At 41.5% G+C, this 57,671-nt stretch carries 59 protein-coding genes (2 of these 59 cut by a window edge); 49 read left to right on the forward strand and 10 right to left on the reverse strand.

The window, feature by feature from the left end; translation table 11 throughout:
• Window positions 1–356: the 5' portion of a hypothetical protein gene (locus tag VKA52_RS19405; RefSeq protein ID WP_326316901.1), read on the reverse strand. Its footprint begins 199 nt before the window's first position; 356 of the gene's 555 nt are visible here — the first part of the coding sequence; its start codon is at window positions 354–356; the stop codon falls past the left edge of the window.
• A gap of 123 nt (window positions 357–479) precedes the next feature.
• Here VKA52_RS19405 and VKA52_RS19410 point away from each other — a divergent pair, with 123 nt between their 5' ends.
• The 4 genes from VKA52_RS19410 (at window position 480) to VKA52_RS19425 (ending at window position 3,938) form a co-directional block, all read left to right on the forward strand.
• Window positions 480–1,247, forward strand: coding sequence for an SDR family NAD(P)-dependent oxidoreductase (locus VKA52_RS19410; RefSeq protein WP_160913487.1), 768 nt, complete (start codon window positions 480–482; stop codon window positions 1,245–1,247).
• Between the two features lie 388 nt (window positions 1,248–1,635).
• Window positions 1,636–2,718, forward strand: coding sequence for a type III polyketide synthase (locus VKA52_RS19415; RefSeq protein WP_326316902.1), 1,083 nt, complete (start codon window positions 1,636–1,638; stop codon window positions 2,716–2,718).
• A 1-nt stretch (window position 2,719) separates the two neighbouring features.
• On the forward strand, window positions 2,720–3,229 hold the full coding sequence (locus VKA52_RS19420; RefSeq protein WP_160913484.1) for an isoprenylcysteine carboxyl methyltransferase family protein: 510 nt from the start codon (window positions 2,720–2,722) through the stop codon (window positions 3,227–3,229).
• A gap of 421 nt (window positions 3,230–3,650) precedes the next feature.
• Window positions 3,651–3,938, forward strand: coding sequence for a DUF6123 family protein (locus VKA52_RS19425; RefSeq protein ID WP_160913482.1), 288 nt, complete (start codon window positions 3,651–3,653; stop codon window positions 3,936–3,938).
• 13 nt (window positions 3,939–3,951) lie between these two features.
• On the opposite strand, the gene VKA52_RS19430 is transcribed toward VKA52_RS19425, so the two are convergent.
• From VKA52_RS19430 to VKA52_RS19440, 3 genes are all read right to left on the reverse strand, one after another.
• Window positions 3,952–4,356: a ribonuclease HI family protein gene (locus VKA52_RS19430; protein ID WP_160913480.1), complete on the reverse strand. Its 405-nt coding sequence runs from the start codon at window positions 4,354–4,356 to the stop codon at window positions 3,952–3,954.
• Window positions 4,357–4,370: 14 nt separating this feature from the next.
• Window positions 4,371–5,048, reverse strand: coding sequence for a queuosine precursor transporter (locus VKA52_RS19435; RefSeq protein ID WP_160913478.1), 678 nt, complete (start codon window positions 5,046–5,048; stop codon window positions 4,371–4,373).
• A 764-nt stretch (window positions 5,049–5,812) separates the two neighbouring features.
• Window positions 5,813–6,013 carry a cold-shock protein gene (locus tag VKA52_RS19440; protein WP_160913476.1) on the reverse strand — a complete coding sequence of 67 codons (201 nt, stop codon included), beginning with the start codon at window positions 6,011–6,013 and terminating at the stop codon, window positions 5,813–5,815.
• Window positions 6,014–6,314: 301 nt separating this feature from the next.
• Between VKA52_RS19440 and VKA52_RS19445 the strand changes: the two genes are divergently transcribed.
• The 23 genes from VKA52_RS19445 to VKA52_RS19555 all read left to right on the forward strand — a co-directional run bounded on the left by VKA52_RS19445 (window position 6,315) and on the right by VKA52_RS19555 (window position 27,053).
• Window positions 6,315–7,985, forward strand: a complete 1,671-nt coding sequence (locus tag VKA52_RS19445) for a formate--tetrahydrofolate ligase (RefSeq protein WP_326316903.1) — start codon at window positions 6,315–6,317, stop codon at window positions 7,983–7,985.
• A gap of 105 nt (window positions 7,986–8,090) precedes the next feature.
• On the forward strand, window positions 8,091–8,948 hold the full coding sequence (locus tag VKA52_RS19450) for a DUF72 domain-containing protein (RefSeq protein ID WP_326316904.1): 858 nt from the start codon (window positions 8,091–8,093) through the stop codon (window positions 8,946–8,948).
• A gap of 9 nt (window positions 8,949–8,957) precedes the next feature.
• Entirely contained in the window at window positions 8,958–9,575 is a 618-nt protein-coding gene (locus VKA52_RS19455; RefSeq protein WP_160913470.1) for an HD domain-containing protein, read from the forward strand.
• Window positions 9,562–10,521, forward strand: coding sequence for a thymidylate synthase (locus VKA52_RS19460; RefSeq protein WP_326316905.1), 960 nt, complete (start codon window positions 9,562–9,564; stop codon window positions 10,519–10,521). The genes VKA52_RS19455 and VKA52_RS19460 overlap by 14 nt, the downstream gene beginning before the upstream one ends.
• A gap of 270 nt (window positions 10,522–10,791) precedes the next feature.
• Window positions 10,792–11,286, forward strand: coding sequence for a dihydrofolate reductase (locus VKA52_RS19465; protein ID WP_326316906.1), 495 nt, complete (start codon window positions 10,792–10,794; stop codon window positions 11,284–11,286).
• Complete coding sequence (gene mobA / locus VKA52_RS19470; RefSeq protein WP_326316907.1) at window positions 11,286–11,885, forward strand: molybdenum cofactor guanylyltransferase; 600 nt, start codon at window positions 11,286–11,288, stop codon at window positions 11,883–11,885. Before VKA52_RS19465 ends, mobA begins: the two co-directional genes overlap by 1 nt.
• A gap of 133 nt (window positions 11,886–12,018) precedes the next feature.
• On the forward strand, window positions 12,019–12,195 hold the full coding sequence (locus VKA52_RS19475) for a twin-arginine translocase TatA/TatE family subunit (protein WP_160913814.1): 177 nt from the start codon (window positions 12,019–12,021) through the stop codon (window positions 12,193–12,195).
• 49 nt (window positions 12,196–12,244) lie between these two features.
• The gene (locus tag VKA52_RS19480) at window positions 12,245–12,433 is read left to right on the forward strand and encodes a twin-arginine translocase TatA/TatE family subunit (protein ID WP_160913462.1); all 189 of its coding nucleotides are present in this window, start codon (window positions 12,245–12,247) and stop codon (window positions 12,431–12,433) included.
• A 111-nt stretch (window positions 12,434–12,544) separates the two neighbouring features.
• A complete protein-coding gene (tatC, locus tag VKA52_RS19485) occupies window positions 12,545–13,267 on the forward strand; it encodes a twin-arginine translocase subunit TatC (protein WP_160913812.1) in 723 nt (240 codons plus the stop codon).
• 181 nt (window positions 13,268–13,448) lie between these two features.
• Window positions 13,449–13,667: a YozE family protein gene (locus VKA52_RS19490; protein ID WP_160913460.1), complete on the forward strand. Its 219-nt coding sequence runs from the start codon at window positions 13,449–13,451 to the stop codon at window positions 13,665–13,667.
• 15 nt (window positions 13,668–13,682) lie between these two features.
• Entirely contained in the window at window positions 13,683–14,837 is a 1,155-nt protein-coding gene (locus VKA52_RS19495) for an exonuclease SbcCD subunit D (RefSeq protein ID WP_326316909.1), read from the forward strand.
• A gap of 1 nt (window position 14,838) precedes the next feature.
• Window positions 14,839–17,952 (forward strand): SMC family ATPase, encoded by a 3,114-nt coding sequence (locus VKA52_RS19500; RefSeq protein ID WP_326316910.1) that lies wholly within the window; start codon window positions 14,839–14,841, stop codon window positions 17,950–17,952.
• A 177-nt stretch (window positions 17,953–18,129) separates the two neighbouring features.
• Window positions 18,130–18,834 (forward strand): uracil-DNA glycosylase, encoded by a 705-nt coding sequence (locus VKA52_RS19505; protein WP_160913454.1) that lies wholly within the window; start codon window positions 18,130–18,132, stop codon window positions 18,832–18,834.
• 44 nt (window positions 18,835–18,878) lie between these two features.
• Complete coding sequence (gene vrrA / locus VKA52_RS19510) at window positions 18,879–19,424, forward strand: VrrA/YqfQ family protein (protein WP_326316911.1); 546 nt, start codon at window positions 18,879–18,881, stop codon at window positions 19,422–19,424.
• Window positions 19,425–19,499: 75 nt separating this feature from the next.
• Window positions 19,500–20,480 carry a peptide-methionine (R)-S-oxide reductase MsrB gene (gene msrB, locus VKA52_RS19515; RefSeq protein ID WP_442788868.1) on the forward strand — a complete coding sequence of 327 codons (981 nt, stop codon included), beginning with the start codon at window positions 19,500–19,502 and terminating at the stop codon, window positions 20,478–20,480.
• Between the two features lie 66 nt (window positions 20,481–20,546).
• The gene (locus VKA52_RS19520) at window positions 20,547–21,119 is read left to right on the forward strand and encodes a TetR/AcrR family transcriptional regulator (protein ID WP_160913448.1); all 573 of its coding nucleotides are present in this window, start codon (window positions 20,547–20,549) and stop codon (window positions 21,117–21,119) included.
• Between the two features lie 106 nt (window positions 21,120–21,225).
• Window positions 21,226–22,233, forward strand: a complete 1,008-nt coding sequence (locus VKA52_RS19525; protein WP_326316913.1) for an AbrB family transcriptional regulator — start codon at window positions 21,226–21,228, stop codon at window positions 22,231–22,233.
• A 104-nt stretch (window positions 22,234–22,337) separates the two neighbouring features.
• Complete coding sequence (locus VKA52_RS19530) at window positions 22,338–22,937, forward strand: alpha/beta hydrolase (protein ID WP_326317092.1); 600 nt, start codon at window positions 22,338–22,340, stop codon at window positions 22,935–22,937.
• A 70-nt stretch (window positions 22,938–23,007) separates the two neighbouring features.
• A complete protein-coding gene (locus VKA52_RS19535) occupies window positions 23,008–23,211 on the forward strand; it encodes a DUF6501 family protein (protein WP_089652517.1) in 204 nt (67 codons plus the stop codon).
• A 161-nt stretch (window positions 23,212–23,372) separates the two neighbouring features.
• Window positions 23,373–24,968: an amidohydrolase gene (locus tag VKA52_RS19540; protein WP_326316914.1), complete on the forward strand. Its 1,596-nt coding sequence runs from the start codon at window positions 23,373–23,375 to the stop codon at window positions 24,966–24,968.
• Window positions 24,969–25,050: 82 nt separating this feature from the next.
• Complete coding sequence (locus tag VKA52_RS19545; RefSeq protein ID WP_326316915.1) at window positions 25,051–25,599, forward strand: histidine phosphatase family protein; 549 nt, start codon at window positions 25,051–25,053, stop codon at window positions 25,597–25,599.
• Between the two features lie 171 nt (window positions 25,600–25,770).
• On the forward strand, window positions 25,771–26,010 hold the full coding sequence (locus VKA52_RS19550; RefSeq protein ID WP_089652514.1) for an indolepyruvate ferredoxin oxidoreductase subunit alpha: 240 nt from the start codon (window positions 25,771–25,773) through the stop codon (window positions 26,008–26,010).
• 302 nt (window positions 26,011–26,312) lie between these two features.
• Complete coding sequence (locus VKA52_RS19555; RefSeq protein ID WP_326316916.1) at window positions 26,313–27,053, forward strand: SDR family oxidoreductase; 741 nt, start codon at window positions 26,313–26,315, stop codon at window positions 27,051–27,053.
• 36 nt (window positions 27,054–27,089) lie between these two features.
• On the opposite strand, the gene VKA52_RS19560 is transcribed toward VKA52_RS19555, so the two are convergent.
• A complete protein-coding gene (locus tag VKA52_RS19560; RefSeq protein WP_326316917.1) occupies window positions 27,090–27,365 on the reverse strand; it encodes an acylphosphatase in 276 nt (91 codons plus the stop codon).
• A 75-nt stretch (window positions 27,366–27,440) separates the two neighbouring features.
• Between VKA52_RS19560 and VKA52_RS19565 the strand changes: the two genes are divergently transcribed.
• The 16 genes from VKA52_RS19565 to VKA52_RS19640 all read left to right on the forward strand — a co-directional run bounded on the left by VKA52_RS19565 (window position 27,441) and on the right by VKA52_RS19640 (window position 44,475).
• The gene (locus VKA52_RS19565; protein ID WP_326316918.1) at window positions 27,441–28,400 is read left to right on the forward strand and encodes a P1 family peptidase; all 960 of its coding nucleotides are present in this window, start codon (window positions 27,441–27,443) and stop codon (window positions 28,398–28,400) included.
• Window positions 28,401–28,416: 16 nt separating this feature from the next.
• Entirely contained in the window at window positions 28,417–29,298 is an 882-nt protein-coding gene (locus VKA52_RS19570; RefSeq protein ID WP_326316919.1) for a gamma-glutamylcyclotransferase, read from the forward strand.
• Entirely contained in the window at window positions 29,286–30,119 is an 834-nt protein-coding gene (locus VKA52_RS19575; RefSeq protein ID WP_326316920.1) for an alpha/beta hydrolase, read from the forward strand. Before VKA52_RS19570 ends, VKA52_RS19575 begins: the two co-directional genes overlap by 13 nt.
• Window positions 30,116–31,165 (forward strand): C45 family autoproteolytic acyltransferase/hydolase, encoded by a 1,050-nt coding sequence (locus VKA52_RS19580; protein WP_160913429.1) that lies wholly within the window; start codon window positions 30,116–30,118, stop codon window positions 31,163–31,165. The genes VKA52_RS19575 and VKA52_RS19580 overlap by 4 nt, the downstream gene beginning before the upstream one ends.
• Window positions 31,166–31,240: 75 nt before the next feature.
• Window positions 31,241–34,828, forward strand: coding sequence for a dynamin family protein (locus VKA52_RS19585; protein ID WP_326316921.1), 3,588 nt, complete (start codon window positions 31,241–31,243; stop codon window positions 34,826–34,828).
• Window positions 34,829–34,983: 155 nt separating this feature from the next.
• Window positions 34,984–35,481, forward strand: coding sequence for a superoxide dismutase family protein (locus tag VKA52_RS19590; RefSeq protein WP_160913425.1), 498 nt, complete (start codon window positions 34,984–34,986; stop codon window positions 35,479–35,481).
• A gap of 251 nt (window positions 35,482–35,732) precedes the next feature.
• Window positions 35,733–35,933, forward strand: a complete 201-nt coding sequence (locus VKA52_RS19595) for a cold-shock protein (RefSeq protein WP_027954344.1) — start codon at window positions 35,733–35,735, stop codon at window positions 35,931–35,933.
• Between the two features lie 77 nt (window positions 35,934–36,010).
• The gene (locus VKA52_RS19600; protein WP_089652505.1) at window positions 36,011–36,223 is read left to right on the forward strand and encodes a cold-shock protein; all 213 of its coding nucleotides are present in this window, start codon (window positions 36,011–36,013) and stop codon (window positions 36,221–36,223) included.
• A 60-nt stretch (window positions 36,224–36,283) separates the two neighbouring features.
• Window positions 36,284–37,624 carry a DUF2252 domain-containing protein gene (locus VKA52_RS19605; protein WP_160913423.1) on the forward strand — a complete coding sequence of 447 codons (1,341 nt, stop codon included), beginning with the start codon at window positions 36,284–36,286 and terminating at the stop codon, window positions 37,622–37,624.
• 81 nt (window positions 37,625–37,705) lie between these two features.
• Window positions 37,706–39,322 (forward strand): ABC-F family ATP-binding cassette domain-containing protein, encoded by a 1,617-nt coding sequence (locus VKA52_RS19610; protein ID WP_160913421.1) that lies wholly within the window; start codon window positions 37,706–37,708, stop codon window positions 39,320–39,322.
• A gap of 328 nt (window positions 39,323–39,650) precedes the next feature.
• The gene (locus VKA52_RS19615) at window positions 39,651–40,469 is read left to right on the forward strand and encodes a 3D domain-containing protein (protein ID WP_160913419.1); all 819 of its coding nucleotides are present in this window, start codon (window positions 39,651–39,653) and stop codon (window positions 40,467–40,469) included.
• Between the two features lie 126 nt (window positions 40,470–40,595).
• Window positions 40,596–41,594, forward strand: a complete 999-nt coding sequence (locus tag VKA52_RS19620) for a zinc-binding dehydrogenase (RefSeq protein WP_326316922.1) — start codon at window positions 40,596–40,598, stop codon at window positions 41,592–41,594.
• A 139-nt stretch (window positions 41,595–41,733) separates the two neighbouring features.
• Entirely contained in the window at window positions 41,734–42,120 is a 387-nt protein-coding gene (locus VKA52_RS19625; protein ID WP_237417461.1) for a helix-turn-helix transcriptional regulator, read from the forward strand.
• Between the two features lie 18 nt (window positions 42,121–42,138).
• On the forward strand, window positions 42,139–43,131 hold the full coding sequence (locus VKA52_RS19630; RefSeq protein WP_326316923.1) for an LLM class flavin-dependent oxidoreductase: 993 nt from the start codon (window positions 42,139–42,141) through the stop codon (window positions 43,129–43,131).
• 268 nt (window positions 43,132–43,399) lie between these two features.
• Window positions 43,400–43,486: a YjcZ family sporulation protein gene (locus tag VKA52_RS19635; protein WP_008640034.1), complete on the forward strand. Its 87-nt coding sequence runs from the start codon at window positions 43,400–43,402 to the stop codon at window positions 43,484–43,486.
• 116 nt (window positions 43,487–43,602) lie between these two features.
• Window positions 43,603–44,475: a CvfB family protein gene (locus tag VKA52_RS19640; RefSeq protein ID WP_326316924.1), complete on the forward strand. Its 873-nt coding sequence runs from the start codon at window positions 43,603–43,605 to the stop codon at window positions 44,473–44,475.
• A gap of 83 nt (window positions 44,476–44,558) precedes the next feature.
• Here VKA52_RS19640 and VKA52_RS19645 read toward each other — a convergent pair whose 3' ends face one another.
• Window positions 44,559–45,047: a YusW family protein gene (locus VKA52_RS19645; RefSeq protein WP_326316925.1), complete on the reverse strand. Its 489-nt coding sequence runs from the start codon at window positions 45,045–45,047 to the stop codon at window positions 44,559–44,561.
• A 152-nt stretch (window positions 45,048–45,199) separates the two neighbouring features.
• On the opposite strand from VKA52_RS19645, the gene msrB (VKA52_RS19650) reads away from it, so the two are divergent.
• The 4 genes from msrB (VKA52_RS19650) (at window position 45,200) to VKA52_RS19665 (ending at window position 48,826) form a co-directional block, all read left to right on the forward strand.
• Window positions 45,200–45,784, forward strand: coding sequence for a peptide-methionine (R)-S-oxide reductase MsrB (msrB, locus tag VKA52_RS19650; protein WP_326316926.1), 585 nt, complete (start codon window positions 45,200–45,202; stop codon window positions 45,782–45,784).
• A 122-nt stretch (window positions 45,785–45,906) separates the two neighbouring features.
• The gene (locus VKA52_RS19655; RefSeq protein ID WP_326316927.1) at window positions 45,907–46,878 is read left to right on the forward strand and encodes an ABC transporter substrate-binding protein; all 972 of its coding nucleotides are present in this window, start codon (window positions 45,907–45,909) and stop codon (window positions 46,876–46,878) included.
• 150 nt (window positions 46,879–47,028) lie between these two features.
• The gene (locus VKA52_RS19660; protein ID WP_160913404.1) at window positions 47,029–47,583 is read left to right on the forward strand and encodes a nitroreductase family protein; all 555 of its coding nucleotides are present in this window, start codon (window positions 47,029–47,031) and stop codon (window positions 47,581–47,583) included.
• Between the two features lie 307 nt (window positions 47,584–47,890).
• Window positions 47,891–48,826 carry an exonuclease domain-containing protein gene (locus VKA52_RS19665; protein ID WP_160913402.1) on the forward strand — a complete coding sequence of 312 codons (936 nt, stop codon included), beginning with the start codon at window positions 47,891–47,893 and terminating at the stop codon, window positions 48,824–48,826.
• Between the two features lie 13 nt (window positions 48,827–48,839).
• Here VKA52_RS19665 and VKA52_RS19670 read toward each other — a convergent pair whose 3' ends face one another.
• Window positions 48,840–49,379: a YiiX/YebB-like N1pC/P60 family cysteine hydrolase gene (locus tag VKA52_RS19670; protein ID WP_326316928.1), complete on the reverse strand. Its 540-nt coding sequence runs from the start codon at window positions 49,377–49,379 to the stop codon at window positions 48,840–48,842.
• Between the two features lie 264 nt (window positions 49,380–49,643).
• On the opposite strand from VKA52_RS19670, the gene VKA52_RS19675 reads away from it, so the two are divergent.
• The gene (locus VKA52_RS19675; protein ID WP_160913399.1) at window positions 49,644–50,630 is read left to right on the forward strand and encodes a potassium channel family protein; all 987 of its coding nucleotides are present in this window, start codon (window positions 49,644–49,646) and stop codon (window positions 50,628–50,630) included.
• Between the two features lie 1,000 nt (window positions 50,631–51,630).
• Here VKA52_RS19675 and VKA52_RS19680 read toward each other — a convergent pair.
• The 3 genes from VKA52_RS19680 to VKA52_RS19690 all read right to left on the reverse strand — a co-directional run bounded on the left by VKA52_RS19680 (window position 51,631) and on the right by VKA52_RS19690 (window position 55,749).
• Window positions 51,631–52,794: a glycosyltransferase family 4 protein gene (locus VKA52_RS19680; RefSeq protein ID WP_326316929.1), complete on the reverse strand. Its 1,164-nt coding sequence runs from the start codon at window positions 52,792–52,794 to the stop codon at window positions 51,631–51,633.
• 13 nt (window positions 52,795–52,807) lie between these two features.
• Window positions 52,808–53,956, reverse strand: a complete 1,149-nt coding sequence (locus VKA52_RS19685; protein ID WP_326316930.1) for an NAD-dependent epimerase/dehydratase family protein — start codon at window positions 53,954–53,956, stop codon at window positions 52,808–52,810.
• 293 nt (window positions 53,957–54,249) lie between these two features.
• Window positions 54,250–55,749 (reverse strand): flotillin family protein, encoded by a 1,500-nt coding sequence (locus VKA52_RS19690; protein WP_326316931.1) that lies wholly within the window; start codon window positions 55,747–55,749, stop codon window positions 54,250–54,252.
• A gap of 190 nt (window positions 55,750–55,939) precedes the next feature.
• On the opposite strand from VKA52_RS19690, the gene VKA52_RS19695 reads away from it, so the two are divergent.
• Window positions 55,940–57,671, forward strand: partial view of an AMP-binding protein gene (locus VKA52_RS19695; RefSeq protein ID WP_326316932.1) — the 5' portion only. Its footprint extends 224 nt past the window's final position; 1,732 of the gene's 1,956 nt are visible here — the first part of the coding sequence; it begins with the start codon at window positions 55,940–55,942; the stop codon falls past the right edge of the window.

The following is a 57,671-nucleotide window of genomic DNA, read 5'->3' on the forward strand; positions in this document are numbered from 1 at the left end:
ACATCATCTGGAAGATCTGCTTCAATTGTATAGTCGTCGACCATGGAAGAAGCTTCGCTTGCTGCAGTCTTTGCTTCTTCAGCTGCAGATTGAATCGCTTCTGCATCAGGTTCTTCTGCTGAGACGGCCGTTTTGTAAGCAGAAATTTTTTGTTGATGTGGTTTGAAAGTATTTGTCAGAGCCATTTGTGCACTGAGCAATTCTTTCTTCACCTTTTGTTCATCATTCTCTTGATTTTCTGTCGTGTCTTCTGTCTGGTTTTCTGTGTCTGCGTTTGTGCCTTCTTCCGTTTCACTGTTACACCCTGTTAAGACCAGTGCTCCGGAAAGACCTAAAGCTAACAACCATTTTTTCATACAGACAACCCCCTTTTTTCTATTCACGATTTACATTCTATGTCAGGCCTTACCGTATGTAAAGAAATTGCAAAAATGTTATACTATACTGAAAATTCAACACTATTGATGGAGGCTATTGCGATGTATCTACCAGACTTCAGATTAAACAGTAAACTTGCCGTGATCACAGGGGGAACGAAAGGTATTGGGAAAGCCATTACCCTTGCTTTTGCGGAATCGGGTGCCGATGTGATTGTGATTGCAAGAAGCGAGAAAGACCTGAAGCAGACAAAAAAAGAAGTGGAAGAGCTTGGACAACAAGCTTCAATTATTTGTCATGACATTAATGATTATAAGGAAATTATTCAGGAGGTTGAGCGTGTTCGTGAAGGACGAAAGCTTGATATATGGGTCAATAATGCGGGAATGAATATAAGAAGTGAAGCAGAAAGTGTAACAGAAGAAGAGTGGGACCAAATTATTTCGACGAATATGCGGAGTGCTTTCTTTCTTTCTCAATATGCAGGTCAAGTGATGAAATCCTCCAAAGAAGGGAAAATCATTAACATCTCTTCTGTTGGGGGTCACACCGCCTTACGTACTGGGGTTGTATATGCCATGACGAAAAGTGCGCTTATTCAAATGACCAAAAACCTTGCCCTTGAATGGGGGAAATATAACATCAATGTCAACGCAATTGGTCCCTGGTATTTCCCAACCTCTCTTACAGAACAGCTCCTTCAGGATGAATCTTACGTCCAGGAGATTCTCGAACGGACACCGCTTAACAGAATAGGTAAATTAGAGGAATTGAGTGGTGCCGCTGTGTTCTTAGCTTCAGACGCTGGAAACTATATGACAGGTCAGACCTTGTTTGTGGACGGAGGCATGACGATATATGGATTTTAATTGAACCTTCTGTTCATCATCTGTCAATCTTATACATGGTGACATAGCAAAAGCGCCAAATGAAAATGGCGCTTTTGCTATGTCATCCACCTTGACTTTTAGATCATCAAAATTCCATGAAAAATGATGCCCCGGTGCAAGCCTAAAAGGAATATGAAACCTTTACTGAACCATTTCACCTTTGCATTGCCCTCCATAACCCTGAGCGTGGTGATATCGGTGGTAACTTCCTGATAAGATACATGGGTGCAAGATTCCGATTTAAAAACACTGTGGCCCCCCTTCAAAAAGAACCGTTTGACATAGGTCAATCATGCTGCATGAATCTGCTTTCCAAAGACATAATTTCCTCCTTATTTGTACATAGTAAATAAAAAGGAGGATGAAAATGCCCTACATACTTTCCTCAGGCGTCCAATGTGCCGACTATTCCTGTAATCAATCCGATGTCCAAAAGCTTGTTTATGAATTATTTCCTTTAAAAGAGCATGAGAAAAAGAGATTGATGCCGATTTTTGAGCACGCCAATATTGAAAAACGGCAATTCGCTGCTCCGTTAGAGTGGTTTAAAGAAAATCATGGATTAGAAGAAAGAAACCATTTATACCATACCAAGGCTTTAGACTACAGTTTACACGCAATAAGATCTTGTTTGACCAATTTACCTGGAGATGATGAATTTTCTACAGAAGATATCGATCACCTCATTTTTGTTTCTTCTACAGGCATCTCTACCCCAACTCTTGATGCTTATATTATGAATGAACTCGGTTTTAAAGAGGATACGAAACGGACGCCTTTGTTTGGGCTGGGATGTGCAGGGGGAACAAGCGGTGTGGCCAAAGCTTATGAATGGCTGCTGGGCCATCCCGATCAGAATGTTCTTGTCATTTGTGCAGAACTTTGCAGCTTGACCTTTCAGGCGGAAGATGCCAGAGTAAGCAATTTCGTAGGCACAGCTCTCTTTGGCGACGGTGCTTCCGCTGTCTTAGTTGCAGGGGATCGATCCTCCTTGTTGAAGAAAAAGAAACACGCCCTTCCAAAAATCATTAATTCCAGTTCCAGAACAAAAGCTAATAGTACCGATGTAATGGGGTGGAGGGTCGTTGATACAGGTTTTGAAGTTATCTTCAATAAGAGTATCCCCCGGTTAGTCAAGGAATTTTGGAGTGTACATGCCGGGGAAATCGTACGCAACAATGGGTGGTCCGTCAATGAACTGCCTTTCATTGTGGCTCATCCTGGTGGCAGAAAAGTTTTAGAAGCTTATGAGGAAGTATTCGATTTGAAAGAGGGGGCTTTAAACATTCCGAGGAAAGTGTTATCTGCTCACGGAAATATGTCCTCTCCAACGGTACATTTTGTGTTGCATGAAGTTTTAAAAATGAAACATGAAAAAGGAACAAAATCAATTATGACTTCTCTCGGGCCTGGATTTAGTTCTGAAATTGTCAGTTTGGAGTGGGAATAGAATGGAAATTTTTTTATGGATGATTTTAGCTTTTTTAATATTTCAACGCCTGGGTGAACTTGCTCTGGCAAATCGAAATCGCAAGTGGATGGTGGAAAGAGGGGCGAAGGAGTGGGGGCAAGGTCACTATTTCCTGTTCATCCTACTGCACAGCTCATTTTTTGTATGTATCATTGCAGAGTTCGTTTGGACGCCTTATGTCCAACAACCATTTTTTTATATCGCGCTAACCGGTTTTTTCTTGTTACAGATTCTAAGAATCGCCTGCATTCGAACTTTGGGAAAGCGGTGGAATACAAGAATCCTCGTATTACCTGATGAAGAACCGATCCGTAAAGGGATTTACCGATTTGTGAAACACCCGAATTATGTAATTGTCTTTTTTGAATTAATGGTCATCCCGGTGTTGTTTCATGCCTATTTAACTGCGTTGATTTTCCCTTTCCTGCATCTACTCGTCCTTACGGTAAGAATTCCTGCTGAGGAGAGGGCGCTCCAGGAAAGGATTTAAATGTTCAAAAAATATTGCTCATTTCCTGAAGGTCTGTTAAGATTCTAATTAGAAATGAAATTCATTTTCAATTAGAAGGGTGAGAACAAAAAATGTTGGCTTTCATAATGTTAACGGTCGCCGTTTACAGTAGTTTGATGATTTTCGTGTTAGCTAAATTGGGAAGCGTCCCTGCTCAAACTGTCATGAATGTATTCAGAACCCAAAACCAAAGTTCTCATTTCTACCATAAAAAAAGATACGAACGCACCCTTTCGGCCAGGTGAAAGCACCTGGTCTTTTTCATGCCTGAAAGTCTTGAAATAAACAAAAATTTAGTGGGAAATTCCTGTCGAATTGCCGATAATTTCGTCATTTTTTGTTATGATATAGAAAAATAGTACAAATACATACCGATGACGGATAAGGTTAGGAGAGTATTATGGATAGAAACACATTAGCTTACTTCCTTGAAGATCTTTGGAGTAAGGGATTCAAACTGAGTGATGAGGATGTCCAATTTATATATTTTGGAAATAACTCTTCTAATGCTCCGGAATGGAAAACCATTGTTGCTGTCAACATGACCTTAAAAATACAACAGTCCTTTGACCCCAGTTTTTTTATTAGTATTTTAGAACTTATTTCAAATCCATCCATCACCAGTAAAAGAAAGGCCTATGAGTCCATAGAAGCACAACTTTCCATTACAAGGACTACACACAAATAAAGAACCCAGATCACTACTGATCTGGGTTCTGTTTCGTCTGTAGACACTCCCTGGCAAGACGGTCTGCATTTTTGTTTTGTTTGTCAGGAATCCATTTATAAAAAACATAGGAAAAGCTTTCCTCAAGGTTCATGATCTGGTTAAACAAGGGAAGGAATTTTTCATTCTTCGTGTATCGCTTATCCATGGTATCAACAGCAATTTTTGAATCAGACCTGATCGAAATGATTTCTCCCGGATATTTCTCCTTACAGATTTGCAAGGCGTGAATAATTGCGAGGAATTCCGCTTCATGATTCGTCCAGTTCCCTAAATAAAATTGATGCTCTTCTGTTTTTTGATTTTTTTTAATAACTATCCCTGCAGCACTGGGGCCCGGCTCTCCACTGCACGCAGCGTCTGTGTACACTTCTAACATGGCATATGACCTCCTCACTCAGAATGCGGCATTTTTTTAGCCATATAAAAGAATGGTGTATCCATAGCAGCCACAATGAACTTAATGATATACGTGGTTATAAAAATCTCAATCCAGATCTCAAATGGATACAAACCAAAAAAAGCGATGAAACAAAAAATACTCGTATCTAACAATTGACTGATCATCGTACTTCCATTGTTCCGGATCCAAAGCGCACGATCCGATGGAAACATCTCTTTGAGTTTAGCATATAACCATACATCAAAATATTGGCTGACGATATACGCAAGCATGCTGCCGAGTGCAATTCTCGGAACAAGACCGAATAAAGACTGCAATGCTGGTTGAGCGATGTCGTTTTCGCCTGGATTGAAAAGAATGGCGAACTGCATAATGATTGTCATAATGATCAATGTGGAAAAACCCAGCCACACAGCTTTTCTCGCCTCTTTTTTTCCATATTTTTCATTGAGAATATCGGTAGCTAGAAAGGCGGTTCCATAGACAATGTTCCCAAGAGTTGCATTTAACCCGAACATCTCTACGGTTTTGACTACTTGGATATTTGCAAGAACCGTGGACATTCCGATCCAAACAAATAAGCCAGGCTTTCCGAACATCCGATAAATGCCAATTAATAATGCGAAATTGATTAGTGCAAATAATATCCATAGGATTTCGTTACTCATCGTATTTCCTCCTTAGTTTTGATATCGCGGGAGTTCCCGAACCGCGGGTAAAAAGAACCAACAGCGAACAATTATACGATGGTACAAGGCATTTGACAAGAACCATTTCCCTTATTCAATACTATGTCAGGATTGTGGAAGACTCAGTTTCGAGACTTTCCAGGGTTCGTTGCCCGGGTTGAGCGCCAGGGGTGGCTGGGAAGCTACTCGCTTTCCTGTGGGGGAGTGGCGAGCTTCCTCGGGCTACGCCCTGCGGGATCTCGCCGATCTCCTTTCTCCCACGGGAGTCTCGCAGCTCCCCAACCACCCCATACAATAAAGGTGAGAAACGAACCCCTTTGCCTGGTATAAGTGTCTTTCACAAATCCTGAATCTATAGTGATAAAGCGCTCTATAACAGGCTTTATCATTCCAAATGCGGTTGAAGCATCCATGTTGCTTCACTTTCCTTAGGAGTAAAAGCTTCTCTTACCTGGAAGTGGTTTCGAGATACTTATACGGCAAAGGGGCGGAGGGGAATGGCGAGACTCCTGCGGGAAAAAAGTGCTTGGTGAGACCCCACAGGACGCAGTCCGAGGAGGCTCACCGCGCTCCCGCGGAAAGCGAGCTATTCCCCGCAGCCCCCATTCACTCAACAAAAGTCTCGAAACTGAGTCTTCAAGAATAGGGAGCTTATCTTGAGTATGGAGGAGTTGTGAGGCTTGTTAGTCGTTAGAGGGAAAAGAAAAAGCAATCTCCGAGGAGATTGCTTTTTGATGGAACATCTATTCTTTCACAACGTTCGCAGCTTGTGGGCCGCGGTCGCCTTCTACGATTTCGAAAGTAACAGCTTGACCTTCTTCTAGAGATTTGAAGCCTTCTTCCTGGATAGCAGAGAAGTGTACGAATACGTCGTTTCCACCTTCAACTTGAATGAAACCGTAACCTTTTTCTGCGTTGAACCATTTGACTGTACCATTTTCCATGATTTGTTCCTCCTAAATCTTGCACGTAAAACGTGGAAATTACAAATACCAGACCGAAAAAAACCTCATAGAACGACGGAACAATAAATTCCGAAGCACTTCTATGAGGAGTTACCTGTCATTTATGTTTCCGATCGTGTTATTTGCTTACCCCAAATATATCGTATGAGAAAAGGAGCGTCAACAAGATGAATCTAATAAATTCAAACAACTTGTATCCGTTTCCGAGAGTGGGAGACTATAACTCCCAACAAGAGTCAGGTACAATGATAGAAGATACATAAGGAAAGGAAAGATTTTAATGAAATCCGATATAAAAATAGCGTTGGAAGCTGATATGAAACCGATCCATCAGATTGCTGAACAATTGAACTTAAATGAAGAAGATTGGGAACCTTATGGTCATTATAAAGCAAAATTGTCGGATCAACTTTTGAATAAACTCTCCAACAGGAAAAAAGGGAAAATCATCTTGACCACATCAATCAATCCGACGCCAGCAGGGGAAGGTAAATCCACGGTAACGGTCGGTTTAGGGCAAGCCTTGAACCGATTGAATCAACGCGCTGTGATCGCACTCAGAGAACCTTCTCTTGGTCCCACGATGGGGATAAAGGGGGGAGCAGCGGGAGGAGGATACTCCCAAGTGGTACCGATGCAGGATATCAACCTTCACTTCACAGGGGATATCCATGCCATTACTTCTGCGAATAATGCGCTTTCCGCTTTTATCGACAATCATATTCATCAGGGAAATGAACTGAATATCGATCCAAGAAGAGTTTCATGGAAGCGTGTGATGGATTTAAATGACAGAGCTTTAAGAGAAGTCATCGTCGGTCTTGGTGGCCCTGTAAAAGGAGTTCCCAGAGAAGATGGGTTCAATATAACGGTTGCTTCGGAAATTATGGCCATCCTTTGTTTAGCGAAAGATCTTACTGATATGAAGCAAAGAATAGCTGAAATAGTCATAGGATACACCTATGACAAAAAACCGATTCAAGTGAAACAACTAGGTGTGCAAGGGGCTTTGGCACTTCTTTTGAAGGATGCAATCAAACCTAACCTGGTACAGACCCTTGAGAATACACCAGCTATTATACATGGAGGGCCATTTGCGAATATAGCTCACGGTTGTAACAGTGTAATGGCCACAAACTTAGCTGCGAAACTTGGAGATTATGTAGTAACTGAAGCTGGCTTCGGAGCTGACCTTGGAGCAGAGAAGTTTTTGGACATAAAAACCAGAGCAGGCGACCTTGAACCCGATGCCGTTGTTATTGTAGCAACCATTAGGGCTTTGAAAATGCATGGGGGTATGGAAAAAGGATTACTGGAGAGTGAAAGCGTGGACGCTTTAAAGGCTGGAATCGGCAACCTGAAGAAGCATATGGAAACCATCCAGCAATATGGACTTCCTTTTGTTGTAGCGATTAACCAATTCCCTTCTGATACAGAGCGGGAAATAGAGTTTCTCACTCATTGGTGTGAGGAACAAGGAGTTGAAGTATCACTTACAAACGTATTTGCTGAAGGTGGTGAAGGTGGGATCGACCTGGCGGAAAAAGTGATGAGTGCATGCGAGAAGAAAACGGCTCCGTTAAAGTATATGTACGAATTGGAAGACTCTATAGAAGAAAAAATTGATAAAATCGCAATGAACGTTTATGGAGCTGAAGGTGTTGATTTTTCATCAAAAGCTGAGAAGCAGATTCGTCAACTAAGAGAGCTTGGTTTTGGAGAGTTGCCTGTATGTATGGCTAAGACTCAATATTCCTTATCTGATGACCCTGGAAAGCTTGGGCGTCCGCAAAACTTTAGAGTAACGGTCAGAGAGATCTATCCTTCGGTAGGAGCCGGTTTCCTTGTAGCTTTAACCGGAGACGTCATGACCATGCCGGGACTGCCCAAACAGCCGGCCGCTTTGCGGATGGATGTAGATGAAAAGGGGACCATCCATGGCTTATTCTGATACAAGTTTGGAAAATGATCTGCTATAATCATTCAAGTCGAACATTTTACGCGATTGAGAATGAAACAGGAGATGGAATGGTTATATAGAAGGTAAGGGGGATTTATGGTGACAATACGTATTGGTTTGACAGGATGGGGAGACCATCCCACCCTTTTTTCGGACCGGACAAGATCTGAGGAGAAATTATCCGCTTATGCTTCTCACTTTCCTGTAGTTGAAGTAGATACAGCCTTTTATGCAATCCAACCCGTTTCCCGTTATGAAAAGTGGCTGAAGGAAACGCCTGAGTCCTTTTCATTTGTTATTAAAGCATTTCAACAATTGACAGGTCACGACAGGGAAGCAAGGACAGTACAGGAAGCGAAGGATCTGATGAAGCGTTATGAAGAATCCATCCAGCCCGTATGGGAAAGTGGCCAGGTGAACGCGTTGTTATTTCAATTTCCACCTTGGTTCGATGTGCGTAAAGAGAACATAAAAAAACTTCGTTATATCCGGGAATGGATGGAAGATTATCCACTGGCGTTGGAGTTCAGAAACCGCACATGGTTCGATTCCAACTATTATGAACAAACATTATCTTTCATGAAAGATCAGCAATGGATTCACAGTATTTGTGACGAGCCGCAAGCAGGAGAAGGTTCAGTGCCACGCGTTCTTGTACCTACCCATCCTGAAAAAACATTGGTCCGTTTCCATGGGAGAAACATTCACGGCTGGAACAAAAACGGTCGGAAAGACTGGCGGAAAGTCCGCTTCTTGTATAAGTATAATGAGGAAGAATTGCAGGAGTGGAAAGAACAAGTGTTAAAACTTGAAGAAACGACTCCTGAGGTTACCCTTCTGTTTAACAACAATTCAGGTGGCGATGCCGCAGATAATGCTAAGCAAATGCAGGAGCTTCTCGATATCAAGTATGAAGACCTCAATCCACGACAAATGGACCTTTTCAATTTCTAGGAGGCAAACATGAACAAAAGGGAAGCACTGGAAACAATAAGATGTTTCGTCTATGATTTATTCAAAGACGATACGAGCGGGCATGATGATGTCCATATGAAACGAGTAGCCTCGTGGGCCAAATCCATGGCGAACGATGAGGGCGAAGATCCATTTTTATGCGAAGTTGCAGCTCTCCTTCACGATGTGGGAGATCATAAATTGTTTGCCCAGCCAGAAAAGGCGATCCAACAAAGGGATCAACTTCTTTCGGATGTTGGTTTTACAGAGGATGAGATTGATACAATTGCTGATGCAATTCGGACAGTATCTTTTTCAAAAGGAGACGTCCCCCATTCAAGAATGGGAGAAATCATTCAAGATGCTGACAGGTTAGATGCCATAGGGGCTGTAGGTATTGCACGAACGTTTGCTTTTGGCGGGACCATCAATCAACCGATTTACAAGGAAGATGAAAAAGATGCCATCAGCCATTTTTATGAAAAACTTTTGAAACTAAGAGAATTGATGCATACGAAAAGCGGTAAGCAGGAAGCTGAAAGGCGTCATCAATTTATGCTTCAATACTTAGAAGAGTTTTATCGAGAACAACAATGCAGAGAGGAGTACAGTCATGTCAAAGAATGAACAGGCTTATTTAGATATGTGTAAACACGTGTTGAAAGAAGGAAACTCTAAAGAAGATCGAACAGGAACGGGGACTCTTTCAGTTTTCGGACACCAGATGCGGTTTGATTTAAAAGAAGGTTTTCCGCTCATGACCACGAAGCGTGTTCCTTTTAGGCTGATTGCCAGTGAACTATTATGGTTCATGAAAGGGGATACGAACATCCGCTATTTATTGGAACATAAGAATAACATTTGGAACGAGTGGGCTTTTCAAAAATGGGTGGAGAGTGAAGATTATACAGGCCCTGACATGACTGATTTCGGGCGGCGCAGCCAGAATGATGAAGAGTTCAAAAAGCAATATAAAGAGCAGATGGATACGTTTAAAGAAAAGGTCCTGAACGATGACACTTTTGCTAAAGAGTTTGGTGATCTCGGCGCGGTTTACGGGAAACAATGGAGGGAATGGAAAACAAGCAGAGGACAAACCATCGATCAGCTTAAAAATGTGGTAGAGAGTATAAAAAATAACCCTGACTCGAGAAGACACCTTGTAACTGCATGGAATCCAGAAGATGTCCCCTCAAATATGGCTTTACCACCTTGTCATATTCTTTTTCAATTTTATGTCGCGGATGGTAAATTATCTTGTCAGTTGTATCAAAGGAGCGGTGACATTTTCCTGGGAGTACCTTTCAATATTGCCAGCTATGCGTTGCTGACCCATCTAATTGCCCATGAATGTGGGTTGGAAGTCGGTGAATTCATTCACACTCTAGGAGATGCTCATATATACAGTAATCATAGAAAGCAGATCCATGAACAATTAACGAGAGAACCTAAAACCTTACCAGCGTTGTCGTTGAACAATGAGAAAGAAAGTATATTCGATTTCGATATGGAGGACATCACGATTGAGGGCTACGACCCCCATCCGAGCATTAAAGCTCCAGTAGCCGTATAACCCGAAGTGATTCTTTGTCGGAATACCATAAAAACCCTCTTCAGTATAAGGTTTAAACTTGCCTTGAAGAGACACTGCAGCGTGGGATGTCTTGTTTCATGAGGGAGCATGGTGTATCTGACCCACTGAGGGCTAACCAATCGCTGATTGGCTGGAAGATTCTCTCCATCACCGATAGACCCTTGAACATCACAAAAATACCGAAAATAAAGTATTTCTAAAGACAGCCATCAATTTATAACTGTAAATCTTAAAGAAGGGGTGTTAAGGATGATTTCATTCATATTTGCAATGGACAAAAACAGATTGATTGGAAAAGACAATGATTTACCGTGGCATATTCCGAACGACTTTAAATTTTTCAAAGACACCACGTGGGGGAAAACCATCATCATGGGAAGGAAAACATTTGAGTCCTTTCCTCAACCTCTTCCAGAGCGGGAGCACATCGTTATAACCAGTAATAAGAATTACGACCGGGAAGGATGTACAGTGATTCACTCCATCGATGAGATCCTTAAGATGGAGCAAGATAACCCGGATAAAGAATGGTTTGTAATCGGAGGAAGTGTACTCTTTGAAAAAATGCTTCCTCATGCAGACCGTATGTATTTGACTTATATTGATGCAAGCTTTGAAGGGGACACATATTTTCCACAGTATGACGAATCTGAGTGGACACTTGTTTCTGAGACGAAGGGTCTGAAAGATGAAAAGAACCCGTATGACTATTATTTCCGTACTTACGACCGGAAGAGTTCCTAATGCAACAAAAGGATTTGTGTGGAGTGATTCTTAACGGGGGAGGATCGACAAGAATGGGGACCGCTAAGTCTTCTTTGGCTTTGGGTTCCATGACCTCATTGGAGTTGATTACCTCAACTCTTTCAATGGTGACTGACACCATCATAGTGAACCAGGATGAACCATTAAAAGAGCCTTACCCGGTCGTCGCAGACATTTATGAAGATGCAGGACCACTCGCTGGATTGCACGCAGTCATGAAACAAAGACCGGCCACCTGGGTTGTCATGGCTGCATGTGATACTCCTTTTGTCAGTAATGAGGTTTATCGTCATTTGATTCAAGAAGCGGATGATTCGGTGGATGCTGTCATTCCTGTTTACGAAGGACGCTTTCACCCCACCTCCGGGGTCTATCACATACGGATCCTGGACAAACTGGAGTCTTATTTGTCTCAAGGAGGCAGGAAAGTCCGGGGGCTTTTTGATCATATACAGATAAAGGAATTGTCCACTTTTCCTGGTATTGAGCAGGAGAATCTTTCTATGCACTTTTTTAATATGAACACACCAGAGGAATATGCATTAGCAAGGGATTTGTTTAAAAACTGGAAGAGGTAGAGACAATAGAATACAGAGCATGATATGATAGGAAAGAAGTAAGAGGGGAAGGAATTTTTGGTGAAGTTGTTTCTTTTCTTTGTCTACTCTTGTAAAATGAATATAAAGTACGTGTTGAAGGCGGTGAATGGACATGCTGTCAAGTATCGGAATACCAGGTCTGATTTTGATTTTGACGATTGCTTTAGTCATTTTCGGCCCGAAGAAATTGCCTGAAATCGGAAAGGCTGCTGGTGAAACGTTGAAAGAATTCAAAAACTCTGCTCGTGAGCTTACAAGCGACTCTAGTGAAGAAAAAACGAATAAATAACATAAGCTTAAAATTTTTCAAAAAGACATAACTAATGGAGTGATTGACCATGTTATCAAGCATTGGTGTACCAGGTCTCATTCTGATTTTAATCATCGCACTTGTCGTTTTTGGTCCTTCAAAACTTCCTGAAATCGGAAAGGCTTTCGGAAGTTCCCTTAAGGAATTCAAGAAAGCTACAGGCGACATCATGTCTGATGATGAAAGCAGTAAGGCAGAAAAGAAAACCAAAGAATAAAATGAATAGAGAAGGTGTAAGGGACTTTCCCTTGCATCTTCTTTTTGTCAGGCTCCTATCAGCCTGGAGGTGATTGTAGTGTCAGAAGAAAAAATAACTCAGGATATCGAAATGAACGTCACCGATCACCTGAGTGAGTTGCGAAAGCGCGTTTTATGGACGTTGGCTTTTTTTATCACTTTCTTCATTGTCGGCTTTATTTATGTTGAAAGAATACAAACGTTCTTCATTAAAGATTTACCGTTTGAATTGAATATGACAAGCCCGGGTGAGATCATTTGGATTATTTTCACCATTGCCAGTCTCGTGGCAATTGTAGGAACCTTGCCTATTTTGTCCCTGCAAATATGGCTGTTTGTCAAACCCGCCTTAACACCGAAAGAGCGCCGGGTTTCACTATCTTACGTGCCGGCGATCTTTTTATTGTTTCTTGCAGGGCTTACGTTTGGGTACATCGTATTTGTCCAGCTGATTCTCCCTTTTCTCTTGTCACTCAATAATGGAATGTTCAACGAAATTTATACGGTGGAGCGGTATTTTCGCTTTCTTTTCAGGGTAACGATTCCTTTTGCGGTTTTATTTGAGATCCCTATCATCATTATGTTCTTGACGAGCCTGGGTATTGTTAATCCTGTCTTTCTAGTGAAGGTTCGTAAATATGCGTATTTTATTTTAATCATTATCGGAACCATCATTTCCCCGCCGGATTTCATTCTGCAATTGGTGGTTGCGTTTCCTTTAATCCTTTTGTATGAGGTAAGTATTATTCTATCGAGGATTGTTTATCGTAAGAAGCTTAAAAATCACCAGGAATTCATGGAATCTGAAGATTAGATTGTCTAGAAACCAAAAGCGCGTGGAAAGGCCCAGAGATTTACATCTCTGGGCTTTTCATTTGGATTTTAGCTTATTTTTACAAAATGATTTGTTTTTCAGTTTTACAATATTATCTTTTGCTGTAAAGACCGTAACATGATAAAAATAATGTAGGAATATGCGAGGAGGAACAAGACTGATGAGATCTTTTTATCACTATATGATGAGATACAGAGGGAACAAAAGGAATAACGAAGAAAAACAACTCGCTGAATGGATGTTCGATGACCACAGCTTCCCAAAGCAGGCAAAAGCTTATGATGAAATCAGTTCCTATTTAGAATGGAATGCACCTTTTCCATCTGCTTTATCTGTTTTCGATCAATTATATGAGAAATACAAAATAGAAGAAGAATAAAAGAGAGGTGGATCCATGAGAATTTTACACACGGCTGACTGGCATTTGGGGAAAATCGTGAACTATGTACATATGACGGAAGACCAACGCTACATTCTTCAACAATTTGTGGAAATTGTAGAGAGGGAAAAGCCGGATGTCATTATTATAGCAGGGGACCTCTATGATCGCTCCATCCCCCCGAAGCAAGCGGTGGAATTACTAAATGAAACGTTGACGACGCTCATTAACGACTTCCAGGTCCCGGTTCTTGCGATATCGGGTAACCATGACAGTCCCGATCGGTTGAATTTCGGCAGCCAAATGTTTAGAAAACAAGGCCTGTTCTTAGATACGAAATTACAAAAAGAGCGGGATCCTGTCACCTTATACGATGAAGACGGTCCTGTTCATTTTCATCTCATCCCATATGTTGAGCCTGCAGAAGTGGCGTTTGTATTTGAAGATCAAAAGATTAAAACCCATCAACAGGCAGCGGAAGTTCTGATCAAGGATATCAAGCAACGCTTTAACATGGATGATCGCCATGTCTGGGTCGGCCATTCCTTTTTAGCAGGAGGAATGGAATCGGAATCGGAAGAGCGCCTGTCTATGATTGGCGGGAGTCCTTATGTTGATGCCCGGTTATTCCAAGTCTTTTCTTATGTGGCTCTTGGTCACCTTCATCAGCCCCAAAGAGTGACGGAAGATTATATAAGGTACAGCGGATCAATTTTGAAATATTCGTTTTCTGAAGTGAATCACGCGAAATCTGTGACAAGGATTGATATGGATCAGGATGGATCGTGTGAATGGGAAAAGATACCGCTTACACCAATAAGAGACTTCCAAGTCATCGAAGGGTATTTTGAAGACTTGCTGGCTGGAGAATCCGCTGAAAATCCGGAAAATTATTTGCATGTCCGCCTCTTGGATGATGGCCAGCTCGTAGATCCCATGGGCAAATTACGCAAAGTTTATCCGAATATCCTTCATTTGGAAAGACGGAGATCAAAGACAAATTTACAAATGGAAGAACTGCAGGAAGTCAAAAAGCGACAGAAGCTTTCACACGCAGACCTCTTTGCTTCTTTTTATGAAGACATTAAAGGGGAATCTATTCCACCTGAACGGAAAGAATTGATTGAACAAGCCATAGATAATCTAAGGAAAGAAGAGAGGGGGAAATAAGATGAAAGCACTCACTCTTACCATGGCTGCATTCGGTCCTTACCGTCATAAGCAGATAGTGGATTTTACAACTTTAGGTGAAGAATCGATCTTTCTTATCACTGGACCTACCGGGGCAGGAAAGACAACGATTTTTGATGCCATGTGTTTTGCCCTGTATGGCCGTGCAAGCGGAAGCGATCGGGACCAGGATTCGATGCGGAGTCATTTCGCAGATCCAGGAGAACCAACCTATGTAGAATTCACTTTCGAATTACGGGGGAAAACGTATCGCATTGTAAGAATGCCAAAGCAGATGAAAAGGAAAGAACGTGGGGAAGGGTGGAAAGAAGACCCGGCCCGTGCCGATTTCTATATCATTCAAGGTGAAGAAGAGAAACTGGTAGCATCTAAAATTAAAGAAGTGAACGAATACATTGAAGAAATCCTCGGCCTTGATTATGAACAATTTCGAAAAATGATCATGATCCCACAGGGTGAATTCCGAAAGTTAATCTCTGAAAATAGTAAAGAGAGAGAGGAAATCCTTCAACGTATTTTCAAAACGGAGTTCTTCGCAGAAGTCACTGATTATTTTAAGAAACAGTCGAAGGAACTACAAACGGAGATCAATCAATTTGAGTGGAAAATTTCTCAGGAGAAAGAGAGAATCGTGTGGGGGGAAGAAGCTGACGCTGATCTCGAAAATGAGGAACTCTCAAAAGTACGAAAACGATTGAATCAAAGGATCGACCATCAGAAACAAATGGTTTCTGATGAAAAAGCTTATGCGGATCAACTTCAGCAAACCACAGACCACATTCAGAACCAGTACTTCGAATCAAAGCAGCTCCTGGATCTTTTTGAAGAAAGGGATCGGTTATCCATAGAGCATAAGAAGCTCGAAGAAAATTCAGCGGCTATCAAAGATTTGGAGAATGAGCATTCCTATGCCAAGAAAGCAGCGGAAGTACGCCCATATGAAAAACAATACGAGGAAAGACAAAGAGAACTTGACCAGCTCCTTTTGAATCAAAAGGATAGAGAAGAAACATACAATCGCGTGAAATCGGCGTTTGATAAGATACAGGAAGAATATGTGAAGAAAGCCGATCAACAAGAAGATCGTGACCGTATGAAAGAGGCCTGGCAACAAAAATTAAGAGAAAAAGAGCATGTACAAGAATTTTTAAAGAAAAATCAGGGGCTGGAGAATCTTGAAAGGGAGATAGCCAATAATCGTCGTTCTTTTTCTGATTTTCAGGAAAAGGAACAAAAAATTCTTCAAGATAAGAAGTGGATGAAAGAAAAAGTGAAAGGTGAAAGGTCTTTAAGAGAAGCAGCTTATGAGAAAAAGCAATCCTATCAGACCTCGCAACAACGAAAGGAAAGGGTGGAAAGATTATCTAAAGAATGGCTTCAGTTAACTAAGCTACGCACTCAATATCAGTCTGTTTCCAAAAACTATCAGGAAAAAAAACAAAGGTTACAGAAATTCAAAGAGTCGTATGAAAAAGCGTTGGATGACATTAGGAAACACCACGCTTATACCCTATCCTTGCATTTAAATGATGGGTCACCTTGTCCGGTATGCGGCTCAACTGAACACCCTGATGTGGCAGGGAAACCAGAAGGTGTGCTGAATGAAGATCAGGTGGAACAGCTGAGGGAGCGTCACAAGGAGGCGGAGCATTACTTCGAGAAGGCACAGGACGAATTGATCCAGGTAAAGTCTGACGGGGAAGCTCAACGTCAATTGACAGAGAGCATCTGGAATGATTTAGACATCGAGCATGAACTTTCTGAAGAGATGATTGAAAAAGAAAGACAGCATTGCTCTCATGAGATGAGAAAAGTGCTTGAGGAGTATAACAAGCTTAAAGAGAAAATAGAGGACATTCAATCCACGGAGAAAAAATTGGACGAGATGGATCAACAGTTGGAATTCTTGCAAAACCAAAAAGAGACGCTACAGCGAACAATCAATGATCAGCAGCAGGACCAGACCAAACGAAGAACAGAGTTGGAATCACTGAAAGAAAATGTGACTTCTACGAGTGTTGATCCTGAAGAATTAGTGAAAGAAGCAGCAAGTCTCGAAAAGTCATATAAAGAAGCAGAGGAAAATTGGATAGAAATACAAAGCTTATATCAACAGAAACGGGACGAATGGCAGAAAATCCAAACAGCAGTAGAAGAAGGAAAGAACTATTTGGAGCAGGCACAAAAAGCTGCAGAACAGCGGAAAACAGAATTTGATCAAACGCTTGTTCAATTTTCTTTTGACTCGATTGAAGCCTATCGATCGGCCATTCGAACACCTCAAATCATGGAACAAATGACGAACGAAATTCAGCAATACAAGCAACGGGTGCAAGTCGTTAATGAGCGGTTGCAAGAATTGAATCAAAAGTTAGAAGGAAAAGAAAGACCTCAGCTACAAGCTGTTCATGAGAAATTGGAAAAGATGCAAGAAAAATTAAACGAGCAGCTGGAAATGGTCAATCATCTCAACGTTTCGCTTCAACAAAATGAATCCATACAAGAAAATATCCGGCGGCTTGTAGAAGAACAAGGAGAACTGGCCGCGAAGTATTATGATATTGCTGAGCTCGCTCAAATTGCGAACGGAGACAATCATTTACGCCTCTCTTTGGAGAGGTATGTGCTGGCTTCTTATTTGGATGAGATCCTCATACAGGCCAATTTACGCCTTGATCAGATGACAGACCACCGATACCAGCTCATCCGAAGTGATGCTATAGCTAAACGGGGTGCTCAAAGTGGACTCGATCTTGAGGTGATTGATCATCATACAGGACAACAGCGATCAGTAAGAACACTTTCAGGTGGGGAAGGTTTTAAAACCTCTTTAAGTTTAGCTCTTGGAATGGCTGATGTGGTTCAGGCGCATGCCGGCGGGGTTCAGTTGGACACATTGTTCATTGATGAGGGGTTCGGTACATTGGATGACCTTTCATTAGAACAAGCGATTGGCTGCCTTAGAAGTTTACAGGACGGCAACCGAATGCTCGGAATTATTTCCCATGTCCAGCAATTAAAAGAGGAAATTCCAGCGAAATTGCAAATCGATGCAGGCCCTGAAGGATCAAAAGTGGAATTTGTCTTTCAATAAATAACAAATATTTCCTTATTTTCGGATACTCTTATACGAAAAGTGCCAATATTCAACAGCACTCTCCAATTTCTATGTCCCATACAGAAAATGAAGAAAGATGCCTGTCATATTTTGCGCTTGCCCGGGAAATATCTGAGGTTTTAAACGGGAAATGATCAAGGAGGAGGTGTTCGGATGATCCAACCAGCCAATGATTGGGAAGGTCTTCTGAACGAAGAGTTTAAAAAAGATTATTTTAAAGAATTACAGAGTACTGTCGAGACGGAATACAAAATCAACGCCATCCAACCTGCTTATGATGAAGTTTTCCAAGCCTTACAGTCGACACCTTATGCGTCAACCAAAGTAGTCATTCTTGGACAGGATCCTTATCATGGTAAGGACCAGGCACATGGGCTCAGTTTTTCAGTTCGACCTGGCAACCGCATTCCACCCTCCCTGCGCAATATTTACAAAGAATTGAAGGAGGATCTAGGTGTACAACCCCCGGACCATGGCTCTCTTCGTTCTTGGGCAGAACAAGGGGTCCTACTTTTAAACGATGTATTGACAGTGAGAGAAGGGGAAGCCAATTCTCACAGAGGGCTGGGATGGGAGACATTCACCGATGCAGTCATTCAATCATTGAATGAAAGAAAGAAGCCAGTGGTCTTCTTTTTGTGGGGAAAGCATGCACAAAAGAAAGGCGCTTTCATCAATCGAGAAAAACATCTTGTACTGACTTCCTCTCATCCTAGTCCCTTTGCTGCTCATAGAAGTTTTTTCGGAAGCCGTCCTTTTTCGCAGGCGAATAAGTTTTTATTAAAAAATGCAATGGATCCGGTGGATTGGTCGTTACCGCCTGCGAACATAGAGACAGGAGCCCAAACCAGTTCATAAAAAAGGCATATGCTAGAGTATTCTAACGTTTCGGAGGGGTTTTTATGTTTCCGACAGGTCAACCGCCTTTCCCTCCTATGGGCCAATTCCCAGGATTTCAGCAAGCTGCACCGCAAATGATGCGTTCGATGGCACCGTATATCAATGCGGGAAGCCGGGGATTCGGCGGCTTTGGGGCTCCGGGCTTTTTAGGGAATACAGGGTTCGGCTCTGGACTCTCTGGGCTCCCGGGAGTTCTCGGTGGAGGTGGAGGTACTGGTTTTGGGGCGCAGGCTCTTGGTGCCGCAGGGACAGCTGCAAAAACTGGAGGAGCTGGATGGCTTGGGCACATGCAGACGGCACTGAAAGCTATGCAATCGGCAGCACCTATGATGCAGCAATACGGGCCGATGCTGAAAAACATTCCTGCCATGATTAATATGATGAAAATCATGAACGAACCAGATGATGATGATGATGAGAGTCTGGTACCATTAGACGAAAGCAGCAGCAAACCGTCTGTTTCAGAGGACTGGGAATCCACAAGTGTGCTTGATAAGAAAGAAAAAAAACGTTCTCAAGGTGCATCACAGCCTAAATTATACATTTAGGCTGTGCATGTAGCTTGATTTTTTTTGTAGAGTTAGCAAAAATAAGTACATATCCAAATATAAAAATGAAAACCGATGCCTTTAGGAGGTTATATATTGAGTACACAATTGGAAAATGCAACATTCGCAGGAGGATGCTTCTGGTGTATGGTGGAACCCTTTGATGAACGCCCTGGAATCGAATCCATTGTATCAGGCTACACAGGCGGGCATACTGAAAACCCGACATACATGCAGGTAATCACGGAAGAGACGGGTCACAGGGAAGCCGTACAGATCACTTTCGATCCCGCCATTTTTCCTTATGAGCGGCTGGTTGAGCTGTTTTGGCAGCAGATCGATCCCACTGATGCTGGAGGTCAATTCGCTGATCGAGGGCACTCCTACACAACAGCCATCTACTATCACAATGAGAAACAACGACATGTGGCTGAGAAGAGTAAAGAAGAGCTTGCAGCATCTGGGAAATTCAAGGATGCGATTGTTACAGAAATTCTGCCGGCTGAAACGTTTTATCCTGCCGAAGATAAGCACCAGGATTATTATAAGAAGAATCGTTTTCATTACAAACGGTACAAGAAAGGATCCGGTCGAGCTGATTTCATTAAAGATCGCTGGAGTTATGAAAAGGATCAGGAAGATCTGAAGCAACGCTTAACCGACATCCAGTATAAAGTCACGCAGGAAAATGCGACCGAACGCCCCTTTCAAAATGAGTTTCATGATCATGAAGAAGAGGGCATTTATGTGGATATTGTTTCAGGCGAACCCTTGTTCAGTTCTAAGGATAAGTATGATGCAGGCTGTGGATGGCCAAGCTTTACCAAGCCTATTGAAAAACAGCAGGTCAAAGAAGAAGTTGATAGATCTCATGGAATGTTCCGGACGGAAATCAGAAGTGATCGAGCGGACTCCCATCTTGGCCATGTGTTTGAAGATGGACCGAAAGATCAAGGAGGGCTGCGTTACTGTATAAATTCTGCTGCCTTGAGATTCATTCCTAAAGACGATATGGAAGAAAAAGGATATGGTTATTTGACGTACCTTTTTCAATAAACCTCTTCGAATGCCCCTCTCAGCTTTGATGATGATATAATGGAGGAAGCTTGAGGAGGTACCGAATTGGGAAGAAAAAGAATTCTTACAAAAGAGGAAATATTAAAAGAGACAGGGGCTCTGCTCAGGAAAGAGGGGATCCACGGGGTCCATTTCAAAAAACTTTCGACGGAGCTCCAGGTGAGCAGAAGCACCCTCTACGAATATTTCAAAAATAAGGAAGACCTCATTCTATCCTATATGAGAAACATGATGGAAGAGATGACCCAACAAATTGAAGCGATTCCGGAAGAGGAAGAGCCAAATAAAAAGCTATACAAGCTTTTGTTTATTTTTCTAGATCATGCAGAAACCCATCATATCGATCAAATGATCCGGGAACTGCAGAGCAGCGATCATACCCTGGCTCTGTTCTATCGTACAAAAATCCACGAAGACCTCATGGGAACGTATGACCAAATGTTGGACTGGATTGAGGCTGCGAAGCAATCAGGGATATGGAAAGAGGATATTGAAAGCGAAATGGTGGCTGATCTCATTTTCCACTCCATATTATTTCCCACGAGGCAAAAATACGGAGTGGAAAAAATGGCAGATCAACTCTTTGAAATGATCGAAAATGGCGTGAAAAACAAATAGGTAAACCGCTTCCTCGTTGGGAAGCGGTTTATTGTATTTCTGTTATTCGTTCGCTTTTATCATTCGCGAAAGGAGCGGTGTCCGCCTTATGCCTTCCAACATAATAATGACCTATTTGATCGCATTCCCGGGAGGCCTTTTGTTTAATTTCTTACACATGCCCATCCCATGGATATTAGGACCGGTTGTATTTGTTGTCCTCGCTAAATCCTTTACGATTTTAGATTCTAAGACTGTACCAGTAGCAAAACACATGGCCTTTGTTCTCCTGGGAATTCAGATAGGTCTAACGTTCAGTGCTGAAACATTCCGTTCGATCGGTCCTTATCTCTTTCCTTATACCGTCCTTACATCAGTCATGATCGCCACCAGCTTATTAGCCGGATTGTACATTGCCAGGTTTGGGGCTGTAGATAAAACGACTGCCCTTGTAGGAAGCTCTCCAGGCGGGCTGTCAGCCATGATTGCCGTCAGCGAATCTATGAAAGGCAATAGCGCGCTTGTTACAATCTTCCACACCTTACGTTTAATCAGTGTTCTTTTTATCATTCCATTTTACGTAACCCATGGAAATTTCGCTGTTTCAACAACGGTTGTTGAGGGTGTAATGGAAGAGATGAATCATGACTCTATGTTTACCCTACCTTTATACTTGGCAGCGGGTTTCATTGGGTGGAGGATGAGGGCTTGGGTTCCGGCTGCTCTTGTCATTGTTCCTATGCTTATGATCGGTTCACTACAGACATTGGGTGTCCCCTTCTATCCTTTACCGGAAATACTTTTTACGCTTGCTCAGTTTTTTATTGGAACATACCTGGGACACACTGTATCGTTAAGCGAAATTGTTTCAGCTGGAAAGACCTGCTTAGCTTTTTTAGCTTTGGCTATTTCTATGATTGGGATAGGAATAGGGATGGCTTTTTTATTAAGCTGGTGGACGACTATGGATGTAAAGACTGCTGTTTTGGCTCTAGCCCCTGGTGGGCTTGTAGAAATGTCTATCACGGCTGAACAAACGGGTGGCGAACCAGCCATTGTTAGTTCTTTACAGACGATTCGTCTATTAATGATTGTCCTGTTTCTCCCCTGGTTGTTCAAGAAACTAAGAACATGAGTTTTGACATTATCTCGAATTAAAGATAAAATAAACGTAGCAAATGATAGTTTCTCATAAAAATATTATGTAAATTATAATGAAAGGAATGAAGCACAATGAATATGAAGCATATCTTCCAAAAAGGAAATTCAGCACGCACTTTGTTGCTTCTTCATGGTACAGGCGGAACAGAACAAGATTTGCTTCCTGTAGCTAAGATGATCGACCCTGATGCATCTATCCTGTCTGTAAAAGGGAATGTATCAGAGAATGGGATGCCTCGTTTTTTTAAACGATTAAGAGAAGGTGTCTTCGATGAAGAAGACTTAATTGAAAGAACGGATGAATTGAATAATTTCCTTGCTGATGCAAGTAATGAGTATGGATTCGATCGTAAGCAGGTCATTGCTGTCGGGTATTCCAATGGAGCGAATATCGCGGGAAGCCTTCTTTTTCATTACGAAGGAAGTTTGCGAGGGGCTATGCTGTTTCACCCGATGGTTCCGAGAAGAGGCATTGAAATTCCTGAACAATCAGGACTTCCTGTTTTTATCGGCGCTGGTGAAAATGATCCCATCTGTCCAGCTCAAGAAACAAAAGATTTAGAGGAGTTATTAGCGGCGGCTGGTGCGAATGTAACTGTCCATTGGGAACGTATGGGGCATCAATTGACAGAAAGTGAAGTAAGGGCAGCGGCCGAGTGGTATAAAGATCAATTTTAATCATCTGTTATATTGAGTCATCCCTTCGTTCATTGTATGATAGGTACACAGAAACCAAGGAGGATGCTCTATGATTCACAAAAATTGGGAAAACAATGAAACCATCAAACAAATTGAATGCGTTCATAACGATGCAAAAAAATTCGTTGTGAACAATGTACTGACTCCAGGCAAAGTATATGATGTGAAAAACGAAAGTGAAGAGTTTTACTTTGTCATTGATAATTCCGGCCGCATGGGCGGTTTCTATAAGGAATATTTCAAAGAAGTGTAAATGATCAAAAGCCAGGGATGCGTTCCCTGGCTTTTTGTATGGTTAAAAGTATGCTGTGAAGCTCTTAAAAGATCTTCCCTATAGGGATTTGTTCCCATGTTTATTTAAAAGATGAAGTGGGGTAATGGTAATTAGAAAATACTTGAAAGGAAGAGCATGCCATGATTTTGGATAACGTTAGAATCTACCAGCCCTATCAAACCTATGAGAGTGACCGCACTTATGCGATTAAAGTAGAAGGAGAGAAGATTGAGGCCATCTACGAGTCACCTTATAGTGGAGAGGAGGATGTCATAGATGGGAGGGGACGTGTCCTTTCTCCTTCCTTTAGTGATAGTCATATGCATCTGCTCCGTTACGGGTTGTTAAAAAAAGAATTAGACCTTACGCAAGTGACGAGCTGGGAAGAAATGAAGGCTGTTGTTGAGAACCATTATGATGAACTAGAACAATACGACTGGGTTTTCGGAAAAGGTTTCAATGATGGAAACTTTGACGATATCGACCACCTTTTAACAGCAAAAGACCTGAATGAAATCCAAGTGAATGCCTATATGTACTTCATGCATCAGGACGGCCATGAATGTGTCATCAGTGAACAAGCGATGGAACTATTGAAAGAAGAAGAGAATTTCAAAAAAGAACCGGATGAATTTAAAGAAAAAGATGAACATGGAAATTGGAATGGCCGTTTCAAAGATACAGCGGTTCATTACATTAAGCACCATTTTTGGGGACGCTCGACGGAGGATGCAAAAAAAGCCTTAAAGAAAGCTCTGCCTCATTTGAACGAATATGGCATCACATCTGTCCATACAGATGACATTAACTTTATCGGGTCCTATAAGCGGTTGTGGCAGGCATATACAGAATTGGAACAAGAGGAAGAACTGCCGATCGATGCCCAGCTTCACCATTACGTATTTGATATCCAGGATATGAAGACCTATTGTGATGAAAATGATCACCGTACCGGTCAGGGGACACCTCGAGTAAAGGTCGGGTCTTTCAAAATTTTCCTAGACGGTACTCAGCGCCTTTATACGGCAGCTATGAGGAATCCTTATCCCATTCAACCAAGTGAGAACGGTCGTTTGATTTATACTCAGAAACAGCTCGATGAAATGGTTAAATATGCTAGCGACAATGATATGCAGGTCGCTATGCATGCGATCGGCGACCGGGCTGTTGAGCAGGCAATTACGGCTCTTGAAAAATCAGGAGAAGCTACTAAACGCCTAAGACACAGGATTATTCATGCCCAGACACTAGCTCCCGATTTGATTGCCCGGTTGAGAGAGTTGAAACCTTATATTGAAACACAACCTTCTTTCCTTCTGGATGAGTGGAGCGAGAAAGGGAAATGGACACCAGAAAGTCTTCTACCTTACTGTGATGCTTTTGAAAGCCTTTTGAAAGAGCACATTCCAATAACCTTAAGTTCTGACCTGCCCATCGGTGCATTGAATCCGTTTACGACCATGTTTACGGCTGTGAATCGAACAGATCTTAACGGAAACCCTGAAGGAGGATGGATGCCTCAGGAAAGGTTAAGTGTAAAGGATTCTTTCCTTGGATTTACAAAAACTCCAGCAGAGCTTGAATATAAAGAAAAGGAAAAGGGTAAAATAGAACCTGGTTATCAAGCCGACTTTTTAATACTAGATAAGCATCCCGAGGAAATAGAACCTGAAAAGTTGAAGGATATACAAGTACTGGAAACATGGCACAGAGGAAAGTGCGTCTATCGGAAGTGATGTCTTCTGCAACTTTCCTTGTCAACACTCGTTCCATCAGCCATAATGGACATAAGTGATGGAAAGGGGAGGATGGGTAGCAATGGAGAAATTATTTTTAGTGCGTCACAGTGAAACGGAAGGTCAACATGAAGATTCCCCACTAACAAAGACGGGCATCAGACAGGCCCAAATGCTTGCGACTTTTTTAGAAAATTACGGTCATAACATCGATCGTATCTTATCAAGCCCTTATTTACGGGCGATTGAAACGATCAAGCCTTTCGCCAGAAAAAATAATGTGACCATCGAAATGGATGAACGTTTAGAGGAGCGTGTCCTAAGCCATGAACCACTGGATGATTGGGAAGAAGTCCTGCATGATACGTTCGTCGACCCTGAACTGAAACTAACGGGAGGAGAATCCTCTTCTGAAGCGAAAAAACGTGTCCTTTCGCTGATTGATGAACTTGAAAATGAGGATTGTGGAAACGTTCTCCTTGTTACTCATGGGAATTTGCTCGCCTTATTATTGCAGAAATATAACCGTGAAATCGGTTTTTATGAATGGAAGCGTCTCTCCCGTCCAGATGTTTTTCTTGTGCAAAAACAAGGAGGAGAATATACAGTCGAACGAATTTGGGAAGACTGATTCCATTCTTCCCCTTTCTTTTTTCGTTCGATGCGAAAAAGGTCGAACCACTACGGGAATTGCGATTTTTTATCAAAATCGTTATAGTATATTGTGGTGTTTATCTTAGCCGGTAAGGGTGAATAGTATTTTATAAGCACACGAAATTCTATAAAAGGAGGAGAAATAGATATGGCATTTGTAATCACATCCCCTTGTAAAGATGAAAAAGCTGGTGAATGCGTGGATGTGTGCCCAGTTGATTGTATCGAAGAAGGGAAAGATATGTTTTATATCGACCCTGCGATTTGCATAGATTGTGGTGCGTGTGAAGCGGTGTGTCCAGTTGAAGCGATTTATATCGAAGACGAGGTACCAGAAGAAGAAACTCCATACATCGAGATTAACCGTAAGTTCTTTGAAGAACAATAAGTATCATAACCAGACCGTCTCTTAACCTAAGAGGCGGTCTTTTTTATACCAGCCTTTCTTTGTTCCCTAAAGATAGTTTTTGTTGAAGAATTACTTTCAAGAGATCCCTGTAGTAAAAGAGGTAGAGGGAGTGGTTTGATGTAGCAGCCAACCGTCCAAAAGCACATCTGAATCAAAGATTTCATTTGCTTAATATCTGGAAGGGTAAAGCCCTCATCAGGGGTCAGTTGGTTCTTGTGTGAATATTTTTTCTTTATGCAGGGTAGATAGAAAAGGAATCATAACAAGGGAGGACATAAATTATGACAAAACTAAAAAACCAGACAGCGATTATAACAGGGGCAAGCAGCGGCATCGGCAAAGCCATTGCTCATCATTTAGCGGATGAAGGTGCAAATGTCGTATTAGCCGCCCGAAGAGCAGAGAAGTTAAATGAATTAGCAGAGGAAATTACTGAACAATACAATGTAGAAGCGAAAGTAATAGAAACAGATGTAACGAAACGAGAGGATGTTGAGAAGCTTGTTTCCGAAACGAAATCAGCGTTCAACACGGTGGACCTCTTCATCAATAATGCAGGAGTCATGTTGCTCTCCTTCTTAAAGAATGATCATGTAGATGAATGGGAGCAGATGGTCGATGTCAATATTAAAGGGGTGTTGTATGGCATCCATGCAAGTCTTCCTACAATGATTGAACAGGAGTCCGGCCATATCGTCAATGTTTCTTCCGTTGCGGGACATGAAGTCTTTCCATCCAGTACCGTTTACAGCGCGACAAAATATGCTGTGAAAGCCCTATCGATGGGTATGGAAAAAGAACTCTCGAAATCAGGTGTACGTGTAACCAATGTTTCTCCTGGGGCAGTGGATACGGAGCTTACCGACCACATTACCGACGGAGATGTCATTGAAATGTTCAAAAACCGTAGTATGGACCCTCTGGAAGCGGATGACATTGCCCGCGCCGTTTCCTATGCTGTGACCCAGCCTTCTTATGTGAATGTAAATGAAGTCATTGTTCGTCCAATGCATCAAAAGTAAAAAGAAAAAAAGATGACCGCAGGGATGCGGTCATCTTCATTGTACAACTTTAAATTTTTTATAATGGTTGATTATATCCTTATTCTTCACGTCGAGAGCTTCGACTTTACTAAAAGGTGTAGGACCTTCATCGATTTTTTTTATAAACTCTTGTAGTTTCCCATGCTCCCCTTCCGCTTCAATAAGAACGGTGCCGTCAGGTTGGTTTTTCACCCATCCTGAAATACCTATTTGTTCAGCGATTTGTTTGGTAGCTGCACGGAAACCGACGCCTTGAACATGGCCGTGTACGGTTATTTGATTGTTTTCCATTCTTACACCTCCTCATCTATCCTCTTGTTTCCCCACAAATAGAATACAGCAAACCTTTAGAAGGAGTGGTTTTAAGTGAAGGAGATTGAAATTACTGATATAGAAGGATTCTTTTTTGGACAAAAAGAAAGTGAAGATCATCACACAGGGTGTACAGTCATCCTGAATAAAGCGGGGGCCACGGCAGGTGTCGATGTCCGGGGCGGTGCTCCTGGTACACGAGAGACCGATGCGTTGAAATCCGAAAACCTCGTCGACCATATTCACGGCGTATTTCTGGCTGGAGGCAGTGCTTTTGGTCTTGAGGTCGGTACAGGAGTAATGAAATATTTGGAAGAGGCGGGAGTCGGTTTTGATGTCGGAGTAACTCGAGTTCCCATTGTACCTGGGGCAATTTTGTTTGACTTAAGAGAGGACGGCCAGGACATGCGCCCGGATGCTACAATGGGGTATGAAGCTGCAGCATCTGCTTTTCATCATTCCCATTTAAAACAGGGGAATTTCGGAGCAGGTGCAGGGGCGACCGTCGGAAAAGGAAAAGGACCTTCTTTCAGTATGAAAGGTGGGTTAGGGTACTCTGCCATTCAAATCGGAAACGTGAAAGTGGGAGCTGTCGTCGCCGTTAATTGTTTTGGTGATGTCGTCAACCCGGAAACCGGTCAAATAATCGCCGGTATGCAGAAAAAGGGAACCTTCTTAAATAGTGAAGATGTGATGATGGATGAAGTTTTGGAAGGGAGGACGAACCGTTTTCGAGGGAATACGACCATTGGTGCGGTCGTTACAAATGCAATTGTAGATAAACCAGCAGCAAATAAACTGGCGGCCATGTCCCATGACGGACTTGCACGCACCATTCGTCCTTCCCATACGTTTGTGGATGGCGATACATTGTTTTTTATGGGATCAGGAAAAATTTCCTGTGATTATAACAGCCTTGGTGTCATGGCTGTAAGAGCGGTGGAAACAGCCGTACAAAACGCAGTGATTCATGCAAGATCTACGAAGAACTTTTTATCAGCTAAAGATCTGTAGTAGGAGGAACAATGGAATGAACGTTTTTGTTTACGGTTCTCTATGCAAAAACCAGGAGAATCATCATTTTATGAAAGAAGCAACATGTCTCTCAGAACAAGCTTTTGTGAAAGGAAAGTTATATACTGGCCATTCTTATTATCCGCTTTTAGTGAAGAGTGAAGAGGAGATTACTTATGGAGAATTATACGAGATTCCCTCGTCATTACTGAAGGAGTTGGATCAGTTAGAAGGCTATTCTACTCTTTCGGAGGACCCTTATTTTGTACGTGAGAGGAGTGAAGTTTCCACACCTCATGGAGTTTCTGAAGCGTTTGTCTATTACTGGCCCCGTGAAGCTAAAGGTGAAGCTGTCCATAATCACGATTGGAAGGTCCATCGCTATATTCAAAAAGATCGCCTTCATTATTTTGCCTATGGTTCATGTATGGACAATTCCAGGCTATGCGACCACGGAGTAGACCATCTCTTTACATCTATTAAAGGAAAGGGAGAGCTCAATGGATACAGGCTCGCCTTTTCCACTCATTTTGAAGACGGTTCAAGAGCCGATATTACTGAACATCCCGGGGATCACGTAGAAGGGGTGGTCTATGAAGTTGGAAAGGAGGCACGCGAATATTTATATCAAAGAGAAGGGGTGGAAACGAGAGTCTATAGACCAACGATTGTTCATGTGACTGGAGACGATGGAATCACCTTTCAGGCTCTTTCGTTCACTGTCATAGAAAAGAAAGCGGAGATTGCACCTCCCTTCCATTATGCAGAAGAAATTCATCGCGGAGGGTTGAAATACCTCTCTGAGAACTACATGAAATCCATAGAATATAAATTCATGGAAGAATGGAAAGTGCCTGAGTTTAAAACGTACTTGCAAAGAAAGGGATGGAGACAATGACAGACGCCAAGTGGTCTGGTTATATGACAAGAGATTTCACACGTTTGCAATATACAGTCCTCAAGGAGAGACCATCATCCAAAGAAGCCATTATTATGGTCCATGGAATCACCGCTGAGTATCATCATCATGAAGCGTTTGCTGATCAATGTCTCCGTGAAGCTGACATTTATTTTCCTGTATTAAGGGGATACGATCAGAGTCCAAGGAGAGGGGACCTTGAATATATAGGCCAGTATGATGACGATTTATTTGATTTCATTCATTTCATTGAAAAGAAAGGCTATGAAAAAATCACCCTGGCCGGACACTCCATGGGATGCGCGAACTTGTTAAGGTTGATTAAAAAAAACAACAGTGCAGCGAGCGAATACTTATTTATCGCTCCCTTTTTTCATCCTACTCTGCCTGTCTACCATGATGATGCGACAGAGCAGTCTACCGATCGAACCGATGTTGATTATACGGTGTTCGACAAAAAAGTCATGCTACTCATGACTTTGTATAAGATGAATATCCATCGGTTCAATAATCGGACAGTTGCGGAAATTCCGGATGAGTTTAATAAAAGTGAAAAACTAACGCTGAGCTTCCGCCTCCTCATCTCAAGGTTTCTCGAAAAAATCCCTTCCCATTTATTGACTGATATAAAAGATCGAGTGTCCATTTATGTGGGGAGTGAGGATGAGGTTCTCTTACACGACAAGTTCAAACGGTATGTGAAGGAGCAGTGGAATGTTGAGGTCGACATCATTCAAGGAGTCGATCACAACCATATCCTCCATCATCCCGAGCTGCATAAGATGTGGGCAGGAAAATGAAACCTTTTTTTTCTCAGCTGATCGCTTTTCGCGGTCGACATGATGACTTCGGGTACGTACAAGGAGAGCGTTTAAAACGTACGCTGTTGTATAAACATCATGAACAAAGACGAAAACGCTCAAAGCTTCGCTATGATGTTGACATTAAAGTAGTTAAGGAACAAATGGACTTTTATTGCAAAGGTCTCTTTGAAGAGCTTAGAGGCCTTGCTGAAGGATTACAGTGGCCGCTGGCTGAAGTCATTCATGAATACAGTGGGTATCAGCAGGATTGGGAAGGTTCGGGCTGTTCCATTTTAACGGGAAACGGATATTTTGCGAGAAATTATGATTACCACCCCACAACGTATGAGGGGCGCTTAGTTTTGTTTCAACCCAAGGATGGATATGCAAGCATCGGACCATCACAGCGGATTATAGGACGCACTGACGGCATGAACGAACATGGTCTGTGTATTGGGTATAATTTCGTGAACAGAATTCATCCCGGAGACGGCTTTATATGTTGTTTACTGACACGAATGGTCTTAGAAACATGTAAAACGACCAGGGAAGCGGTTCACCTTTTAAAAAAACTTCCTCATAGACACTCGTTTAACTATGTCGTTTTTGATGCGGGAGGCACGTCTAAAATCATTGAAGGGTCTCCTCGAGGGGTTAGTGTAAAGGAGGGGACGGCTTGTACCAATCATTTCACTGAAATGGCTAAGGAAAACCGCAGGCATCTATCAGACACACACGAGAGACTGGATGACCTCAAAAGCCGTCAAGCCTATGTTCTTAATGGATTAGAGGCTTTTCATTTATTAAATGATTCTTACGGACCCATCTTTTCTCATGGCTATAAACAATGGAGCGGTACCATTCACACAGCCTGCTACAGTCCTGCATCATTGACTCTTCATTTTGGACTCGGTGGAGATACGGTACCATCCAGGATCTCATTTAAGGATTGGCTGAATGGGAGCCCTTCTCTTCCTGGTAGGATTCATGGGGCATTGGATACGGATGAAACGATTCCCTATATGGATACTCCATCGTTTTAAGTATCTCCCCCTTGAGTAAACACAGCTCTTAAGAGTAGAATGAGGGAGGATATTGTACGGCAAAGGAGACAAGACATGAGCCATTTGACAGATCTAAGCATTGATAAAATTCAGAATTTATACGCTTTTTTAAAAGATCAAGGGGATGAAGACCAAAAAGAGAAAGTATTGGATTTGTATGAAAAATTGATTCAAGAAGAAATGATCATCGGCTTTGCTGGTCATTTTTCAGCTGGAAAGTCGACACTGATCAATACATTATTAGAAAATGATCTTCTCCCTTCAAGCCCTATTCCCACCAGTGCGAATATTGTCCGCTTGAAGACAGGCGATCCTTATACGCTTGTCTATTTCCAGGATGGATCGATCGTCCGTTATGATGCAGAGATTGATCTTGGAACCATCAAGGCGCTCTGTAAAGATGGAGAGAAAATTACTGGACTTGAAATCTCACAACCAGGAAAGTCCCTGCCTTCCCATGTGTCGATTGTCGATACACCCGGGGTGGATTCAACGAATGACGCCGATCGGTTGATCACTGAATCCTCTCTTCATTTAATGGATTACATGTATTATGTCATGGATTATAACCATGTACAGTCTGAAGTGAACCTCACGTTCTTACTGGAAATGCAAAGACGTCAGACGCCTTTTTCCGTAGTCATCAACCAGGTGGATAAACATGTAGAACGAGAACTTTCCTTTGAAGCCTATCAAAAAACAGTAACAAACGCCTTTGAGAAGTGGGGCATCTCTCCTGAAGAAATCTATTTTACATCTTTAAGAGATTATTCTCTTCCTTTCAATGAGTTTCAAACGTTGAAGAAGGATTTCCGTACGCTTTTCTCATCCTCCCAATTGGAGAGACAAGCGGATACACAGGTGAAGTGGCTCGCTGAAGAAGCGGTGAGGCAGTATTCGGATCTTATTGAAAATGAGATGGCCCAACTTCGAGAAGAAAAGGAAAAATGGGAAGAAACGATCAAACAAAGCCCTTTTCATCTTAAAGAGCTTGAAGAACAGCAAGTTCTTTATGAAAAGGCGGAAGCAGATTTTCAGGAAAGAGTCAGTCAATTCATATCAAACGCTTATCTTATGCCGAGCTCCCTCCGTGAATATGCGGAGGCTTATTTAGAGTCGGTACAACCGGACTTTAAGGTAGGTATTCTGTTTACACAAAAGAAAACAGAAGAAGAACGGTTGGCAAGAGAGGAAGCGTTTTATAAGAAGCTTACAGAGTCTGTGGAGAAAAACCTGTACTGGCCACTTCGTGAACGAATGGTTCAGCTGATGGAACATTATTCAGTGAGCGATGAGAACCTGCTTGAAAAGGTTCAAAAAGAGGCTTTTCATTACCCGAAGGAACGCTTACATGCTCTTGTCGAACGAGGCGCGTCTGTCACGGGTTCCTATGTTTTACGCTATACCGATGATGTGGCCAAAGATATCCAAAAGGAAACGAGACGCTTCATACAAGAATGGAAGCAATTATTCCTTCGGGCTATAGCGTCCAGTCAACAAGCAATGGCAGATCAGCACAGAGAAGTATTTGAAGCGGCTGATAACATACAGGAAATAGATAAACAATTGGAAATACTGAATGAAAGGATTAAAAACTACCGTCACCACCTAGATGAGTATCTGGAAAAAGGTAGGTCGGAAGAAAATGCTGCAGGGATCCGTGAATCCTGGAAGCAACGAAAAGAGAAACTCGTTCATAAAAATGTGGATGAAATTCGGATTGAATCATCGGCCGTTGAAGAAGAAGACCTTCCGCCTCATCCCGCGCCTTCTAAAAACAGTGGTTCTTCCATTGAAGAGGCCCTGCACAGGGCGGATGAAACGCTGGAAAACATCCATTCCCTGGAAGGGACTAAGCGCTTATATAGTCAATTGAAGAAAAAACGGGACCGCCTGGATGACAGGTATTTTACGATTGCCTTATTTGGAGCATTCAGTGCAGGAAAATCCAGTTTTGCTAACGCTTTGCTTGGAGATTTGGTGCTCCCTGTTTCGCCTAATCCGACGACAGCGACGATCAATAAAATTTCGCCACCCCGCTCAGATAAGAAAGATCGGTCCATTGACGCTTATATTAAGACAGAAGAAGAGATGTTTGAAGATTTATCTCCCATTCTTGAATCCCTTAATCTCAGCGCTTCCACATTAGAAGATGTTCATGCGAAAACTAAAAGCTTGAATGAAACGGACTGGCAGCCGCTTGACCATAAGAAACATTCGTTCTTACGCGCTTTCATAGACGGTTATCCGAGTATGAAAAACAATCTAGGGAAACGCATCGATGTCTCATGGGATGAATTTTCTTCGTATGTTTCCAAAGAAGAGAAATCCTGTTTCATCGAATCTATGGAACTTTTCTATGACTGTCCGTGGACGCAAGAGGGAGTGACTCTCGTCGATACACCCGGAGCAGATTCTGTCAATGCGCGTCATACAGATGTGAGTTTTGAATACATCAAGGATTCGGATGCGGTTTTATTTGTTACCTATTACAATCATCCATTCTCCTATGCTGATCAAGCCTTCCTTAAGCAATTAGGCCGTGTGAAGGATAGTTTCAGTCTGGATAAGATGTTTTTCCTTATTAATGCAGCTGATTTGGCCTCATCCGAAGAGGAACGAAAACAGGTGGAAAGTTATGTGAAAGGTCAATTGAACGAATTTCAAATTCGTCACCCTAAACTTTTCTCCCTCTCAAGTTTGCAAGCTCTGGAAGAGAAGATGGGAGGAGCGGAAAAGGATTCAGGTATTCAAGCTTTTGAAGAAAGCTTTCACTCTTTCCTGCATGAAGACCTTTCAGAGATCATGATTCATGCAATCAATGAGGATATTAAGAGTGTCAGACAGGTGCTTGAGAACTTCATCGCTGCAAGTAAACTGAACGACCAAGAGCGCCTTGAAGAAATAGAAAAGAGTAAAAAAGAACACCACCATATCTCTGAAAGTCTTCAAAAGAATTTCGACCAGGGTGCAGAAGATGCCATACAGAACAAAGCCAATAAACAGATTCACTTTGTTCATGAACGAATGATGCTTAATTTCAATGATTTGTTCAAGCGGCACTTCAATCCAGCAACCATTCAGAACCAAGGAGACGAAAAGGAGTCATTGAAAGTGGCTCAGAAACAGCTTCTTGAGGAATTGAGTTTTGAAATGCTTCAGGAAGTCAAAGCGGTTTGCGTGCGTATGGAGCACTTCATGGACCAGTTAGTGAATCAAACCAAAGAGCGTATCGAAAGTGAGCTATACAAAATTCGTCCCACTCTTCAACTGTCAGGGATAGAAGAAGGAAGCTTTCCTCTCCCTATTCTCAGTGGGGAAGTTGACATTCATGAGAAAGAAAAAGCGCAACTGCGTAAATTGTTCAGAAATCCTAAAGCTTTCTTTGAAAGAAATGAGAAGGAAGACATGCGGGAATCGATGTCAGCCATCCTTACTATTGAATTGAAAAAACAATTGGATGCGCTTGAATCTCTAGTCGTCGATCATTATACAGAGTTGTGGAAAAGAAGATACATGGAATGTATGAACATATGGAAAGAAGATGCAGCGGATCACTTTATACAGATTCAGTCTCATCTTGAACGACCAGAAAACGTCAAGGATCTTGAAAGGGTCCTTTCAAAAATTCCAAAGTTCTAAATGAGTCCATTCGCACATAAGGTAATACATCAGCATCCCCCTCTTCTAAGGATTTCTTCCTCCTCCTCGGAACAGGGGGATTTGTTGTGCCACTGCTATTGGTATGAAGGGGAAGCGGAGGTCAGCATCATAAAAAGTAAGGAGGATTTTATTCATTGTATATCCAAAACGGTCCGTACAGACAAACGTATGCTTCTGAAACGGCGCAGGCAAAATTTTTAAGCAGTCCACTTGCTCCTAATCTGAAAGGAACCATCCAATTTTACCAAATGCCCTACGGGGTCGAAATTTTCGTCCAGGTAGAAGGACTGCCTGACTTTAAGAAAACAAAAAACGGCAAACAGGTTGGACCTCATGGATTTCACATTCATGAAAAAGGGGTATGCGAAATTGGGGATGGCAAAGACCCTTTCGTCTCTGCAGGTGGTCACTGGAATCCAGACGATCAGCCGCATGGGAATCATGCAGGCGACTTTCCTGTGTTGTTTTCCAATCAAGGAAGAGCAAGGATGATTTTTTTTACGGATCGCTTTAAGGTGAAAGACATCATTGGAAAATCAGTAATTATCCATGAAGGACCTGATGACTACCAGTCCCAGCCAAGCGGAAACGCAGGGAAACGAATCGCATGTGCCATTATAGAAAGTTCTTGACGGAATGGAATAATTCGCCTTCTCACTGTATATACTAGTCGTGTAACGGTTAATCGCGCGCTCTGCTTGACTTCACCGGTGAGTCATAGTATAGTGTATAAAAGGATAAAATTTACCAATATTCAGAAGTTCGCACTTCCAATCACCTATTATAAAGAGTGATCAATCTTATTGGTACTTTTTATAATATGTGATTTTTTCTTTATTGCAAAACGCATATTAATTTTTGAAACATTGGAGGATCCATCCCTATGAAAACAGGTACAGTGAAGTGGTTTAACGCGGAAAAAGGTTTTGGTTTTATCGAGGTTGAAGGTGAAGATGATGTATTTGTACACTTCAGCGCGATCAACGAAGAAGGCTTCAAGTCTCTAGAAGAAGGTCAAGCTGTAGAGTTTGAAGTGACAGAAGGCAATCGCGGACCACAAGCTGCAAACGTCACGAAACTATAATAAAAAATAGAAAGAGACTGGCTTTTGAAGGTCAGTCTCTTTTATATCATGACATTCTAAAGGGGGGGGCTACGCCGATGGCTTTCGGAAAGAAAAATCAGGCTGAGATTAAAGAAGAAGATACAAAGATTTGGGTTTGTACTTCCGAGGACTGTAACTGTTGGATGAGAGACAACTTCAGAACCAATAATAATAAGAAGTGTCCAATGTGCGGAAGTGATATGGAAGAAGAAAACAAAGTACTGCAAGTTGTAGAGAACAATAGTTTGTACTATAAAGCAGAGTCATAATAAAAAAAGCGATTGCTTCTAAGGCAATCGCTTTTTCTTATATTCAAGGGAGGGTAGATGATGGACCCAAAAATAAAACAGATGCGTGAAACCAAACAACGATTGAGAAAGGATTCGCTTTCTACCGTTTTAGACAAGTTTGATGAGGATTTAATGGGATTGACGGAGAAAGAGCGTAAAAAGAAGTACAGTAAAATGAAAGAAGATCCGTACAGCTTTTTTAGAGGAAGTGCCTATTTGTTCTTTCATGATACGACAGAGCTGCCATTTACCTTCCATACACCGGCGGACAGACCGACATGGATCATGGGAGATTTACATTTCAATAATTTCAGTGTCTTCCAAAATGAAAACAAAGAGATTGTCTTCGATGTGGATGACTTCGATGAAGGTTATCTTGGGTCTTATCTTTATGACGTCTTAAGGATGGTCGTTAGTATTCGCCTGATGATGAACTCCCTTTCATATGATGAGGAGGCTAAGGATGAGATGGTTCAGCGATATTTGAAAACCTACGTAAAACAAATGCAAGCCTATCATGATCGTGAATTAAGTCCTGAAAAAGTTCAATTCACGAAAGAATCCACAAAAGGGCCTGTCAAAAAAGCGATAAAAAAAGCGGAGCAAAGAAGCTTGTCACACGAACTGGAAAAGCAGACCATCATCAACCATGATTCCATACGATCTTTTGATATAGGGAAGGACAAGCTGACTTCTGTTCCTAAACACGAGAGACGATTGTTAGAAAGAGCGTGGGACGACTATTATCATTCGCTGGATGGAAAGAAAAAGAAGGCGAAGGATTATTACCGGATCAAAGATGTAGTCAAAAAGACAGGAGCGGGAATTGGATCGACTGGTTTGAAAAGGTATTACATTCTTATTGAAGGCTCATGTAATGAGGACCATGAGGATGATATCATCCTTGAAGCAAAAGAAGCACGAACCCCAATACCTGCTTATTTCTTTCCCTATGATGAGACATTTTGGAATGATCACAAACATCAGGGAAGGAGAGTCATTCACACGCAACAGGCGATGCACCACCTTTCCGATCCTTTTCTCGGCTTTTTCACCATGGATGGAAAGGATTTTTATGTGCGGGAACGCTCTCCCTTTTCCAAAGATGTGAAAGAGAAGCATTTACTCGAGCTTAAGTCTGTCAAAAAGACAGTAAAGATAATGGCTAAAGTGAGTGCGAAAATCCATGCAAGGGCTGATGTGGATATTGCTGAAGGTGTACTTGACTATCATAGTGAAGACAGCATCATGGAAGCGGTTGGGTCAGAGAAGAAGAGGTTCCGCCAGCAACTCTGTGTCTGGGCCGACCATTATGAGAAAAAGGTATATGAAGACTATGATTTATTTCTTGAGTGGGGTAGAGAACGCGGATATTTTTAATCTTGCCGACGGCTATCATACAACGCTGAAGAATGATATAATTTCTATGGTAAAGAAACGAGAGTACTGGAGGATTATCACATGTTAACAGTAAACAATGTAAGTCTTCGATTCGGCGACCAAAAGTTGTTTGAAGACGTAAATATAAAATTCACACCGGGGAATTGCTATGGCCTCATTGGTGCGAACGGTGCAGGCAAATCTACATTCTTGAAGATTCTGAGCGGTGAGATCGAGGCGCAGACTGGTGATGTAAGTTTGAAAAAAGACCAGCGTTTGGCCGTCTTGAAACAGAACCACTTCGAATATGATGAATATCAAGTGCTTGAAACCGTTATTATGGGTCATACACGTCTATATGAAGTGATGAAAGAAAAAGATGCCATCTATATGAAAGGCGATTTCTCAGAAGAAGATGGCATGCGTGCGGCGGAACTGGAAGGCGAATTCGCTGAAATGAATGGATGGGAAGCGGATTCTGACGCTGCCCGTCTATTAAAAGGTTTAGGCATTGGGGAAGACCTCCATGATAAGAAGATGAGTGAACTGCAAGGATCAGAGAAAGTGAAGATTCTACTTGCACAAGCGCTTTTCGGAAACCCGGATGTCCTTCTTCTCGATGAGCCGACCAACCACCTGGACATTAAAGCGATCCAATGGCTGGAAGACTTCTTGATTGATTTTGAGAATACAGTCATTGTGGTTTCCCACGACCGTCACTTCCTGAACAATGTCTGTACACATATCGCAGACCTTGACTTTGGAAAAATCCAGGTTTATGTCGGAAACTATGACTTCTGGTATGAGTCCAGTCAATTAGCGCAAAAAATGGCTTCCGAACAGAATAAGAAAAAAGAAGAGAAAATTAAGGATTTGAAAGAGTTCATTGCACGTTTCAGTGCCAACGCCTCCAAATCCAAACAAGCGACTTCCCGTAAGAAACTGCTCGATAAAATTACGCTGGATGATATTCAACCATCTTCCAGAAAGTATCCTTATATTGCATTCAATGCGGAACGTGAAATTGGTAATGACTTGCTGACAGTTGAAAACCTTTCGAAAACGGTAGATGGTGAGAAAGTATTGGACAATGTCAGCTTCACCCTTAATAAAGACGATAAAGTGGCCCTTGTGGGATCAAACGAAGTAGCAAAAACGACTCTTTTCCAGATCCTTATGGGAGAGGTTGAGCCGGACGAGGGAACCTATAAATGGGGTGTAACGACATCTCAAAGCTACTTCCCTAAAGACAACTCGGAATTCTTCGAAGGTTCGAATTTAAATCTTGTCGAGTGGCTTCGTCAGTATTCACCAGAAGATGAAACAGAAACGTTCCTGCGCAGCTTCCTTGGACGTATGCTGTTCTCCGGAGAAGAAGCGCTTAAGAAAGCGAATGTCCTTTCAGGTGGAGAGAAAGTGCGTTGTATGCTTTCTAAAATGATGCTTTCTCAAGCAAACGTTCTTCTTTTGGATGAACCGACCAACCACCTCGATCTTGAGTCCATCACATCCTTGAACAAAGGATTGATCAATTTCAAAGGTTCGGTCATTTTTGCTTCCCACGACCATGAATTCATTCAGACCATTGCTAATCGTATTATTGAAATTACGCCTAATGGAAAGATTGTCAATAAAGAAATGACGTATGATGAGTTCTTGAATGACCCGGAAGTTCAAAAGCAAGTAGCAGCTAAATAAGGATGAGACAAAAGCACAGATTCCAGTGGATCTGTGCTTTTTTTCGCTAGAATATGTTTTTTTCTATCATTTTCGGGTAAAAAAATCTATGAATAGGCAAACCTCCGCTTTGTTGAATGTTGACGAAGGGTAGCAGAAGAAGGGCATTTTTGGCCGTTTCGCGGTACAAATGCTCCTTTTGTAATGGCTGTGAAACATGGATGTTATGTTTGCAACTAAACTGTTGCTTGTTTGTTCTTAATTTATCCTGAGATTCTGTTAATCTTGTAATTGTGAACGGATCACCTAAATACATAGGGATCGACCAATCAAGAGGAGGCAGAATTTCATGAAAAAAACTGTATTTTCTGTTGTAGCAACTGTCGCATTAACGGGAGCATTCGCCACTACGGCAAGTGCCCACGAAACGGAATATAAAATCAATCAAGGGGATACACTTTGGGGAATTTCCCAAAAATATGACGTCACTGTTCAGAACTTGAAAGCATGGAATGGTTTACAATCAAATTTAATTTATCCTAACCAAACATTAACAGTAGCAGGCGAGTCTAAATCCAGCACACCTTCTTCTACTACGTCTTCCAACACATCCACTTACACAGTGAAGTCTGGAGACACGTTGTACGCCATTTCTCAAAAATTCAATATCTCAGTGGATCAACTGATGGCGTGGAACAACCTGACTTCCACCCTCATTCATCCTGGCGACCAGTTCAAAGTTGATGGACAGGCTGTACAAACATCAGCTCCGAGCTCAAACAGCAGCTCAAGCAATAGTTCCAGCAGTAATTCCAGCAATAGCACATCAACAGCAACTCAAACAAGCACAAGTCAGGATACAAGTAACGATGTAATTAAAGAATTTACCGCTGAAGCCACAGCTTATACGGCTTATTGCACAGGGTGCAGTGGTGTCACAGCTACCGGAATTGACCTGCGTGCGAACCCAGACCAAAAAGTTATCGCTGTAGACCCGAATGTCATTCCACTTGGCTCTAAAGTATATGTCGAAGGTTATGGAACTGCAATCGCTGGAGATACCGGCGGTGCCATCAACGGCAACCGTATTGATGTTTTCATGCCTTCCCGTGAAGATGCTCTTGACTTCGGTAGAAAAACGGTTAAAGTCCAAGTACTCGTTGACTAATTTTATAATCGTAAAAAAACTCCTTTCTGTGGATGCAGAAAGGAGTTTTTTAGTGCGGTTTATTTTGAGTTCCAAGCACTTATTGATAGACTAAAGACAATTGTAATAGGAAGGGAGAAGGTAAGCATGAGAGCAATTGTTCACGAAGGAAAAGAGGGGCTGGAAGGTTTGAAAGTAAGCGAGATACCGGAGGCACAAATCAGAGACAATGAAGTAAGAGTAAAAGTACATACAGCAGGAATGAACCGGAGAGATTTGGCAGTAGTTACGAAACGTCATAAAGCGGATGACCCTGCTTTAATACCCGGTTCAGATGCATCGGGTACTGTAGAAACCGTAGGGAAGAACGTCACCAAGTTTCGAAAAGGAGACGAGGTCATTGTCAATCCTGGTCTTGGCTGGCAGAGAAACAGTGATGCCCCTCCTGAAGGATTTGAAATTGTCGGTCTTCCTGATCATGGGACCTTTGCAGAATATTACACGTGTACAGAGGATCATCTTGAGCAAAAACCAGAGCATTTGTCTTTTGAAGAAGCAGGTGTGCTTCCCCTAGCGGCATTGACTGCTTATCGAGCCTTGTTTACAAGAGGGAATCTACGAGCGGATCAAACAATCATGCTGCCGGGCATTGGCAGTGGAGTCCTTACCTTTTGCCTGAAGTTTGCGAAAGCGATCGGGGCACGAGTCATTGTGACCTCCCGATCAGAAAGTAAACAAGAGGAAGCCTTGAAGCTTGGAGCAGATGTAGCTATTTCAACAGAAGAAGACTGGAAGAAAGCGTTGGCATCTGAACAAGTCGACTTGCTTATTGAAACGATTGGGAACGCCACTTTCAATAAATCATTGGAAATTGTACGCAAGGGAGGAACCATTGTCACGTTCGGTTCTACAACAGAGGATGAAGTGACCATCAACATCCGTCAATTCTTTTATGGACAGTACAACTTGCTTGGATCGACGATGGGGAGTGCAGAGGAATTGCGGGAGATGCTTCGTTTTATTAGTGAATACAAAATAAAACCACAAGTAGATAAGATATTTACAATGGATCAGTATAAAGAAGCTTTTGAATACATTCAGGACTCTAAAAATTTCGGGAAAATTGCCTTTCAAGTATGTAAATAAGTTCTACTTCAAACTTAGTAGTAACTCCGAATAAAAAATAAAAAAACAACATCTAAGCGAACGAATGTGCGTATGATTGGACAATTCATCCATCTTTTGTTGTAAAATGATAGAAAGACCATTTTATGACAAGGGGTGGATGATTTTGTCTCATAAAAACAATCCGAAACGATTCGCTTTAAACATGAGTGCCGCGCAATTTACGAAGTTTTATATCATGCACCTGTTACAAGTTCATCAGCCAATGATCAGTGAACACTTTAAAGCAGAGTTCAAAAAACTTACGAAAAATTGGATACCCGCACCTTCTACATTACTTGATACCCTACATGAAATGACAGAGCAAGGATTATTATACCGTAAGGAAGATTACAAATCACATGATAAGAAAAGACAAAAAGTGTACTGGTATTATCTTACGGATGACGGCAAAGAAGAATTTGATGTATTAAAGAAACGATATAAATTGTTATTTGAAGAACAGATGCAAATACTAAAACAAATTATGGCCGATGTATACAGATAAAGGAAAGGTGAGCTGTCATTGAAATTAAGTGTGCTTGATCAAAGCCCGATATCCGAGGGAGAGGCTGCTCAAAAAGCGTTACAACAATCAGTGGAATTAGCTAAATACACAGAAAAATTAGGATTTCATAGATATTGGGTGGCTGAGCATCACAATACTAATGGTCTGGCCAGTACGTCTCCTGAGATACTTATATCCATGATTGCCCAATCAACAACAACCATACGGGTCGGTTCCGGTGGTGTCTTACTTCCACAGTACAGCCCACTGAAAGTAGCCGAAAATTTCCGTATGCTTGAAGCTTTTTTTCCTGGAAGAATAGATCTTGGACTGGGCCGTTCCCCAGGTGGTGGGCCAAAGACAAGGCTCGCCCTCACTGATGGTTTTGAAAAGCCACTCAGTTCTTTTTCCAGGCAAGTGAAAGAGCTGAAACAATTTTTACAACAAACCACTCCTAAAGATGACCGATTCTATGGAGTAAAAGCACGTCCGAATACGGAACATCAACCGGATCTATGGGTACTCGGTTTGACTGAGCGAGGCGCTAAACATGCAGCACTAAACGGAACAGGCTTCACTTTTGGTCACTTCATCAACCCTGATCACGGAAGGGCATCCATAGCTACCTATAGAGAGCGATTCAAAGACTCGGATATGAACGAACCAATGGTTAATGTTTGTATATTTGTTGTTTGTGGAGAAACAGAAGAAGAGGCAGAGGAGCTTGCAAAAAGCCAGGATCTCTGGTTACTTCGTGTGGAAAAAGGTCTTGATACACGTGTACCTTCTTTGGAGGCGGCCAAAAATTATTCTTATACGGAAGAAGAAATGGAGAAGATTAGCAAAAATAGAAGACGTTGCATCATAGGAAACCCAGACCAGGTGAAAACTCAATTGGAAGAACTGTCTGAATACTATGGTACAGACGAGTTTTTGATCATTACAAATATATTCGATTTTGAGGAAAAGAAAAAATCCTATAATAGAATCGCTCAATTGTTCCAGGATTAGTAAAACTAAAGTAAAGCTATGCTCTCAATTGAAAAAACTCAGTAACGCGATAAGCAGGACTTTCTGCCATATTAAGAAAAAGCTATGATTCGAAAACGATTCATTACCCGCCTCCTCCGCTTCAAACATACAAACTTGAGTCTACAATAATCCTGACTTTTACTCCAATCAATAATCCACAGATCCGCCTAATCAATAGTGGGCTCAGCCTTTCACCCATACCGATTCCAGCCATGCTTCATATATAGAAGTAAAGGGGGGAATTGGAATGAGTAAAGGATATGGTGGAGGCTTTGCGCTAATCGTTGTTTTGTTTATTCTCCTTATTATTGTAGGAGCTTCTTGGTGGTATTAATCACTACAAAGCGTGGCACTTGCCGCGCTTTTTCAATTATTATAAATCACCGTTTTAAAATGAATCGATGTAAGCTATAATAAATATCATTACGTCACGAAAAAGGATGAAATTACATGAAAGATGTCAATATATTGGGAACAATCCAACAAGGAAAGATAAAAAAGAAAATTACAGAAGGCTTCATCGTCCATATCCAAAATGAAGAATTTGTACTTGCGGACGAAGATGTAACAGAAGAGATTGAATTGGATGAAAGCAGAGACATGTTCATTTATGAAAATAAAAAAGGACAAGCTTCTGCGACCATGGAAATTCCTGAGGTTACCAAAGATACTTATGGCTGGTCTGAAGTCGTAGAAGTCGTTCCGAATATGGGCGTCTTTGTAGATATTGGTCTAAATAATAAGGATATTCTTGTTTCCTCTGATCATTTACCTCTTCTAAAAACCGTCTGGCCAAAAGAGGGGGATCACTTATTTGTCAGTCTGGAACTAGATAAAAAAGGCCGGCTTTTGGCAGAACCTATTTCTGAACAAGAAGTCATGGATGATTTGGAACCTGCTCAGAAAGAAATACTTGGACAAGAAGTGACCGCGCGTGTTTACCGAGCTACCAAAGCAGGTTCAACGGTATTAACTGGAGAAGGATACCGAGGATTCGTCCACCCAAGTGAAAGAAAAGAAGAGCCAAGACTTGGAGAGACAATTACAGCCAGGGTCATTGATGTGAAAGAAGATGGGACAATCAACCTTTCTCTTCGCCCTCTAAAACAAGAGGGGATGAAAGAAGATGCAGAGGTTATCTATGAATATTTAGAAGAAAACGATGGTGTCATGTTCCTTCATGATAAAAGTGATCCAGAAGATATACGAAAAACCTTCAAAATTAGTAAGGCAGCATTCAAACGAGCCCTTGGACAATTGATGAAAGAAAGAAAAATCATTCAAGAGAATGGAAAAACCGTGATCAACCACGATCGCACTTAAAACTTAGTAGTAACTCCGAAACTATATAAAAAATAAAACAAGCACCTAAGGATTTTAACAAAGGTGCTTGTTTTTTTTATCTTTTAATCCTCATACTCAGCTTCTACGCCGTTGCTGTAGATCACCCTCAACGTAAATTCTTTATATGTGTCATCAAGGCCAAAAACCTGTATAACATCTTCAATCACTTCTTGTTCAGATGAATCTTCATCAAAACTGAGTTCCATAAAATGAGGAGATAGTTGATCAAGAGCTTTTTCTCCTGAGATCTTTTCTTCACCGATTTCATGAATAACAGCACGGGTATGAGATTCATTCGAAACGTACTGAATTTCATAGGAAAGTGTATCTACATAATCAATTTCCAAATCAAATTGTTTGAACGGAAGAGCTTTTCTCGCTTTATCCACTTTCTCATTCGTATCATAATTCATATCATTGATTGAATCGTTGGTAGGGGGCGTAGATAATTGTTGTTGCTCATAATTCATCTTTTGCTCTTCATTCGTATCAGCCATACATCCACTTATGAGGATGAGGCTTACCGCCAGTATTGAGGTTACAGTTTTCATTTATCATCCCTCCATTCATATCCTTTTCTTAGGATTGACGAAAATCACTGATTTCATAACTCTGTTTATGTAGGATGAGCATTGAAATTACTTGAGCATAAGCTCGCATGGTAAAATGAAATTGTAAATTCTTTTTTTAGGGAGGAGAAGGAATGAAAAAAATGACAGCTGTAGCAATCAGCATTCTATTACTATTGAGTGTCGGCGTCCTTTTCTTTTTCAATAAGAATTCTGGAGCTTCTATAACAAGTGATTCTGAAACTGGGAAGAAAATAGAGTTATATAACGGTGAGGTTGTTGAATATTCTGAGCAAGAATTAAAAAGCAAACTGACAGATATCCAATATGAAGTCACACAAGAAGACGGGACAGAAAAAGCTTTTGATAACGCCTACTGGGACAATAAGAAAGAGGGGATTTATGTAGACATTCTCTCAGGAGAGCCTTTGTTCAGCTCTACAGATAAATATAAATCGGGTACAGGATGGCCAAGCTTTACAAAACCCATCCTGGAGGAAAACATCACGACTAAGGATGATCCAGGGATATTCGGCATGAGAACAGAAGTAAGAAGTCAACAGGGGAATAATCATCTTGGACACGTATTTGAAGACGGACCAGAACCGACGGGATTGAGATACTGTATGAATAGTGCAGCTATGGATTTTATTCCAAAGCAGGAGATGAAGAAACGTGGTTACAGTGAGTTTTTATATTTGTTTAAAGAAGAAGGGTGAATTCATCCTTCTTTTTTATTGCTATTGATAATGAATCTCATTGACGGAGAACACATATTCCTTTACAATGTTATTGATAATGATAATCTTTATCAATTAATTTAGCGAAAGGAAGTTTTCTTATGAAGAGATGGCAGATGCTATCAATATTACTGTTTGTTCTTCTCTTAACAGCATGTGGAGAAGAGGTATCGAATGAAGGAGCTACATCTTCTAATTCCTCAAGCTCAGAAGAAACAAGAACGATTAAAGGAAGCACAGGAGAAGTAGAAATTGAAGGGGTACCGGAACGAGTGGTCGTTTTAGAGTGGTCCTATGTTGAGCATTTGCTGCCCTTACATATTCAGCCCGTTGGAGTAGCAGATAAAGAGGGATACAACAAGTGGGTTAATGTAGGTGAGCCGCTTGCAGATGAAGTGGAGGATGTCGGTACGCGTTCTGAACCGAACTTTGAAGCCATTTCTCGACTGAATCCTGATTTAATCATAGGTGCTAAATACCGACACGAAGGATTTGAAGAGCAATTGAATGAGATTGCTCCTACTATCATGTTTGCACCGTATTCCGAGGAAGGTGCAAGTGATCAGTATCAACACCTAAAAGATGAGTTTAAAACAATGGGCAAGATCTTCAAAAAAGAAGAAGGAGCTGAAAAATACCTAACACAAATGGAACAAAGAATGACCGAATTGGGTGAAGGAATTGGCAACGCTCGTCAAGTGGATGCGGTTGTAACCCAAGCCTTTACTTCTCAAAACACTCCTACAATGAGGTTATTTACCGACAATTCCGTAATAGCTGGCGTACTCAATCAAATGGGGATCAATAATGCTGTTAAAACCGAACAACCTGAAATTTATGGGTTTATGAATTCTGATGTAGAGTCCCTTCAAAATTATCAAGATTCTCATTTCTTCTACCTTGTTCAGGATGACGATCCTATTTTTGATAATTTGGAGGACAACCCCGCTTGGACGAATTTAAACTTTGTAGAAGAAAACCGTACGTATAAGCTTCCGGGAGATATGGGTACCTTTGCCGGTCCTCTTTCAGCAGAACGTTTTGCAGAAGAAATTGCTGGGAATTTAAAGTAAGAGATTCAAGAAGCTACCTTTTTCAAGGTAGCTTTTTTGTGTGTGCACCAAGTAGTTAAGAGTCACGTATTAAAGAATAAAGCCTTGACAAAATCATTGAGAACGATTATCATTACCGTAAATAAAACTTTAGATACGTAGGTGAGAGGTATGGAACAGACAAAAACAGAATTAGCAAGAATTATTCGTGAGCGTCGCTCGGTGAAGAGTGGATACTTAGATAAAGAGGTACCTACAGAACTGGTTACTGAACTGTTAGACGATGCGAGATGGGCACCCACACACGGTTTACGTGAACCTTGGAGATTCATTTTCATTCCTTCTCACGAAAAAGAAGAATTCGTGGAATCTCTTGTACAAACATTTCCTCGAGACATGCAGGAAAACCGTAGAAACTACTTCAGCCAGCCGGCGGCTTTTCTTATAGCAATCATGAACGAAGACCCTCGCCAAAAGCAGTGGGAAGAAAATTTCGGTGCCATCAGCAGCATGCTTCAAAACTTCCAACTGCTGGCTTGGGAACGTGAATTAGGTGTATGTTGGAAAACCAACCCTCAAATCCACGAACCGAAAGTCCGTGATCTTTTAGGCGTTCAACCTGGAGAAAAAATTGTAGGTTTTATTCATATGGGCTTCTTTGAGCAGCAGCCAAAGCAGAAAAAACGGACACCTATTGAAGAAAAATTAACGATTTATAAAAATTAACGACATGCATATTAAACAAAAAGACGCCGGGTTCGGCGTCTTTTATTTAATCTTTATACTTGGCATCGTAGGCGATTAAAACAACACTCAATTGTGTTTCAAGCTCTTTTACCTTTTGCAGTTTTTCTTTCGGCAGTTCTGCATAATCAAAAGCCATCTTTAGACGCCTCCTTGGGTACTATCTTTTGCTTTTCAAACGAGGAATATTCCGTCATTAGATTAATTTTGAAAGGCAAGCCTTTACAATAGACGAGCCAATGGTCGCCCATTTATTATAAAGATAAGACTATAAATAAAGGAGATCGACATGAATTTTGTAGCTCTTGATTTTGAGACAGCAAATGCTTCAAGAGGTTCTGTTTGTTCCATTGGTATGGTGGAATATGAGCAGGGCCGTATAAAAAGAGAATATTACAGGTTAGTGAAACCACAGAAAAACTATTTCGCTCCTATCAATATCCGTGTACACGGCATAACTAAAAGCGACGTTCAGGACGCTGAGGAGTTTGATGTGTTATGGGAGCGCGAGATCAGGTCTTGGCTGGAAGGGAAGTTTGTCGTTGCTCATAATGCTCAGTTCGATATGGGGGTGCTGCGTGCGGTTTTAGATCAATACAACCTAAGCTACCCGATGCTTGCCTATAATTGCACCGTCAATATATCCAAGAAAACGTGGCAGCTGCCGAGATACAAGTTGAACATTGTCTCCAGTCATCTTGGTTTTACATTCAGTCACCACCATGCGTTAGAAGACGCGAAAGCTTCTGCGCATATCCTTATGTCAGCGAAAGAAGAACTTGGAGCAACTGATGCTAAGGACCTTATAGAAAAGACAGGGACAACGAATGGGATGATGTTTGATGGGGGCTATGAGCCTGCAAGAATAAATAAGAAGAAACGGGTTAAAAAAGTACATCCCTCTTCCTATGTAGCAGCAACCCAACAGTTTGATCCCAGACACCCTTTTTATAATGCGGCTATTGTATTCACTGGAAAGTTAAAAGAAATGAAAAGGGATGAAGCTAGCCAAAAAGTCGTTGATTTAGGTGCACAACTTCATACTTCGATTGAATCCAATACAAACTTTGTAGTTGTTGGCGAACAAACGTTCGAAGGATATAAAAATGGCAAAAAAACAAGTAAACTCGAGAGAGCAGAAACACTGCTAAGCCAGGGATATCCCATTGAAATTATTTCAGAATCCGATTTCCATCAATATTTAACACGCTCATCCAATAGATAAGGATGAGCGTGTTTTATTTCTTAAATAGATACCTGCGATCTTTTAACCGCTCAGGATGGACAGATTTTGCATAAGGAGAAACCTTACCCAAATTGACACCTGCACCAAATTGGTAAGCTTGCCACACGATCTTTGTACAATATTGCTCCACGTTCGTCCTGCCTATAGGCGTCCATATTTTATAGGTGGCCATAGGGTTCTCTTTTTGAAGCTTTACCGCGTAATCAGCAGCAGCCTCTCCAGATTTAGTATCAAGGGCTGAATAGATGCGTATATTGCTGAATTTGTTGAAATAAGCTTCCATTTGATTTTGTATGACTCCTGAAGGAATGGAATGAATGACTGTATTATTTTTGGTTACAATCCCAACATGTCCTATATAACGCGATTCTTTTTTTCCTATTGGAGAAAACAGCAAATCCCCTAGTATAATGGTTAGGTTTGTACCTGGATAAAGGTGTTCATGTTCTTGTTTCAGAGGTGCAAGGACTTTCTTGGGCTTTATCATCCATGCGAAAAATAAAGTACTTATAAAAAGAAACAATTTCTTCATATACATCTTCCTTTGTCTACTTATATCTTTATCCTAGCTAAAATTTCAGAAAAAAACAAAGAGGAAGTGCTATTTTCCACACCCAAGAACATATGTTCGATTCTGAGGGGTGCTTACGAACAATTCGAACAGGATTCAGTTGAATCGCTTTTTACAATCATGACAAATCGTCAAAATTAAATGTTGCGAAGTGGGATTCTTACTAAGAATATTGGTATGATTGAGAAGTAGGTCTAATCTCAGGGTCTCAGAAGAGGTGAGTTAATGGAATACAGAAAAATTGTGGTTTCGATTATCCTCTTGCACATTTTAATATCCCTAGGAATCTTCGGGTATATGTTTTTCGAACAATTGGCATTCTTTGATTCCTTATGGCTGACCATTGTATCCGTGTTAACTATTGGTTATGGAGACATTTCGCCGGAATCAACAGGAGGAAAAATCCTTACCTTAGTCTTAATTCCGAGTGCCATAAGTCTGACAACTTACATGTTAGCTCAACTGGCAGGCGCCATTATAGGCGGTAAACTATCAAGTGAAGTGAGGAAGAGGAGAATGAGATTAAAGATACAAGATCTGCATCAACATATTATATTGTGTGGTTACGGCCGCGTGGGACAGCAGGTTTTTCAACAATTACGGCATGAGAATCAACCATTGGTTGTTATTGAGAATGATGAGAATGTCATAAATGAATTACCTGAAGATGTCCTATACGTTAAAGGAAACGCCACGGAGGATCGTGTATTGATTCAGGCTGGCGTTGACAGGGCTAAGGGTATGATTGTCACTCTTCCTGATGATGCAGATAACGTTTTTATAACTTTGACAGTAAAAGGGATGAATCCGTCTCTTTATACAGTTGTTAGAGCAGAAAGAGATTTTTCAGAAGAAAAGCTTTATCGAGCAGGAGCCGATAAAGTGATCAACACCTCCAATATAGGAGGAAAACGTATGGCAACGGCGATTACAAAACCGGTAAGCGTTGATTACGTTGAAACAATTCTCCATGACACCCTCAATGATTACAACATTGAAGAAATTCACATTCCTAAAGATTCGCCATTATTGAATCAAACATTAAAAGAATCGGATATAAGAAGAATTTATGGTGTTAATATCGTTGCAATAAAACGGAAGGACAGAATTATAAGTAATCCAGAAGGAGACGAAACGTTTCAAGAGAATGATTTGTTAATTGTTTTCGCAACTTCTGAACAATTGAAGCGTTTCGAGAAAGCAGCGATCTGATTGAACAAAGAAGCAGCTTTTCAGTGTGAAACAACCGTTAATCAGATCGCTGCATATTTGTATGAAAAACAACTGAGTCAAAATAGGATAACGAAGTTTTAGAACAGGTTCTTAGAAACGCTTATTCTTTTTATTCAATTAAGATTTGAGGGCGTAGGGGATCCTGGAATAAAAGAGGTTAAGTATGATCAATAGACTATGTATTTTTATTTTTAATTCTAGTTTACATAATATTTATTATACTGAGTCATTTGAGAAATGAATATTTCATCTCAATTATTAAGTATACTTATGATACTGAGACAAAATAAAAAAATGAACGGATATCAACATGAACTTTTTAGGATCTTGATTGGTTGCACTAATGATTTATTATAAACACATTTGTATCACCAAAAAATTATGACTTTCTTAACGGCTGTAATTTTCTTTAATGAATCTACACCGAAGCTTTTTAAACTTTTGAACTGACTTTTTAATATCCAGCGTAAAAATTTATTAGACCTTACTTTTTCTTTGTCCTCAAAAACTGGTTCATTAGAATATTTTCTAAACTAACATGATGACTATCTAACATTTATGTTCAGTGTCTCTCATTTATTTGAATGTTATATAAAAAAGCCCTTACATCTATTGAATCCTCAGACCTTTGTCTATGCGCTTATGAATACATACGATCACGGCAATACGACTGGTTAATTCTAAATAAAAATTCACATTTTTCTCTAGAGACTATAACAATTTTCGCGCTGTCTCCCCTCTTCTGCTGTGTATTGAATAAATGACCATCTAGGTTTCTGTTATTCGGGAAAATGGCTAGCGTTTTATTGATTGTTTTTTTACAATATTTCGGAGTTACTACTAAGTATGAATAGAAAAAGAGCTAAAATGTGCTGTTTTTACGGGGGTCAGAACATCTGTTCTCATTTGATGTGTTGCGGTGTTTTATGTTTTGGAGTTATTACTATGTAGACAAACGAAAAGAAAAGTCACAGAGTATTTACTCTGTGACTTTAACCTTTGATTTTTTTGACGTTGTTGCTGCTTGCTCATCGAAGACCTTTAACGTCTTGTAATAATATTCGAGGATCTGCTCGGAAGGTTTTTGCCAGCTATACTTTTCTGCTTCTTGACGTGCATTTTTACAAAGTGTCTGATACAACTCCTCATCTTCCAGTCTTTCAATCGCTTGAATCATGCTGTGCGTGTTCTCATTTTCAAACAGTAGCCCGGTTTTGCCATCTTCCACTTGCTCCATGGTCGGACCGCTTTTTGCTGCGATGACAGGCAGACCAGAAGCCATAGATTCCAGGATGACAAGGCCAAGCGTTTCTGTGACTGATGGAAAAATAAGTGCATCAGAAGAAGCGAAAGCTTGAGCTAGCTCTTCCCCGTGCATCAGCCCGGTAAACACTGTATTGGTACCTTTGAAAGTTTCTTCTAATTCATCTTTCACAGGACCATCTCCAACGATGGCAAGAGAGATATCCTCCCTCTGTTCCAACAAGGGCATAATTTTATGAATTTCTTTTTCGGGAGCCAGCCGGCCGACAAAAACAAGAAGCTTGTTCTCTTTCCTGCCGGCAGATAAGCGGTCCCTCATTTCTTCGTTTTTATGCCGAGGGTGGTAGTGATCAACAGCCACCCCACGGTCCCATACACTCACATTATGAAAGTTCTTCTCATCCAGCTCTGTCTTAATGGCTCTTGAAGTACACAAATTCACATCTGCATAGTTGTGTAATTTTCTAAAATACCACCATACAAGAGGCTTGAATGGATATAAACGATAGTAATCCAAGTATTTAGGGACGTGAGTGTGATAAGAAGCAATTAGTGGATAGTTCAGTTTATCAGCGTAATAGACGCCTGATACCCCTACGAGAGCAGGATTCACCACATGGACGAGGTCAGGATCATGTTTTTTTAACAAATCCTTGACCCTCCGTTGTGGTAAACTGAATTCTCGATACCTGTAAAAAGGCATTCTTGTCGTTTTGACCCCTTCGACGACCGCCCCTTCATATTCCGTCACACCAAAGTCTGGAGCAATGACGACGACTTCATGATCTTGGCTTCTCAAGTATTTGATGGACTCTTTTAATCGAGTGACGACTCCATCTGTTGATGGTAGGAATGTTTCTGTAATGATGGCGATTTTCAAAGCGGAAAACTCCTTACTTCCAAGTGATTGACGGCAATACGTTCTCTTCAATGATTCGGTCTTTATTATCGACAGCTGTGCGCAAAATGTCACGAATGACATCGTCTGTCAACAAGTGAGGTTCCAGACCAAGGTCACGCAGTTTTGTATTCACAGCGTTGTAATAGTGATCCTCATTTTCGATACGAGGATTCTCAATCTGTTTCACTTGTGTATCAAGACCTTCTTCTTTTGCGATTTTTTGTACACGTTCTGCAAGATCCTGTACAGAGAACCATTCTGTAAATTGGTTAAATACGCGGAATTCACCTTTGTCTGCTGGATTCTCAGCGGCGATTTCTACACATCTTACTGTGTCTTCAATGTTCAGGAACGCGCGTGTCTGCCCTCCTGAACCATAAACCGTGATGTCATGCCCGATCGCTGCCTGGTTGACGAAACGGTTTAGAGCTGTACCGAATACGCCATCGTAGTCTACACGGTTTACGAGCATTGGATCCTGGCGCGTTTCGGCTGTATGTAAACCGTATACGATTCCCTGATTCAAGTCAGTGGCGCGTATGCCCCAGATTTTACATGCGAACATAATATTATGGCTGTCATGTACTTTAGACAGGTGATAGAAGGAACCAGGTTGTTTTGGATATGGAAGGGTATCCTTCCGTCCTTTATGTTCAATTTCAATATAACCTTCTTCAATATCAATGTTAGGAGTACCATATTCGCCCATTGTACCCAGTTTAATCAGGTGACATTCCGGAGCGAATTCTTTAATGGCATAAAGAACGTTCAAGTTCCCCATGACATTGTTTGTTTGTGTATATACCGCATGCTCACGGTCGATCATTGAATATGGAGCCGAACGTTGTTCAGCGAAGTGAACGAATGCTTCAGGTTCCGTTTGACGGAAAACTTCACTTAAGAAATCATAATGGTTCAAGTCACCAATGAACGTTTTGATTTCTTTTCCTGAAACTTCTTTCCATTTAGCTACCCGGTCTTCCAGTGATGCGATCGGTGTAACTGAGTTCGAACGTAGTTCATCATCATACTTTCTGCGTACTAAATTATCTACGATGGTTACATCATGTCCTTGTTTGGATAGGTATAGTGCCGTTGGCCAACCGCAAAAACCGTCTCCCCCTGCTACAATAATTCTCATAATCTACCTCCTAGTTACGTCTTGCATACTCGTATTCCAAAATAGAATGACTCTAATGACTATCCTATCTCCTTACTAATCGTTCGTCGTTCGAAGACGGACAAAGTCAAGGTCTCTACGTTTTTGACTTTACCATTAATTTAATTTTGAAACAATTAATTCTTTGTTAAACCGTCGATTCTATGTAGAGATATGCTTGTGAGACCTCAAACCTATTTACCCCAAATGAAGAACGCTTCAAACCTACTTTACAATAAAAGCCTGCAGAACAACAAGTCCTGCAGGCTGAGCAATCACTTTTCCTCTTCCTGACCTTCTGTAATGGAGGATCCTTCTTCATTAGGCTCCTGCTCTTCTTTCGTAGCAGCCGCTTCCTTCCATTCATGATCAGAATTGTTGTTTTGTCCAAATTCATGGACAGCTCCTCTTGATACATAACTTTCAAGCATCGCTTTCAGATCCATGCCTGTCGTTTCTTTTAAAGATTCCTGGATGCCAAGCATAGTCGAGGTCACACTGTTCGCTACTTTCGCAGAACCTCCACGCGAATCGCTACCGCCCATATCAATAACCTTCATATCCTTAATTTGACTAATAGGTGCGGAGACTTTTTCTGCATAGTCAGGCAATACGTTAATGAGCATTTCCATGATAGCCGCTTCGCCATAATGTTCCATCGCTTTAGCCATACGCTCTTTCGATTCCGCTTCAGCCATTCCTCGCTGTCGAATGACTTCCGCTTGGGATTCCCCTTTGATACGTTCATTATCAGCTTCTGCCTGCGCTCGTTTAGTCACTTCGTAAGCTTCAGCATCAGCGATGGAACGGCGTCGTTTGTTCTCTTCTTCTTCCAACTCGACCGCTCTCTGCTTCTCAATGTACTGAACCTTTAATTCTTCTTCCTTAATCTGCTGGGCAAGTTTCTGCCTCTCTAATTCTCCCGCTTGGTCTGCGTTAGCTTTGGCTCGGTTGGTTTCCGTCTGGAATTCCGCTTCTTTGATGTCTTTTTCTTTCGTAGATGCCGCAACTGCAGTCAAACGGCGGTTTTCTTCATCCTGTGCTTCCTGGTCGTTTTTCGCCTGGTAAATGCGCGTTTCTTTCGTCGCATCGGACTCTGCCATGTTTGCTTTCTTTTGCACTTCAGCAATATGAGGACGACCGAGTGCGTCGATGTATCCATTCTCGACATCTACATCCTCCACATCATTCAATGCGAAAGAAGTGATTTCAAAGCCCATGCCTTTTAAATCGGATTCAGCAATTTTTTTCACCTGTGTGTTGACTTCTTTGAAATCATTATAAATTTTTTCAATAGGAAGCGATGCGATGATGGAACGCAAATGACCATTCAGCACATCTTTCAATTCCGATTCTCTTTCTTTCTGTTTTTTACCAAGAAATTTCTCAGCAAAATTGGCCATGATCTCAAGCTCACTACCAATACTAATCACAGCAGTACTAGCAACTCTAACCGGAATCCCTTCCTTTGTGTAGGCTTTGTCTGAGTTGACCTGCAGTTGAAAGGATGTCAAATCAATCGGGGTCGCTGTCTGAAACATTCGCAGGCGGTACCCCCCACCACGAATGATTTTGACCGACCGTCCGTTATCGTCTTCAAATACATTCTTCTCTTGTTCCGGATCTCCAAGCTTTGGTCCCGTGACAATCAATGCTTCATTCGAACTGGCCGTCTTATAACGCATGCGGAAGATGATGAAAGTAATGATTCCACCAACAAGCACCACCGCTCCAATCACACCTAAGATGACTAACAGTAACGCACCTTCAAACAAATGATCACTCCTCTTTTTATATTCCCTATTTATGTAACAAAAGGGGTTATATTACATAACGATTACAACTCTATTAAAGTTTCACGAAATTTGCAATGTTCGACAATATTTCTATTGTTCCATCAATTCAATCGAAAGAACGATTCCGTTATAATAGAAACAAGAACATTCTGAAAAAGGAGGAACGTTCATGGCTTTATACACCAACGCATGGATTCCTACCGCAGAATATAAACAAGCAACACGATTATTCCAGTGGATGAAAAAACATGGCTTCACCTGCTATGATGACTTTCATTCTAGATCCATCGATGATATCGAATGGTTTTGGGACGAAGCAGTCAAGGAGCTCGGTATTGAGTGGTACACCCCTTATAAGCAGGTACTGAATCAAACACAGGGACCTATGTACCCTGAATGGTTTGAAGGTGGAGAGTTGAATGTTGCTCACTTAGCGCTGGATCGATGGGCGAGTCATCCTTCTAAAGAAAATGATATCGCTCTATACTGGGAAGGAGATAATGGCCATACAGCCTCCTACTCTTTTAAAGATTTGCAAAAGGAAGTGGATGCTGTCTCTTATGGTCTTGAGAGCTATGGAATTACAGAAGGGGATATTGTTACTTTGTATCTGCCCATGCTCCCTGAGACCCTCATTGCTATGCTGGCCATCTCAAAGATCGGTGCAATCTTCTCTCCTGCCTTCTCTGGTTACAAAGCTGATGCCGTCACTACAAGAATTCATGCAAGTCATTCGAAAGCGCTGATAACAGCTGATGCTTTTTACCGTAGAGGAAAAACGGTGCTAATGAAAGAAGAGGCGGACCTTGTGGCAGATCAATGCCCTTCTTTAGAGCATGTTTTCGTCGTAGAACGGACAGGAGTGAAAATGGAAAATAAACAACCTCGTGATGTTCGCTGGAGTGATTTGAAAAAGAATAAAGCCACTTACAAGACGAAAGTAAAAAAAGCGAACGATCCTTTTATGCTCATTTACACTTCTGGAACGACGGGTCTACCAAAAGGAGCAGTCCATACTCATGCAGGCTTTCCTGTTAAGGCTGCCTTTGATGCTGGCATCTGCATGGATGTCACAAATAAAGATACATTATTCTGGTACACAGATATGGGGTGGATGATGGGACCTTTCCTCGTGTATGGAGGATTAGTTAATGGGGCTTCCATCGTAATGTTCGAAGGTACTCCTGATTATCCAGAACCCGACCGTTTATGGAAGCTTGTAGAGAAATATCAAGTGACCCATTTAGGAATATCCCCGACTCTAGTCCGCACAATGATGAAGCACGGGAAAGACTGGCTGGAGAAACATGACCTTCAATCCTTGAAGCTTATTGGATCGACAGGTGAACCATGGAATCCGGAGCCTTGGCATTGGCTTTTTAAACATGCGGGAGATTCACGAGTTCCCATTTTCAACTATTCAGGAGGAACAGAAGTCTCAGGTGGAATCCTTGGGAATGTACTTGTCAAACCGATTCAACCGGTAACCTTCAATGCTGCTCTTCCAGGTATGGATGTTGATGTGTATGGTGAAAAAGGAGAGCCCCTCATCAATGAAGTTGGCGAACTGGTAATCAAATCCCCGTGGGTAGGGATGACGAAGAGTTTTTTTAAAGACGATGCGCGTTATGAAAAGACATATTGGAGCCGCTTCAATGATACGTGGGTGCATGGGGATTGGGTGATTAAAGACCATGAAGGATTCTATACGATTACCGGACGATCTGATGACGTTTTGAACGTTGCTGGAAAGCGTCTAGGTCCGACGGAAGTCGAGTCTGTTCTCGTTAAACATACATCAGTTATAGAAGCCGGAGTTATCGGAGTCCCTCATGAGATAAAGGGAGAAGAACCCATTGCTTTCGTCGTCCTTAACGATACCAAGCCTACAAAAGATCTAA

The organism is Halobacillus sp. HZG1 (assembly GCF_035818575.1).
GTDB classification, from domain to species: Bacteria; Bacillota; Bacilli; order Bacillales; family Halobacillaceae; genus Halobacillus; species Halobacillus litoralis.

Coding starts and splice junctions, on each gene's coding strand:
- VKA52_RS19415 (WP_326316902.1), top strand. CDS start 1,636: ATGCCCTACATACTTTCCTCAGGCGTCCAATGTGCCGACTATTCCTGT.
- VKA52_RS19560 (WP_326316917.1), bottom strand. CDS start 27,365: ATGGAAAACAATCAAATAACCGTACACGGCCATGTTCAAGGCGTCGGT.
- msrB (WP_442788868.1), top strand. CDS start 19,500: ATGCCTTTAGGAGGTTATATATTGAGTACACAATTGGAAAATGCAACA.
- VKA52_RS19410 (WP_160913487.1), top strand. CDS start 480: ATGTATCTACCAGACTTCAGATTAAACAGTAAACTTGCCGTGATCACA.
- VKA52_RS19550 (WP_089652514.1), top strand. CDS start 25,771: ATGGCATTTGTAATCACATCCCCTTGTAAAGATGAAAAAGCTGGTGAA.
- VKA52_RS19500 (WP_326316910.1), top strand. CDS start 14,839: ATGAAAGCACTCACTCTTACCATGGCTGCATTCGGTCCTTACCGTCAT.
- VKA52_RS19540 (WP_326316914.1), top strand. CDS start 23,373: ATGATTTTGGATAACGTTAGAATCTACCAGCCCTATCAAACCTATGAG.
- VKA52_RS19595 (WP_027954344.1), top strand. CDS start 35,733: ATGAAAACAGGTACAGTGAAGTGGTTTAACGCGGAAAAAGGTTTTGGT.
- VKA52_RS19640 (WP_326316924.1), top strand. CDS start 43,603: ATGAAAGATGTCAATATATTGGGAACAATCCAACAAGGAAAGATAAAA.
- VKA52_RS19535 (WP_089652517.1), top strand. CDS start 23,008: ATGATTCACAAAAATTGGGAAAACAATGAAACCATCAAACAAATTGAA.
- VKA52_RS19555 (WP_326316916.1), top strand. CDS start 26,313: ATGACAAAACTAAAAAACCAGACAGCGATTATAACAGGGGCAAGCAGC.
- VKA52_RS19605 (WP_160913423.1), top strand. CDS start 36,284: ATGGACCCAAAAATAAAACAGATGCGTGAAACCAAACAACGATTGAGA.
- VKA52_RS19655 (WP_326316927.1), top strand. CDS start 45,907: ATGAAGAGATGGCAGATGCTATCAATATTACTGTTTGTTCTTCTCTTA.
- VKA52_RS19525 (WP_326316913.1), top strand. CDS start 21,226: ATGACCTATTTGATCGCATTCCCGGGAGGCCTTTTGTTTAATTTCTTA.
- VKA52_RS19585 (WP_326316921.1), top strand. CDS start 31,241: ATGAGCCATTTGACAGATCTAAGCATTGATAAAATTCAGAATTTATAC.
- VKA52_RS19670 (WP_326316928.1), bottom strand. CDS start 49,379: ATGAAGAAATTGTTTCTTTTTATAAGTACTTTATTTTTCGCATGGATG.
- VKA52_RS19495 (WP_326316909.1), top strand. CDS start 13,683: ATGAGAATTTTACACACGGCTGACTGGCATTTGGGGAAAATCGTGAAC.
- VKA52_RS19455 (WP_160913470.1), top strand. CDS start 8,958: ATGAACAAAAGGGAAGCACTGGAAACAATAAGATGTTTCGTCTATGAT.
- VKA52_RS19570 (WP_326316919.1), top strand. CDS start 28,417: ATGAACGTTTTTGTTTACGGTTCTCTATGCAAAAACCAGGAGAATCAT.
- VKA52_RS19615 (WP_160913419.1), top strand. CDS start 39,651: ATGAAAAAAACTGTATTTTCTGTTGTAGCAACTGTCGCATTAACGGGA.
- VKA52_RS19575 (WP_326316920.1), top strand. CDS start 29,286: ATGGAGACAATGACAGACGCCAAGTGGTCTGGTTATATGACAAGAGAT.
- VKA52_RS19480 (WP_160913462.1), top strand. CDS start 12,245: ATGTTATCAAGCATTGGTGTACCAGGTCTCATTCTGATTTTAATCATC.
- VKA52_RS19530 (WP_326317092.1), top strand. CDS start 22,338: ATGAAGCATATCTTCCAAAAAGGAAATTCAGCACGCACTTTGTTGCTT.
- VKA52_RS19445 (WP_326316903.1), top strand. CDS start 6,315: ATGAAATCCGATATAAAAATAGCGTTGGAAGCTGATATGAAACCGATC.
- VKA52_RS19665 (WP_160913402.1), top strand. CDS start 47,891: ATGAATTTTGTAGCTCTTGATTTTGAGACAGCAAATGCTTCAAGAGGT.
- VKA52_RS19620 (WP_326316922.1), top strand. CDS start 40,596: ATGAGAGCAATTGTTCACGAAGGAAAAGAGGGGCTGGAAGGTTTGAAA.
- VKA52_RS19490 (WP_160913460.1), top strand. CDS start 13,449: ATGAGATCTTTTTATCACTATATGATGAGATACAGAGGGAACAAAAGG.
- VKA52_RS19450 (WP_326316904.1), top strand. CDS start 8,091: ATGGTGACAATACGTATTGGTTTGACAGGATGGGGAGACCATCCCACC.
- VKA52_RS19440 (WP_160913476.1), bottom strand. CDS start 6,013: ATGGAAAATGGTACAGTCAAATGGTTCAACGCAGAAAAAGGTTACGGT.
- VKA52_RS19465 (WP_326316906.1), top strand. CDS start 10,792: ATGATTTCATTCATATTTGCAATGGACAAAAACAGATTGATTGGAAAA.
- VKA52_RS19675 (WP_160913399.1), top strand. CDS start 49,644: ATGGAATACAGAAAAATTGTGGTTTCGATTATCCTCTTGCACATTTTA.
- VKA52_RS19425 (WP_160913482.1), top strand. CDS start 3,651: ATGGATAGAAACACATTAGCTTACTTCCTTGAAGATCTTTGGAGTAAG.
- msrB (WP_326316926.1), top strand. CDS start 45,200: ATGAAAAAAATGACAGCTGTAGCAATCAGCATTCTATTACTATTGAGT.
- VKA52_RS19635 (WP_008640034.1), top strand. CDS start 43,400: ATGAGTAAAGGATATGGTGGAGGCTTTGCGCTAATCGTTGTTTTGTTT.
- mobA (WP_326316907.1), top strand. CDS start 11,286: ATGCAACAAAAGGATTTGTGTGGAGTGATTCTTAACGGGGGAGGATCG.
- VKA52_RS19645 (WP_326316925.1), bottom strand. CDS start 45,047: ATGAAAACTGTAACCTCAATACTGGCGGTAAGCCTCATCCTCATAAGT.
- VKA52_RS19660 (WP_160913404.1), top strand. CDS start 47,029: ATGGAACAGACAAAAACAGAATTAGCAAGAATTATTCGTGAGCGTCGC.
- VKA52_RS19625 (WP_237417461.1), top strand. CDS start 41,734: ATGATTTTGTCTCATAAAAACAATCCGAAACGATTCGCTTTAAACATG.
- vrrA (WP_326316911.1), top strand. CDS start 18,879: ATGTTTCCGACAGGTCAACCGCCTTTCCCTCCTATGGGCCAATTCCCA.
- VKA52_RS19430 (WP_160913480.1), bottom strand. CDS start 4,356: ATGTTAGAAGTGTACACAGACGCTGCGTGCAGTGGAGAGCCGGGCCCC.
- VKA52_RS19505 (WP_160913454.1), top strand. CDS start 18,130: ATGATCCAACCAGCCAATGATTGGGAAGGTCTTCTGAACGAAGAGTTT.
- VKA52_RS19435 (WP_160913478.1), bottom strand. CDS start 5,048: ATGAGTAACGAAATCCTATGGATATTATTTGCACTAATCAATTTCGCA.
- VKA52_RS19420 (WP_160913484.1), top strand. CDS start 2,720: ATGGAAATTTTTTTATGGATGATTTTAGCTTTTTTAATATTTCAACGC.
- VKA52_RS19685 (WP_326316930.1), bottom strand. CDS start 53,956: ATGAGAATTATTGTAGCAGGGGGAGACGGTTTTTGCGGTTGGCCAACG.
- VKA52_RS19580 (WP_160913429.1), top strand. CDS start 30,116: ATGAAACCTTTTTTTTCTCAGCTGATCGCTTTTCGCGGTCGACATGAT.
- VKA52_RS19610 (WP_160913421.1), top strand. CDS start 37,706: ATGTTAACAGTAAACAATGTAAGTCTTCGATTCGGCGACCAAAAGTTG.
- VKA52_RS19460 (WP_326316905.1), top strand. CDS start 9,562: ATGTCAAAGAATGAACAGGCTTATTTAGATATGTGTAAACACGTGTTG.
- VKA52_RS19545 (WP_326316915.1), top strand. CDS start 25,051: ATGGAGAAATTATTTTTAGTGCGTCACAGTGAAACGGAAGGTCAACAT.
- VKA52_RS19475 (WP_160913814.1), top strand. CDS start 12,019: ATGCTGTCAAGTATCGGAATACCAGGTCTGATTTTGATTTTGACGATT.
- tatC (WP_160913812.1), top strand. CDS start 12,545: ATGAACGTCACCGATCACCTGAGTGAGTTGCGAAAGCGCGTTTTATGG.
- VKA52_RS19600 (WP_089652505.1), top strand. CDS start 36,011: ATGGCTTTCGGAAAGAAAAATCAGGCTGAGATTAAAGAAGAAGATACA.